Source organism: Niveispirillum lacus, from assembly GCF_002251795.1.
GTDB classification, from domain to species: Bacteria; Pseudomonadota; Alphaproteobacteria; order Azospirillales; family Azospirillaceae; genus Niveispirillum; species Niveispirillum lacus.
In genome coordinates, this window is record NZ_NOXU01000020.1 from 1 (window position 1) to 57,218 (window position 57,218).

Annotated in this window: 50 protein-coding genes and 2 pseudogenes (1 of these 52 running past the window's edge); 25 read left to right on the top strand and 27 right to left on the bottom strand. The window is 64.4% G+C overall.

Annotation, left to right across the window (positions count from 1 at the left end):
- Positions 1-747: 747 nt before the first annotated feature.
- Positions 748-915, bottom strand: coding sequence for a hypothetical protein (locus CHU95_RS23185; protein WP_425435941.1), 168 nt, complete (start codon positions 913-915; stop codon positions 748-750).
- 171 nt (positions 916-1,086) lie between these two features.
- On the opposite strand from CHU95_RS23185, the gene CHU95_RS03140 reads away from it, so the two are divergent.
- The 6 genes from CHU95_RS03140 to CHU95_RS03165 all read left to right on the top strand — a co-directional run bounded on the left by CHU95_RS03140 (position 1,087) and on the right by CHU95_RS03165 (position 7,869).
- Complete coding sequence (locus CHU95_RS03140; RefSeq protein WP_094453659.1) at positions 1,087-1,353, top strand: metal-sensing transcriptional repressor; 267 nt, start codon at positions 1,087-1,089, stop codon at positions 1,351-1,353.
- Between the two features lie 87 nt (positions 1,354-1,440).
- Positions 1,441-1,788 (top strand): hypothetical protein, encoded by a 348-nt coding sequence (locus CHU95_RS03145; protein WP_133065398.1) that lies wholly within the window; start codon positions 1,441-1,443, stop codon positions 1,786-1,788.
- Between the two features lie 68 nt (positions 1,789-1,856).
- The gene (locus tag CHU95_RS03150) at positions 1,857-3,194 is read left to right on the top strand and encodes a TolC family protein (protein WP_094453663.1); all 1,338 of its coding nucleotides are present in this window, start codon (positions 1,857-1,859) and stop codon (positions 3,192-3,194) included.
- A 4-nt stretch (positions 3,195-3,198) separates the two neighbouring features.
- Positions 3,199-4,467, top strand: coding sequence for an efflux RND transporter periplasmic adaptor subunit (locus CHU95_RS03155; protein ID WP_207762353.1), 1,269 nt, complete (start codon positions 3,199-3,201; stop codon positions 4,465-4,467).
- Between the two features lie 11 nt (positions 4,468-4,478).
- On the top strand, positions 4,479-7,628 hold the full coding sequence (locus CHU95_RS03160) for an efflux RND transporter permease subunit (protein WP_094453665.1): 3,150 nt from the start codon (positions 4,479-4,481) through the stop codon (positions 7,626-7,628).
- Positions 7,629-7,647: 19 nt separating this feature from the next.
- Positions 7,648-7,869: a hypothetical protein gene (locus tag CHU95_RS03165; protein WP_094453667.1), complete on the top strand. Its 222-nt coding sequence runs from the start codon at positions 7,648-7,650 to the stop codon at positions 7,867-7,869.
- A 57-nt stretch (positions 7,870-7,926) separates the two neighbouring features.
- Here the strand turns inward: CHU95_RS03165 and CHU95_RS03170 are convergent, their stop codons facing one another.
- Positions 7,927-9,159 carry an MFS transporter gene (locus CHU95_RS03170; RefSeq protein ID WP_165771977.1) on the bottom strand — a complete coding sequence of 411 codons (1,233 nt, stop codon included), beginning with the start codon at positions 9,157-9,159 and terminating at the stop codon, positions 7,927-7,929.
- Between the two features lie 116 nt (positions 9,160-9,275).
- Here CHU95_RS03170 and CHU95_RS03175 point away from each other — a divergent pair, with 116 nt between their 5' ends.
- The 4 genes from CHU95_RS03175 to CHU95_RS22660 all read left to right on the top strand — a co-directional run bounded on the left by CHU95_RS03175 (position 9,276) and on the right by CHU95_RS22660 (position 11,355).
- A complete protein-coding gene (locus tag CHU95_RS03175) occupies positions 9,276-9,755 on the top strand; it encodes a hypothetical protein (RefSeq protein WP_133065399.1) in 480 nt (159 codons plus the stop codon).
- 63 nt (positions 9,756-9,818) lie between these two features.
- Positions 9,819-10,559 (top strand): HupE/UreJ family protein, encoded by a 741-nt coding sequence (locus CHU95_RS03180; RefSeq protein ID WP_165771978.1) that lies wholly within the window; start codon positions 9,819-9,821, stop codon positions 10,557-10,559.
- Positions 10,560-10,573: 14 nt separating this feature from the next.
- Positions 10,574-10,843 (top strand): hypothetical protein, encoded by a 270-nt coding sequence (locus CHU95_RS22655; protein ID WP_207762354.1) that lies wholly within the window; start codon positions 10,574-10,576, stop codon positions 10,841-10,843.
- 98 nt (positions 10,844-10,941) lie between these two features.
- Positions 10,942-11,355 (top strand): hypothetical protein, encoded by a 414-nt coding sequence (locus tag CHU95_RS22660; RefSeq protein ID WP_207762355.1) that lies wholly within the window; start codon positions 10,942-10,944, stop codon positions 11,353-11,355.
- Between the two features lie 131 nt (positions 11,356-11,486).
- On the opposite strand, the gene CHU95_RS03190 is transcribed toward CHU95_RS22660, so the two are convergent.
- The 5 genes from CHU95_RS03190 to CHU95_RS03210 form a co-directional block, all read right to left on the bottom strand.
- Complete coding sequence (locus CHU95_RS03190) at positions 11,487-12,092, bottom strand: hypothetical protein (protein WP_094453673.1); 606 nt, start codon at positions 12,090-12,092, stop codon at positions 11,487-11,489.
- Between the two features lie 12 nt (positions 12,093-12,104).
- Positions 12,105-12,848: a HupE/UreJ family protein gene (locus CHU95_RS03195; protein WP_094453675.1), complete on the bottom strand. Its 744-nt coding sequence runs from the start codon at positions 12,846-12,848 to the stop codon at positions 12,105-12,107.
- 11 nt (positions 12,849-12,859) lie between these two features.
- A complete protein-coding gene (locus CHU95_RS03200; protein WP_133065400.1) occupies positions 12,860-13,240 on the bottom strand; it encodes a hypothetical protein in 381 nt (126 codons plus the stop codon).
- Between the two features lie 11 nt (positions 13,241-13,251).
- Positions 13,252-13,995, bottom strand: coding sequence for a DUF4198 domain-containing protein (locus CHU95_RS03205; protein ID WP_094453679.1), 744 nt, complete (start codon positions 13,993-13,995; stop codon positions 13,252-13,254).
- Positions 13,996-14,277: 282 nt separating this feature from the next.
- A complete protein-coding gene (locus tag CHU95_RS03210) occupies positions 14,278-14,811 on the bottom strand; it encodes a recombinase family protein (protein WP_425435938.1) in 534 nt (177 codons plus the stop codon).
- 95 nt (positions 14,812-14,906) lie between these two features.
- On the opposite strand from CHU95_RS03210, the gene CHU95_RS03215 reads away from it, so the two are divergent.
- Positions 14,907-17,882 carry a Tn3 family transposase gene (locus tag CHU95_RS03215; protein WP_425435939.1) on the top strand — a complete coding sequence of 992 codons (2,976 nt, stop codon included), beginning with the start codon at positions 14,907-14,909 and terminating at the stop codon, positions 17,880-17,882.
- 122 nt (positions 17,883-18,004) lie between these two features.
- Here the strand turns inward: CHU95_RS03215 and CHU95_RS03220 are convergent, their stop codons facing one another.
- The 3 genes from CHU95_RS03220 to CHU95_RS03230 all read right to left on the bottom strand — a co-directional run bounded on the left by CHU95_RS03220 (position 18,005) and on the right by CHU95_RS03230 (position 22,443).
- Positions 18,005-19,930, bottom strand: a complete 1,926-nt coding sequence (locus CHU95_RS03220) for a xanthine dehydrogenase family protein molybdopterin-binding subunit (protein ID WP_094453681.1) — start codon at positions 19,928-19,930, stop codon at positions 18,005-18,007.
- A gap of 282 nt (positions 19,931-20,212) precedes the next feature.
- Entirely contained in the window at positions 20,213-21,709 is a 1,497-nt protein-coding gene (locus CHU95_RS03225; protein WP_133065401.1) for a methyl-accepting chemotaxis protein, read from the bottom strand.
- A 317-nt stretch (positions 21,710-22,026) separates the two neighbouring features.
- Positions 22,027-22,443, bottom strand: a complete 417-nt coding sequence (locus tag CHU95_RS03230; RefSeq protein ID WP_281255144.1) for a PAS domain-containing protein — start codon at positions 22,441-22,443, stop codon at positions 22,027-22,029.
- Positions 22,444-22,921: 478 nt separating this feature from the next.
- On the opposite strand from CHU95_RS03230, the gene CHU95_RS03240 reads away from it, so the two are divergent.
- From CHU95_RS03240 to CHU95_RS03260, 4 genes are all read left to right on the top strand, one after another.
- Entirely contained in the window at positions 22,922-23,788 is an 867-nt protein-coding gene (locus tag CHU95_RS03240; RefSeq protein ID WP_094453689.1) for an endonuclease/exonuclease/phosphatase family protein, read from the top strand.
- 734 nt (positions 23,789-24,522) lie between these two features.
- Complete coding sequence (locus tag CHU95_RS03250) at positions 24,523-25,410, top strand: DNA-processing protein DprA (RefSeq protein WP_094453693.1); 888 nt, start codon at positions 24,523-24,525, stop codon at positions 25,408-25,410.
- The gene (locus tag CHU95_RS03255; protein WP_094453695.1) at positions 25,403-26,053 is read left to right on the top strand and encodes a hypothetical protein; all 651 of its coding nucleotides are present in this window, start codon (positions 25,403-25,405) and stop codon (positions 26,051-26,053) included. The genes CHU95_RS03250 and CHU95_RS03255 overlap by 8 nt, the downstream gene beginning before the upstream one ends.
- Before the next feature lie 68 nt (positions 26,054-26,121).
- Positions 26,122-26,943 carry a hypothetical protein gene (locus CHU95_RS03260; RefSeq protein ID WP_094453697.1) on the top strand — a complete coding sequence of 274 codons (822 nt, stop codon included), beginning with the start codon at positions 26,122-26,124 and terminating at the stop codon, positions 26,941-26,943.
- Positions 26,944-27,398: 455 nt separating this feature from the next.
- Here CHU95_RS03260 and CHU95_RS03265 read toward each other — a convergent pair whose 3' ends face one another.
- From CHU95_RS03265 to CHU95_RS22020, 8 genes are all read right to left on the bottom strand, one after another.
- Positions 27,399-27,779: a hypothetical protein gene (locus CHU95_RS03265; RefSeq protein WP_094453699.1), complete on the bottom strand. Its 381-nt coding sequence runs from the start codon at positions 27,777-27,779 to the stop codon at positions 27,399-27,401.
- Between the two features lie 23 nt (positions 27,780-27,802).
- Positions 27,803-29,482, bottom strand: a complete 1,680-nt coding sequence (locus CHU95_RS03270; RefSeq protein ID WP_165771980.1) for an AAA family ATPase — start codon at positions 29,480-29,482, stop codon at positions 27,803-27,805.
- Positions 29,483-31,185: 1,703 nt separating this feature from the next.
- Positions 31,186-31,698, bottom strand: coding sequence for a DUF4402 domain-containing protein (locus CHU95_RS03275; protein ID WP_165771981.1), 513 nt, complete (start codon positions 31,696-31,698; stop codon positions 31,186-31,188).
- A 17-nt stretch (positions 31,699-31,715) separates the two neighbouring features.
- Complete coding sequence (locus CHU95_RS03280) at positions 31,716-32,282, bottom strand: DUF4402 domain-containing protein (RefSeq protein ID WP_094453705.1); 567 nt, start codon at positions 32,280-32,282, stop codon at positions 31,716-31,718.
- A gap of 2,453 nt (positions 32,283-34,735) precedes the next feature.
- On the bottom strand, positions 34,736-35,059 hold the full coding sequence (locus CHU95_RS03290) for a hypothetical protein (RefSeq protein WP_133065403.1): 324 nt from the start codon (positions 35,057-35,059) through the stop codon (positions 34,736-34,738).
- 29 nt (positions 35,060-35,088) lie between these two features.
- Entirely contained in the window at positions 35,089-35,850 is a 762-nt protein-coding gene (locus tag CHU95_RS03295) for a fimbrial biogenesis chaperone (RefSeq protein ID WP_094453711.1), read from the bottom strand.
- A gap of 387 nt (positions 35,851-36,237) precedes the next feature.
- Positions 36,238-36,693, bottom strand: coding sequence for a hypothetical protein (locus CHU95_RS03300; RefSeq protein WP_094453713.1), 456 nt, complete (start codon positions 36,691-36,693; stop codon positions 36,238-36,240).
- A gap of 16 nt (positions 36,694-36,709) precedes the next feature.
- Positions 36,710-36,889: a hypothetical protein gene (locus tag CHU95_RS22020; RefSeq protein ID WP_133065404.1), complete on the bottom strand. Its 180-nt coding sequence runs from the start codon at positions 36,887-36,889 to the stop codon at positions 36,710-36,712.
- A gap of 332 nt (positions 36,890-37,221) precedes the next feature.
- Between CHU95_RS22020 and CHU95_RS03310 the strand changes: the two genes are divergently transcribed.
- From CHU95_RS03310 to CHU95_RS03330, 5 genes are all read left to right on the top strand, one after another.
- Positions 37,222-37,521 carry a hypothetical protein gene (locus tag CHU95_RS03310; protein ID WP_133065405.1) on the top strand — a complete coding sequence of 100 codons (300 nt, stop codon included), beginning with the start codon at positions 37,222-37,224 and terminating at the stop codon, positions 37,519-37,521.
- 413 nt (positions 37,522-37,934) lie between these two features.
- Positions 37,935-38,726 (top strand): hypothetical protein, encoded by a 792-nt coding sequence (locus CHU95_RS03315; protein ID WP_094453719.1) that lies wholly within the window; start codon positions 37,935-37,937, stop codon positions 38,724-38,726.
- A gap of 117 nt (positions 38,727-38,843) precedes the next feature.
- A complete protein-coding gene (locus CHU95_RS03320) occupies positions 38,844-39,464 on the top strand; it encodes a hypothetical protein (protein WP_133065406.1) in 621 nt (206 codons plus the stop codon).
- Positions 39,465-39,506: 42 nt separating this feature from the next.
- Entirely contained in the window at positions 39,507-42,038 is a 2,532-nt protein-coding gene (locus CHU95_RS03325) for a coiled-coil domain-containing protein (protein ID WP_094453723.1), read from the top strand.
- Entirely contained in the window at positions 42,035-42,616 is a 582-nt protein-coding gene (locus CHU95_RS03330) for a hypothetical protein (protein WP_094453725.1), read from the top strand. The genes CHU95_RS03325 and CHU95_RS03330 overlap by 4 nt, the downstream gene beginning before the upstream one ends.
- Before the next feature lie 15 nt (positions 42,617-42,631).
- Here CHU95_RS03330 and mobF read toward each other — a convergent pair whose 3' ends face one another.
- The 5 genes from mobF to CHU95_RS22805 form a co-directional block, all read right to left on the bottom strand.
- Positions 42,632-45,748, bottom strand: a complete 3,117-nt coding sequence (mobF, locus tag CHU95_RS03335) for a MobF family relaxase (protein ID WP_094453727.1) — start codon at positions 45,746-45,748, stop codon at positions 42,632-42,634.
- Between the two features lie 5 nt (positions 45,749-45,753).
- Entirely contained in the window at positions 45,754-46,425 is a 672-nt protein-coding gene (locus CHU95_RS03340; protein WP_133065407.1) for a hypothetical protein, read from the bottom strand.
- A gap of 2,316 nt (positions 46,426-48,741) precedes the next feature.
- The gene (locus CHU95_RS03345) at positions 48,742-49,299 is read right to left on the bottom strand and encodes a hypothetical protein (protein WP_094453731.1); all 558 of its coding nucleotides are present in this window, start codon (positions 49,297-49,299) and stop codon (positions 48,742-48,744) included.
- A gap of 13 nt (positions 49,300-49,312) precedes the next feature.
- Positions 49,313-49,633: a hypothetical protein gene (locus CHU95_RS03350; RefSeq protein ID WP_094453733.1), complete on the bottom strand. Its 321-nt coding sequence runs from the start codon at positions 49,631-49,633 to the stop codon at positions 49,313-49,315.
- A 46-nt stretch (positions 49,634-49,679) separates the two neighbouring features.
- The gene (locus CHU95_RS22805) at positions 49,680-50,438 is read right to left on the bottom strand and encodes a hypothetical protein (protein ID WP_245837837.1); all 759 of its coding nucleotides are present in this window, start codon (positions 50,436-50,438) and stop codon (positions 49,680-49,682) included.
- A gap of 370 nt (positions 50,439-50,808) precedes the next feature.
- On the opposite strand from CHU95_RS22805, the pseudogene CHU95_RS03360 reads away from it, so the two are divergent.
- A pseudogene (locus CHU95_RS03360) lies at positions 50,809-51,281 on the top strand (IS66 family transposase); the annotation flags it as partial.
- A gap of 246 nt (positions 51,282-51,527) precedes the next feature.
- A pseudogene (locus tag CHU95_RS03365) lies at positions 51,528-52,085 on the top strand (IS66 family transposase); the annotation flags it as partial.
- Positions 52,086-52,093: 8 nt separating this feature from the next.
- Here CHU95_RS03365 and CHU95_RS03370 read toward each other — a convergent pair.
- The 4 genes from CHU95_RS03370 to CHU95_RS03385 all read right to left on the bottom strand — a co-directional run bounded on the left by CHU95_RS03370 (position 52,094) and on the right by CHU95_RS03385 (position 54,561).
- Positions 52,094-52,321: a DUF6429 family protein gene (locus CHU95_RS03370; RefSeq protein ID WP_094453735.1), complete on the bottom strand. Its 228-nt coding sequence runs from the start codon at positions 52,319-52,321 to the stop codon at positions 52,094-52,096.
- Positions 52,322-52,686: 365 nt separating this feature from the next.
- A complete protein-coding gene (locus CHU95_RS03375; protein ID WP_133065408.1) occupies positions 52,687-53,325 on the bottom strand; it encodes a hypothetical protein in 639 nt (212 codons plus the stop codon).
- Between the two features lie 31 nt (positions 53,326-53,356).
- A complete protein-coding gene (locus CHU95_RS03380) occupies positions 53,357-53,551 on the bottom strand; it encodes a hypothetical protein (RefSeq protein WP_133065409.1) in 195 nt (64 codons plus the stop codon).
- A gap of 269 nt (positions 53,552-53,820) precedes the next feature.
- Positions 53,821-54,561 (bottom strand): helix-turn-helix domain-containing protein, encoded by a 741-nt coding sequence (locus CHU95_RS03385; protein ID WP_094453741.1) that lies wholly within the window; start codon positions 54,559-54,561, stop codon positions 53,821-53,823.
- Positions 54,562-55,323: 762 nt separating this feature from the next.
- On the opposite strand from CHU95_RS03385, the gene CHU95_RS03390 reads away from it, so the two are divergent.
- The 3 genes from CHU95_RS03390 to CHU95_RS03400 form a co-directional block, all read left to right on the top strand.
- On the top strand, positions 55,324-55,716 hold the full coding sequence (locus CHU95_RS03390) for a hypothetical protein (RefSeq protein WP_094453743.1): 393 nt from the start codon (positions 55,324-55,326) through the stop codon (positions 55,714-55,716).
- A 1-nt stretch (position 55,717) separates the two neighbouring features.
- Complete coding sequence (locus CHU95_RS03395; protein ID WP_094453745.1) at positions 55,718-56,425, top strand: hypothetical protein; 708 nt, start codon at positions 55,718-55,720, stop codon at positions 56,423-56,425.
- Between the two features lie 326 nt (positions 56,426-56,751).
- Positions 56,752-57,218, top strand: partial view of a hypothetical protein gene (locus CHU95_RS03400; protein WP_133065410.1) — the 5' portion only. The gene runs 289 nt beyond the window's last position; the window shows 467 of its 756 coding nt (coding positions 1-467); the start codon lies at positions 56,752-56,754; the stop codon falls past the right edge of the window.

Sequence of the window (57,218 nt, forward strand, 5' to 3'; positions counted from 1 at the left end):
ACCGACCACCAAACACAAGGCGGCGCTCACCGGACGCGTACTCACGACATAGAAGGGGCGAAAAACCACGCTAAGCGGACAAATCAAGAACGCTTCTCCCCTGCCCATCAAACCTCCTTTTTACGGACGGGAGGGTGGGCAACATGGGGACGTCGACGATGTGCAGAGCAGATCCGGCGGCAGCACAACTCCCAAAGAGCTAGTCCATGCCAACTTTGACCCCGAAGGCCGCGGCGATGGCGCCGACAGCCATGACCAGCGCCGTCACGTCCAGACTTTCCCAGAAGGGCCCATCGACCTGAATTGGACCAAGGGACAATAGGCACAGTTTCTGAAACACGGTGTGCAGTGCTAACTATATCGCCAGATTGAGGATCACCCCCACGACGGCTGCCGTCACGACAGCTGGGCGCTGATCATCGCATGATTGCAGTGCAGGGCCTCGATCTATGGCGCCTCCGGACTATCCAGAGGAAGCAGGGCATGAAGGTGACCCAGGCGGTGAGCATGGCCGCCAGGGTGGCAACATAAGGGTTGAGGAGCCGGGGCTGCGGAAAGCACCCATGAGGCCCACGAACTTCACTACCATGAACAACGGTCATGGGGTCCTCTCGGCCATTCACAGCCCGTCCGACATCTCTACCGGCCTCAGCCAGCGAAAGTGTCCAAGACCTGTTGTGCGACGTAGACCAGGACGGCACAAGGCCTGCCGAATGTCCCGACGGCCACCTGACTGAACTTGCCGTGTCAGCCCCACGGATGATGGTTGCCAGAGGTGAGAGGGCGGGCGAGGTCAAACCGAAATGCCCCACCCCCTCCACATCGAAGGGTATCGACGCGAACCGACGCGAACCGCTGCGCGACGCCCTCAACTTCCTGGGCAGAGACAAACAGGAAAGCTGCATCCGGGTCGATGACGCGTCGGTTAAGCCAAGGGCTGGCGGTACGATCAGGATGCGAGGGCCCGCCGCGACATCCTCGTCTGTACGGAAATCGGCCCGTTTCTGTGTCTCATTACAAAGGAGTGGCAGCTCCGAGGTCGTTTCTCGTGTTGACATATCCCCCCCTGGGGGATATTTGACGGTTATGAGCCATGCCAACAATCCTGAGATTCTGAACCGGCTTAAGAGAGCCCAGGGGCACCTGTCCAAGATCGTCGAGATGGTCGAGGAAGGGCGCGACGCCCTGACCATTGCCCAGCAATTACAGGCGGTGCTGAAGGCCGTGGACAAGGCAAAGACGGTGCTGGTGCTGCACCATATCGAGCATCATCTGGAGGAGGCGACCGGAGCCCTGCCCAAGGAGGTGCGGGAACGGTTGTCCGGGATCGCGGAAATCACCAAGTACCTCTGACCCGGCCCATGGCCACTCTGGAATAGTTTGGTTCCGTCACTATATCCGGGTACGGTTTCCTCGTTCATTTCCCAATCACAAGGCACGATGCGCTCCCTTCTCGCCTTCCTTATGACCGTGATGCTGTGCTTCACCGTGTTCCACACGGGCGAAACCATGGCACATGGGCTGGTGGAGAAGCTGGAGCATCATGTAGGTGGGTCCATGGATGGGGACCATACCGTCCATGAAAAGCATGTGGAAACCGACGATAGCGATCAGCATATCGACAGGTTCCACCATGCCCATGACACGGTGACCCATTTGCTGGTGGTCGTGCCGACGCAGGTTCAGGTGACAAGCCCGCCCTTGCTGCGCGGCCATGTCCCGTTGCCGATTTCCTTCACCCGCCAGCACAGCGACATCCGTATCGACCGTCCGCCGCGCCAGGCCTGAATCCATCTGATTCAATCCTGATCGCGATTTGACAGGCCCCCGCTTGCGGCGGGCCGAGGACGATACCCATGCCCAGAGCCATCCCGCTCCGGTCCGGCATGGCCGTGACGATGTTGCTGCTTGCAACCGTCGCCGGCCCCTGTTTGGCCCAGGAGGCGCCAGCCTCCATTTCCCGCGAGGCACCTGCCTCCAACCCCTATGCTGCCGATCCGGCTGCCAGTCCCGTCGGCATCCTGACCCTGCGCCAAGCCCTGACGCTTGCCGCCACCACCCATCCACGCCTTGCCGGCCACCGCTTCGCCCTGGATGCCGCCACGGCCCGCCAGGATCAGGCGGCGCTGCGCAATCCGTTCCAACTCGGCATTGATGTCGAGAATGTCGGCGGCACCGGCGGCACCCGCTTCATCGGTGACACGGAAGTCACCCTCAGCCTGGGCACCGTTCTGGACCTGGAGGACAAGCGCGGGCGGCGCATGGATGTGGCCCGGCAGGAACGCGCCCAGATCCTGTCCGAACAGGATGCCGAGAAGATCGACATCCTGGCAGAGGTGACGCGCCGCTTCATTGATGTCGTGGTCAATCAGGAACTGCTGGCGCTGGCCCGCCGGCAGGAAGCCATGGCCGCCCGCGCCCTGGATGCGGCCAACACCCGCAACAGGGCTGCCAAGGCCCTGCCGGGCGAGGTGGCGCGCGCCGAGGTTTCCGTCACCCAGGCCAAGCTGGTCCGGCTGCGCAGGGAACAGGAGCTGCACTCCGCCCGCCTGCTGCTGGCCGAGGCCTGGGCGGACCGCGACCCGCGGTTCGAACTGGCCGCGGCCAATCTGCTGGACATGCCGGCCCCGCTACCCGTCTCCACCATCCAGGCGCGGATGGAGCGCAATCCCGACCTGCTGCGCTTTGCGTCCGAACGCCGGGCCCTGGAGGCCCGCACCCTGCTGGCCGAAAGTGCCCGCACGCCCGACTTGACGGTCAGTGCCGGCATAAGGCGGCTGGAGGGCCAGAACGGTCAGGCCTTCGTCATGTCGCTGACCATGCCGCTGGGGTCCGCCGCCCGAGCTGAGCCCGGTATCCGCGAGGCAAGGGCCGCCACCGGCCTTGCCCTGGCGCGCGAACAGGCGGCACGAACCAGCCTCTACAACACGCTGGCCAGCCTGCATGCCGGGATGGAACGCGCGCGTCAGGCGCTGAAGCTGTTGCAGGAGGAGGCAGCACCCAAGGCCCGTGCCGCCATCGCCGCCATTGAGGATGGCTACAGGGCCGGCCGCCTGTCGCTGCTGGAACTGACCGAGGCCAACCGGCAACTGGTGGAGCTGGAACAGGCCATGATCAATGAGGCCTCCGACTATCACCGGCTCGCCATCGAAGCCGAGCGCCTGACCGGCCAGACCCTCGCCCCGCAGGACTGACACCATGACCAAGACCAACATGATCAAGCAGACCCTGCTTGTCGCAACCATCCTGGCCGTCGGCGGCGCCGGCGCCCTGTGGCTTATCAACCGGCCGACCGCGACCCATGCCCTGGGCGGCCACCCCGCTGCCCCGGCGGCAGGCGAGTATGAACGCGGCCCCCATCGCGGTCGCATGCTGCGCGACGGGCCGCTGGCCCTGGAACTGACCGTTTTCGAGGACGGTGTTCCCCCGCATTACCGCGTCTATGCCTATGTCGACGACAAACCCGTGGCCCCGCAAACCGTGGGCTTGGCCGTCGCCGTGACGCGCCTGGGCGGCAAGGTCGACAAGTTCGGCTTCAAGCCGGAGCAGGACTACCTGGTCGGCGACGGTGTGCTGGTGGAGCCGCATTCCTTCGATGTGCATGTGGTCGCCAACCGGGGCGGCAAGCGCAGCGAATGGAAATTCGCCTCTTATGAAGGGCGCACCCGGATCGAACCGGCATCCGCCGAAGCATCGGGCATCAAGACGGAACCGGCTGGCCCCGCCACCATCAACGAGACGGTGGAGGTCACGGGCCGTATCGGTCTCAACATGGACCGGTCAGCGCGTATCGATGCCCGCTTCCCCGGTCTGGTGCGCGAGGTGCGCAAGCTGCCCGGTGACAGGGTGGAGGCTGGCGAGGTCATTGCCACCATCGAAAGCAATGAGAGCCTGCAAACCTATGCCGTGAAGTCCCCGGTCAGCGGCACGGTACTGTCCCGCGACATCAATGTCGGGGCCGTCACGGGCAACGGCCCGCTGTTCGAGATCGGCGATCTGTCCACGCTCTGGGCCGACCTGCGCCTGTTCCCCGCCGATGCCGCACGGGTCAAGGTGGGTCAGGCGGTCAGTCTGAGGACCGTCGATGGCACGGAGATCACGGGCAGCGTCCAGCGCATCCTGCCCCTGGCCGATGCCGGCAGCCAGACGGTGGTCGCCCGCGTCCTGCTGGACAATACCGATCAGAAGCTGCGGCCGGGGCAGGTGGTGAATGCCAGCATCATTGTCGCTTCGCGTGAGGTGCCTTTGGCGGTGAAAGTGTCCGGCCTGCAGGCCTTCCGTGACTTCACGGTGGTGTTCGCGCTGGTGGGCGACACCTACGAGGTGCGCATGCTGGAGCTGGGCCAGCAGGATGGCGATAAGGTGGAGGTGCTGGGCGGCATCGAGCCCGGTGAACGCTATGTCACCGAGAACAGCTTCCTCATCAAGGCCGACATCGACAAGTCCGGCGCCAGCCACGATCATTGAGGAGCCGGACCATGCTCGATACCCTTATCAAGGCGGCCATCCGGCATCGCTGGCTGGTGCTGGCCCTCACCTTCGGCCTTGCTGCCCTGGGCGTATATAACTTCACCCGCCTGTCCATCGACGCGGTGCCCGACATCACCAATGTCCAGGTGCAGGTGAATACCGAGGCGCCGGGCTATTCGCCGCTGGAGGCCGAACAGCGCGTCACCTACCCGATCGAGGCCGCCCTGGGCGGCCTGCCGCACCTGTCCTACACCCGCTCCATCTCCCGCTACGGCCTGTCGCAGGTGACGGTGGTGTTCAAGGAAGGGACGGATATCTACTTCGCCCGCCAGCTCGTCAATGAAAGGCTGCAACAGACCCTGGCGCAGTTGCCCGCCGGTATTGAGCCGACCATGGGCCCCATCGCCACCGGCCTGGGCGAAATCTTCATGTACACGATCAGCGCGCGGGACGGCACGACACGGCCGGACGGTAACCCCTGGACGCCCGCCGACCTGCGGGAGGTGCAGGATTGGGTGGTCCGCCCGCAATTGCGCAACATCTCCGGCGTTACGGAAATCAACACGGTGGGCGGCTTCAACCGCCAGTACCAGGTGTCCCCGGACCCGCAGCGCATGCAGGCCCATGGCGTCACCATGGCCGACATCGTGCAGGCGCTTGAACGCAACAATGCCAATGTCGGTGCCGGCTATATCGAACGCCATGGCCAGCAATATCTGATCCGCGTGCCGGGACAGGCCACGGGCACGGAAGACCTCGCCTCAATCCTGCTGGATCGGCCCAGCGGGGTACCGCTGCGCATCGGTGATGTGGCGGAAGTCGGATTCGGGGCGGAACTGCGCACCGGGGCCGCCACCCAGAACGGCAAGGAAACCGTGCTGGGCACCGTCTTCATGCTGGTGGGGGAGAACAGCCGCGACGTTTCCCGTCTGGTTGCCGCCAAACTGGAAGAGGTCAAGGCGAGCTTGCCTGCCGGTATCGTGGTGGAGGCGGTTTATGATCGTACCACCCTGGTCGACCGGACCATCGCGACGGTGGAGAAGAACCTGGCCGAGGGCGCGCTGCTGGTCATTGTGGTGCTGTTCCTGCTGCTGGGCAATATCCGCGCCGCCCTGATCACGGCGGCGGTGATCCCGCTCTCCATACTGCTGACCATCACCGGCATGGTGCAGACCAAGGTGTCGGGCAACCTGATGAGCTTAGGCGCGCTTGATTTCGGCCTGATCGTCGATGGTGCCGTCATCATCATCGAGAATTGCCTGCGCCGCTTTGGCGAGGCGCAGCACCGTCTGGGCCGGCTGCTTACACGCGAGGAGCGGTTCGACCTGGCGGCATCCGCCACGTCAGAGGTGATCAAGCCCAGCCTGTTCGGCGTCTTCATCATCACCATCGTCTATCTGCCCATCTTCACCCTGACCGGGGTGGAGGGGAAGATGTTCCACCCCATGGCCGCCACGGTGGTCATGGCGCTCTCGGCGGCTTTGGTCCTGTCGCTGAGTTTCGTGCCCGCCGGTGTCGCCCTGTTCGTCACCGGGCGGGTGGCGGAGCATGAGAATGCCGTCATGCAGGCCACGGGACGCTTCTATGACCGCGCCTTGCGCATGGCCATCGGCAACCGCGTGCCCATCGTGGTGGCCGCTGCCATGATGGTGGTGCTGTCCGGCATCGCCGCCTCCCGCATGGGGACGGAATTCATCCCCAACCTGGACGAGGGCGATGTGGCCCTGCACGCACTACGCATCCCCGGCACCAGCCTGACCCAGGCCATCGGCATGCAGACGGTGCTGGAGGCTAGGCTGAAGCAGTTCCCGGAAATCGACCGCGTCTTCGCCAAGATCGGCACGGCGGAGGTGGCGACCGACCCGATGCCACCCAGCGTGGCGGACACCTTCATCATCATGAAGCCGCGTGACCAATGGCCCGATCCGCGCAAGACCAAGGCACAGCTGGTCGCGGAAATGGCCGCCGCCGTGGCGACCGTGCCCGGCAACAATTACGAGTTCCTGCAACCCATCCAGATGCGCTTCAACGAGCTGATCGCTGGTGTGCGCAGCGAGGTGGCGGTGAAGGTTTATGGCGACGACCTGGAGAAGCTGACGGAGATCGGGGCCCAGATCGAAGCCATCATCAATGCCGTGCCCGGTGCGGCGGATGCCAAGCTGGAACAGGCCACCGGCCTGCCTATGTTGAGCATCCTGCCCGATCGCGCGGCGCTGGACCGCTACGGCGTCAGCATCGCCGACTTGCAGCAGGTGGTGCAGACGGCACTGGCCGGACAGGTCGCCGGCCAGATCTTCGAGGGTGATCGGCGGTTCGACATTGTCGTCCGCCTACCCGAGCATATTCGCACCGACCTGGACCGGTTGCGGCTGCTGCCCGTCCCCATGCCGGCGGTCGAGGGTGGTTCGGCTGTGGCCTATCTTCCCCTGGGTGAATTGGCCAAGGTGGAGATCGGCCTGGGCCCCAACCAGATCAGCCGGGAGAACGCCAAGCGCCGCATCGTCGTCACCTCCAACGTGCGCGGCCGCGACCTGGGCTCCTTCGTGCAGGAAATCCAGCGCACAGTGGCGCAGAACGTGGCCGTTCCCGAAGGCTATTGGGTGGAATATGGCGGCACGTTCCAGCAGCTCACCTCGGCCACCGAACGGCTGCGGATCGTGGTGCCGCTGACCCTGCTGGCCATTTTCGGCCTGCTGGTCATGGCGTTCGGGTCGATGCGCGATGCAGGCATCGTGTTCAGTGGCGTGCCATTGGCCCTGACGGGCGGCGTGGCGGCACTGGCGCTGCGCGACATCCCGCTGTCGATCTCCGCCGGGGTCGGCTTCATCGCGCTGTCCGGCATCGCGGTGCTGAACGGCGTGGTCATGGTGACCTTCATCCGCAAACTACTGGATGACGGCATGACACTGGAGGCTGCGATCACCCAAGGGGCCTTGGCCCGCCTGCGACCCGTGCTGATGACGGCGCTGGTGGCCGGCCTCGGCTTCATCCCCATGGCCTTCAATGTCGGCACGGGCAGCGAGGTGCAGCGACCGCTGGCCACCGTCGTCATCGGCGGCATCCTTTCGTCCACCTTGCTGACGCTGCTGGTGCTGCCGGCCTTGTACCGGCTGTGCCACCGCGACACCCGACAGCTGTTACCGGCGCTGCATCCTTGACCGTGAAAGGAGAAACTCCATGAAGACAAGGATCGCAGTTCTGGTCTTTGCGCTGGCACTGTCGGGATGTTCCACCCCGGCGGTCGGGCCAGGACGAACGGTGGCCGACACCACCTGTGAAAGTGGCCAGCGGGCGCAGGAATTCGCCCCGCGCCTTCCTGGCATCAAGCGGTACGGTCCCCGTTGGCGCGATGGGGAGTGTGTCGCCGCAATCCTGTCGCCAGCACCCGAAGTTAAATGAGGAAAACCCCTCCGTCCCCGCGTCAGGCGGGGCGGAGGGGCGATCCGATTTTGCAGATCAAACCGAACGGGGGGCGTCGTCACCGGCCCAAAGCCGTCCGGCGATGAGCGTGGTGACGACCGCCAGCACGCCCAAGGTGGCAAAAGCGATTGTCAGGCCGCCGGTCGAACCCAGCCAGCCCGCCAGTGGATATGTCACCAGCCAGCACGCATGGGAAAGCGCGAACTGCGCCGCGAAGATGGCCGGACGGTCTCCCGCCTCAGCGGAACGGCGCAACAGCCGACCGGACGGTGTCAGCACCGCAGAATTTGCCGCTCCCAATATGAACCAGGCGGGCATGAGGATCGGAAAGGAACCATCGACATTCCCCACAACCAGACCGGTTGCCAGGAGGACCGCCAGGGTCAACAGACCCCCGGTCAGTACCCAGGCCCCAGCCATCATCACACTGCGGTCCCCCGTCTGCTCCAACAGCTTGGGTAGCAGGAACGCCATGACCATAGACCCGGCACCATAGGCGGCCAGCAGCATGGCAACATCCGTTTCCGAGCCGCCCAGCAGACCACGCACCAACACGACGGTGTTGACGATCACCATGGCACCTGTTGCGGCGACGGTCCCGTTGAAGGCCAGCAGGCCACGCAGGCGCGGTGTCAGCAGATAGAGGCGCATTCCCCTTGTGGTCCGGTCATAGATGCCGCCCTTGTGCTCCACCGGTGTCGGCCTTGTGAGGCGGGTCGATACCACCAGCAGGGCGGACAGGACGAAGCCGACCACGGTGCCAGCGAACAGGTCATGGTAGGTCATGATGGTCAGCAGGGCCGCCGCCAGCGCCGGACTGACCAAGCTCTCCAGATCATAGGCCAACCGGGCCAGCGACAGGGCCTTGGTATAGTCGGCCTCTTCCGGCAGCACGTCCGGGATGGTCGCCTGGAATGTCGGCGTAAAGGCGGCGGATGCCGATTGCAGCAGAAAGATCAGCACATAGATTTGCCAGACCTGTGTGACGAAGGGCAGCGACAGCGCGATCAAGGCGCGCACCAGATCCATGGCGACCAGGAAGGTGCGCCGGGGCAACCGGTCGGCAAAGGCACCGGCGACGGGTGCCACCACCACATAGGCCACCATTTTGATCGCCAGCGCCGTACCCAGCACCGCGCCGGCGTCCGCACCCGCCAGATCAAAGGCCAGCAGGCCCAGCGCCACGGTCAGCAGCCCGGTTCCCACCAGGGCCACGACCTGTGCTGCGAAGAGGTGGCGGTAGGTACGGTTCAGCAAGGGAGAGAACAAGGGGATTTCTTTCAAGCTGGTTGGGTAGCGCCTTCCAGCCGGCCTGGACAGAACCGACTGCCTCAATATGCTATCCCCCTGGTGGGGATATTTCAAGGTTGCTTCAGGGTGTGCGAATGAGTCGCAAATGGGGCATTGACCCGACTTTGGCATTCCGCTATCCCTGGAAATATCAGTGGAATGGAGCGGGCATGGGCTTCACGGAGACGTGGTTACCTATGCATATCGATGGCAACCAGATGGTGAAACTGATCCTGTTGAAAGGCGTTCGCTTCATCATCGTGGCGATGATGCTTTCCGGCGTTTTGTCTTTCGCTCACCACAGCCTGGCCGCCCATATTCCCGATATCGCTATCGCCGATGGTCATGTCCATGATCATGGACACGACCATGACGGGGAGGATGATCGATCCGCCGGACCGACCCATAGCCATAACAAGGGCGACCATTCCCACACCGTTCTGATCGCCATCACGTTCCCCCCTGGCGCGCCGAATGTATGGCGCACCGGCTGGCACGATGACATACCGGCGGCCCTGTCCAGCGCACCGCTTTACGCCCTGGAGCGGCCACCACGGGCCGGGTTCCACGCATAGCCACAAGCAGCACCCTGACGGGGGCTGCTTTCCCTATTGCTGAAACTCGGGAAAACCCAAGCCATGAAAAGGCCTCCACCCAGGGTCGGGCAGGCGCGCGCCGCCGTGCCGCCCCGGACCTTGCTTCTGGCCCTGATGGGCATGATCATAGTCCTTCTGATGGGAAGCGCCGATGCGCTGGCCCATGCCGTGACACAGGGCGACAAGGGCTATATCCAGGAGATCACGGGCGTGCATCTCCTGCCCTTCATCTATCTGGGCGCCAAGCACATGGTGACCGGCTACGATCACATCCTGTTCCTGTTCGGTGTGATCTTCTTTCTTTATCGGCTGAACCATATCGCGCTGTATGTCAGCCTGTTCGCCCTCGGCCATTCGACCACGATGCTGCTGGGCGTGCTGTTCGACACCAACGTCAATGGCTACCTGATCGACGCCATCATCGGCCTGTCGGTCGTTTACAAAGCGCTGGACAATCTGGGTGCCTATCAGCGCTGGCTGGGTTTCCAGCCCAACACCAAGGTGGCGACACTGGTCTTTGGCCTGTTCCACGGGTTGGGGCTGGCCACCAAGATCCGCGAATATGACGTGGCAGCGGATGGGCTGATCCCCAATCTGCTGGCCTTTAATGTCGGCGTGGAGATTGGTCAGATGCTGGCCTTGTTCGCCATCCTGATCGTGATGGGGTACTGGCGCCGGACCGCCAGCTTCTGGCGCCACGCCTATACCTCCAATGTCGTCATGATGACCGCCGGGTTCATGCTGATCGGATATCAGCTGACCGGCTGGGCCGTCGCTTCCTGAAAGGGATTTGCCCCATGTATAACAGCAACATTCCCACCCAGTCTGAACTGCCGACCTCGGCGCAGCTTCTTCGGTCGACAATCATCGCCATCGTGACCGCTGCCCTGCTGCTGGTCACCGTTGTCCTGCCGTCGGAATATGCCATCGACCCCACCGGCATCGGCAAGGCGCTGGGCCTGACGGAGATCGGGGAGATCAAGGCGCAATTAGCAGAAGAGGCGGAAGCCGATGCCAAGGCAGACCGGGAGACGGCAACGACACCCCAGCCTGCCTCATCTCCGTAAAACATCTGACATGCACCGCCGGCTCCTGCCGACGGTCGACCCAACCTGATACGGGTGGTGCCTGAAGCCGAACCCGTCCAAAGACGATAAGGAAAACAATGATGTTGAAGTCGCTGCTGATCGCCGCTGGCCTGTGCCTGCTGCCCGTTGCCGCCCTGGCCCATGCCGACCATGCCCATGGCGAGGCGGAAACGGTGGATGAAATGTCGGTGACGCTGGCACCCGGTCAGGGGGCTGAGGTCAAGGTCGAGGCTAAGCAGGGGGCGAAGATCAATTATTCATGGACGGTCGAGGGCGGTGTGGTGAATTTTGACGCGCATGGCGAGGCTTTCGCCGCACCCGACAAGACCCACAGCTACAAGAAGGGGCGCGGTGCCGCCAGTGATGAAGGCGAAATTACCGCCGCCTTTGACGGCAAGCATGGATGGTTCTGGCGCAATCGCGGTGACAAGGATGTGACCGTAAAAGTACGCGCAACCGGTGACTACACGAACTTCAAGCGCGTGATGTGATCGGTCCTGTTACATCAGGTCAGTGATAGAAAGCTGTTTGCGGGCCCGAATCGCCCGCAAACAGCCCTTCTCATTTGTATGCGCAGGTTCCTGCAAACCATGCCCTGGGGGGCCTAGACGCAGGTCCATTATCATTGTACGGGCGGCAGATACAGGTCCTGATAGAAGCCCGTCGTTTCCACCACCACCGTCACCGGCGTATCGCCGCGATTACGGAAATACCAGCCATGGGTGCCGGTGAAGGGGGCCGTGAAGGCGCCCTGGGCGCTGTCCAGGTCCTTGGCTTTCCAATAGCTGGAGAATTCATTCTCCTGGGCGTTGGGTGGTTCGCCATGCATGTCGAACCGCACCTGCCCGCCTGTGGCCTGCCAGCGGAAGATGAAATGATCGCCCTGCGCCATATGGGCCTTCACCTCCGCGCCGGTATGCGGGGCCAGGGTCAGTTCCTGGCGGTCGCTGCGCAGGGCCGTGGATTTGGTGATATCCGCCGGGGTGGGTGTGCCGGGGGCCACCGGTGCGGCCATGGGCGCGGCGACCGCCGGTTCCGCCGCCTCACCCCCGCCACCGGCCAGCTTGGTCAGGCCCAGGGCGTTCCCGGCCCCCGTCGGGTCGATCCCATATTCAGCCGGCAGCACGAACAGGGTCAGCACCAGGGCAGAGGCCGCCACGGCCCCCAGCCCGGCCCGGACCAGGGCGCGGGGCGAGGCCTGATAAGGTGTCATGCTCATATCAGTCATTGTTGATCCCCCTCAGGCGGATTGGGTGGCATAGCCGGCCAACTGATATCCCACCAGCGTCAGGCCAGCAGCCATCAGCGCCCCATTGGCCAGCAGCACCGACCGGTTGAAGCTGCGGGTCGTGCGCCAGGCATTCATGGCGATCAGGATCAGGCACAGAGCCATGAACTGCCCGATCTCCACCCCGACATTGAAGCTGACCAGATTGGCCAGCAGCCCGTCAGGCGAGAGCGACAGTTCCTGCAGCTTGGTCGCCAGGCCGAACCCGTGAAAGAAGCCGAAAATCAGCACGGCGGCCTTCGTGTTGGGCTGGTACCCGAACCAGGTCTTGAAGGCCCCCAGATTGTCCGGCGCCTTGTAGACCACCGACAGGCCGATAATGGCGTCGATGATATAGGCATCTGCCCTTATATCGGCCAGCACGCCCAGCAGCAGGGTGGTCGAATGCCCGACCGCGAACAGGGTGACGTAAGCGGCCACGTCACGCAGCCGGTAAAGGAAAAAGATCACGCCCACCAGGAACAGCAGATGGTCGTAGCCGGTGACCATGTGCTTGGCGCCTAAATAGATATAAGGGATGACATGCACACCCTGCGCATCCTCGATAAAGGATCGGTCTTCCTCCGACACGCCATGGGCCATGGCATGGGGTGCCCAGATCAGCAGGGCCAGGATCACCAGCCAGGGCAGGGCGGCGACAAGAAGGGGGACGGCGCGACCGCCCCCGTTGGTGATGGACAAGGGGGGCGGCTGCATCGGTCACCCCGTCACTTGACGGTGAAGGACAGGATGGACCGGGCCTGGCTGGCCTTGTTGACCACCATAACGGCCACCTTGGCGCCGCTGGACAGCTTCACGCCCGGCGCGTCGAAGCGGTTGCCCGCGGCGGGTGTCAGATTGACCTGACGCTTCCCGCCCGCATCCATGATGGTCATGGTCGCGGTCAGCTCGCTGCTGGCGACGGGTTCATCTTCTTCACTGACATAGATGCTGGCGGCATCGGCGCCGGCCACCAGCTCGATCAGCGTTTCGCCCGTCATCTGGACAATGCCGCCATGCTTGGGCGTGGTGTCGCCATGGGCCAGGGCGGACAGCGGCGACAGGCTCAGGGTGGCGGCCAGCGCCAGCCGGATCATCGGGTGCTTCATGTGCAAAATCCTTATTCCGGGGCGTGCGGCAGCACGAAGGACAGGGTCGCCAGATATTCGATATGGTCGATCTGCTTGGGATTGTCCGACGGGCCGACATAGGTGGCGGCCAGCACGTTCAGGCCCTGGTTGCGCACCTTGAGGGTGGCGACACCATCCTTGTCGGTCTTCACCGGCGGCTGGTCGGGATCGTTGACGAAATCATGCTTCAGGGCCGCATCCTTGACGGGCTTGCCCTTGTAGAGCACGCGCACCTTCAGCGGCTTGCCCATCTCCACGGGCAGGGTCTTGTCCACCGGCACGATCTGCAAAACCTGCTCCGGCAGGGCGGGGATGGGGCTGTTGGGGGTGCCGGTCAGATGCACGGCATATTTCATGGTGCGTTCGGCCAGTACGGCATCGGGCACGGTATCGCGCCCGCCCTTCAACCATTTGCCATCCGGCGTGCGGGACCAGAGGCCATTATCCATGATGGCGGCAAAGGCGACGGTGGGCGCCTCGCTGTCCACCAGCACGATGGGCCCGGCGACGCGCAGGGTCGCACCCACGGGTGCCCAGTCGGCGTCATAGCCATAGGTGCCGGTCACCAGACCCAGCCGCTTCACCACGTCCAGGTCGTCGGCGCCGACGCCGTAGATCAGGGCCGTCTGCTTGGCCCGCTGCGCGAACCAGATACCATGGGCCTGGGCGGAAATGGCACCGGCGATACTGGTGAGGCCGACCGTCAACGCGGCGGCAAGATGGATGATTTTCATGACCCGTTCCTGTTCGTCTGAAGGTTTTTTGCGGCTTTGATTTTTATCGGTTCAGCGTATGTCTGCTGTTCGCCGCTGCGTGATGTTTTCCACCCAGATCACAGAATCATCGCTTGTATGTAGCTTTGAATCGGCAAGATACGCTGTCCAAGCAGTCGCTTCAGTCCGCGGGCAATGACTATGGCTGAACGGAATAGGTGTGAGCAGCAGGGTTCTGATACTCTCGATCCCGCTTAACGATCTCCGTCACCGTGTTCTTGCTGAGCCCGAGTTCTCTGCCGATCATCCGATAGCTGCGCCCTGCTGCAACCAGCGCCAGCACCTTGGCGTCAACCGGTCGGACTTGGGCCGCTGTCCCGGCCTGCGCCCCAGCACCTTGCCCCGCGCCCTGGCGGCGGCGAGGCCTGACCGGACCCGTTCGCGCAGCAGGTCGCGCTCGAACTCCGCAATCCCGGCCAGGACCGTGGCCAGCATGCGACCGGTGGCCGTGCCCAGGTCGAACGCCATGCCGCTCATGGCGATCAGCGACACGCGGCGGGCCTCCAGTTCCCGCAGCGTGTGCAGCAGGTCCATGGTGCTGCGGCCCCAACGCGACAGTTCCGTCACCAGCACGGCATCGATCTGCCGCGCCTGGGCCAGCGCCATCACCTTCTTCCGCTCCGCCCGGTCCAGTCTGGCGCCTGATCCGGTTTCCTTATAGATGCCGACAACCTCATACCCCGCCCGCAGGGCCAGGGTCAGCAGATCCCGCTCCTGCCGCTCGCAGGACTGATCGGCCGTGGACACGCGGCAGTAGATGGCCACACGCTGTCCCAATTGAACCCTCCCGGCGGCATCGCCCTGTTGGCGGCAGAACGTCTGGGTCTTGTCGCGTATCGAACAGACATTACTCCAACTGGGACAGAACCGCCATGCCGCGCCGCAGCGTACTGACCGATGCCCAGATCGAGGCGCTGTTCGCGCTGCCCACGGCGGAGGCCGACCTGATCCGCCATTACACGCTGAGCCCGGCCGAGGTCGCGGTCGTGGCACGTCGGCGGCGACCTCACAATCAGCTGGGCTTCGCCGTCCAGCTCTGTGCGCTCCGCTATCCCGGCCGGCTGCTGCGGCCGGGAGAACTGGTTCCTGCCAGAGTGTTATCGTTCGTCGCGGACCAGCTGGATCTGCCGCCCGACGCCCTGGCGGAATATGCCACCCGGTCGCAGACACGCTACGACCAGCTTGAAGCCCTTTACGCCATCTATGGCTACACCACCTTCTCGCAACCGATCCGGCGAGAGATCGGCAAATGGCTGCTGCCCGTCGCATTGGCCACCACCAGCGGCATGGTCCTGGCGGGCCTGCTGTTGGAGGAACTGCGGCGCCGGACCGTTGCAGCTCCCGCTGCCTCCACCATCGAACGCCTAGTGGCCACTGCGCTGTTGCAGGCCGAGCGCCATGTCGAAAGGCAGATCGACGCTGCCCTGACGCAGGAACAGCGCGAGGGCATAGACAAGCTGCTGGCGGAACGCCCCGATACCGGGATGAGCCTGCTGGCCTGGGCACGTCAGTCCCCCGGCGTCACGGGCCATCGAGCCATGGGCCGGCTGGTTGAACAATTGACTGTCCTGCGTGCCCTTGGCATTGATCCGGCGATCCGCGAAGGCATCCATGCCGACCGTGTCCACCTTCTGATCCGGGAAGGCACCCGGCTGTCGGCCCAGCATCTGTCGACCCTGGCGCCGTTGCGCCGCCAATCCATCCTGACGGTGACGGCGCTGGAGACCATCACCAGGCTCACCGACGATATCATCGGTATGTTCGACCGTCTTATTGGCGGCCTTTTCCGGCGGGCCGAACGCCGTGCGGCAGAGACGATCCAGGCCAACAGCCGGGCCATGAATGAAAAGGTGCGGCTGCTGGCCAGGGTGGGTGAGGCGTTGATCGACGCGCGCGGCAAGGGGGCGGATGCCTTCGCCGCCATCGAGGCGGTCATCCCGTGGGAGAAATTCAAGGCCGCCGTGGCCGAGGCCGGCGAACTGACCCGCGACGACGCTACTGATTACGCGGCGCTCGCCGCCACAAACCACGCCCTGCTGCGCCGTGTGGGTCCGATGTTCCTGGACAGTTTCACGTTCAAGGGCATCGCCGGCGTCAGTGCCCTGCTGAACGCATTGGTTCTGATGCGGACCTTCTATGCCGGATCAAGACGGACTTTGCCCAAAGGCTTGCTGACCGGCTTCATCCGCCGCACCTGGCGAGCCGCAGTGCAGCGCAGCAATGGGATCAACGCGCCCGCCTATGAACTCTGCCTGTTCGTGGAACTGCGCGACCGGCTACGCGCCGGCGACATCTGGGTGGACGGCAGCCGGCAGTACCGGGCCGTGGAAGATCAACTCGTGCCCAAGACCCTATTCTCCACCATGAAGCTGGCCGGGCCGCTGCCGGTCGCGGTGCAGGATGAAGCCATCGGGTATCTGCGTGAGAGGCGGGAGTTACTGGAGGAACGGCTGCGCGAGGTGGATGGGCAGGCGGCCAAGCAATTGCTGCCGGATGTCAGGATCAACGGTACAGCCTTGAAGATCTCACCCTTGCAAGCCGTAACCCCGGAGGCGGCCGAGCATCTGGCCGACCGTGTTCAGGCCGTGATACCAAGGATACGCATTACCGAGCTGCTGGCCGAGGTGAACCGTTGGACCGGCATGATGGATTGTTTCACCCATCTGCGTTCGCACCTGCCAGGGGATGACCCGCGCGTCACCCTGACGGCGGTGCTGGCCGACGCCACCAATCTGGGCCTGACGCGCATGGCCGAGGCCTGCAATGTCGCCAGCTATCGGCAACTGGCCTGGGCGGCGGGCTGGCATCTGAGTGAGGAGAATTACGGTCGGGCCCTGGCCCGCATCATCACCGCCCAGCATGCACAGCCCCTATCCGTCTGGTTCGGCGATGCGTCGGTATCCAGCTCGGATGGCCAGCATTTCCCGCTGGGCGGCCAGGGCGAAGTGGCCGGTGCTGTCAATCCGCACAAGGGATCAGGGCCGGCCATCTCCTTCTATACCTGCATTTCCGGCCGCTATGCGCCCTTCCACACCAAGGTGATATCCGTGTCGGAGGGGGAGGCTGCCCATGTCATCGACGGGCTGCCCTATCATGGCGGCGATATCAACATTGCTGTCCACCACACCGATGGCGGTGGCGTTTCGGACCATGTGTTCGGCCTCTGCCACCTGTTGGGGTTTCGCTTCGCACCGCGTATCCCCAACATTGCCAACCGCCGGCTGCACACATTCGGCCCGGCATCGACCTGGCCGGCGCTGGAACCCTTCATCGCTGCACGCATCGACGAGGCCATGATCACAACCCACTGGGACGACCTGCTTCGGCTGGCGACATCGGTGCGGATAGGTACGGTGCCGGCGTCACTGATGCTGCGCCGCCTGGGCTCCTATCCCCGCCAGAATGGGCTAGCCCTGGCCCTGCGCGAGGTCGGCCGGATCGAACGCACGCTCTTTACCCTCGACTGGCTGGACGATCCAATGCTCCGCCGACAGGCGACGGCGGAACTGAACAAGGGTGAATCCCGCAACGCCCTGGCCCGCGCCGTGTGCTTCCACCGCCTCGGTCGCCTGCGGGACCGGACCCTGGAAAGTCGGCAGCACCGGGCAAGCGGCCTGAACCTGGTCGTGGCTTCCATCATCCTGTGGAACACCGTCTACATGGACCGCGCCATCCGGTTCCTGCGTGGACAGGGGGAGGACATTCCCGACAACCTGCTGCCCTATCTGGCCCCCCTGGGCTGGCAGCACATCAACCTCACCGGCGACTATCTCTGGGCTGAACCGGCGCAACTCGATAAGGACGGCTACAGAATGCTGAGAACACCGTCGGCACGGCTTACGACATGATGTTCTTCATTTGTCCGCTTAGCGTGGTTTTTCGCCCCTTCTATGTCGTGACCCCATCAGGTGTTTCTAACAGGTACAGTTCCAGAGGTGGTGTCTGAGACATGGTAAGAAGCGGGTAGGTATCAAAATTTGCCTGTACGACACCGCCCTGTTCCAGGGTGATCTCTTTCCTGCATACAGGCGTTCAGGCCCATCAGAAGACCGCCTTCCATCTGTGCCCGTACACTGTCCGGGTTCACGACTGTACCGCAATCCAAGGCGCCGACGATGCGGTGCAGGGTTACCACCTTGTTTGTCACGGACAGCTCTACCGCGGCCGCACAGTAGGAGCCGAACCCCCGACTGTAGCCCAAGCCCCGGAACCGACCCGCGGGAGCGGGACGCCCATAGCCAATGGCATCGGCCACTCGCGTCAGCACGGATCGGCCGCGCGGCTGCGCCGACAGCAGTTCCAACCGCAGGGCCAGCGCATCCTTGCCGATCTCTGCCGCTACCTCCTCCAGGAAACAATCCAGGAAGAAGATGTTGTGGGAGCGGCCCACGGAACGCCAGGGACCGCCAGGAATGCCATGGGTTTCAATCTTGTGTGACCAGCAGATGGTGGGGATGTCATAAGTGAGAGCCACGAGCCCGCCGGGGATGTACTCGTGAGTACCGGCAGCGGTGGTCCGAAGCACTGTCAACTTGCCGTCCGGTGCAATTCCGGCCCGCAGCCGCGCCACGACAGCTGGTCGATAGATGCCGTGGCGGGTATCTTCCTCCCGGCTCCAAATCAATTTCACGGCCGACCCGGTGGCGCGCGCGATGAGCGCTGCCTGCACTGCATGATCATCTACCGTGCGGCGCCCGAAGCCGCCTCCCGATAGCAGCGTGTGGACGGTCACCCTTGCCGGAGCCAAGCCCAGGGCCTTCGCTACTCCATTCTGGACACGAGACTGAGCCTGCGTGGGAATCCACAAGACCATGCCCCCATCAGCAAGCGGGGCCGCTGTACAGTTCATAGGCTCCAGCGGGGAATGTGACAGCAGCGGCGCTTCATACAGACGGTCGACAACTTTGGCGGCCGACGTCAGCCCCGCCTCAGCCTGTGCTTTCAGTTCAGCAGGCGGGACGCTTGGCAAGCTCAACACCTCGCCATCATCGGTTTGGGCCCTGGCTCGGAGGTCGGCGAACAGCGCTTCTGTTCCGATACGGGTCGCTTTGGTGAGGTCCCAGGCTGGGTCCAGGGCATGCAACCCTTTCTGTACGGCCCAGAAATGCGTCGCCACAACTGCTACCGCGTTGGGAAGGCGGACCACGTGACGCACTCCAGCAACAGCCAGAGCCGGTACTTCGTCCACGCTTTTCAGGGTGCCGCCGAAATACGGACATTGGATTATCGTAGCCGTCAGCAGGCCTGGTTGGGTGTAATCGATGCCGTAAATGGCGGTACCATCGACCTTGGCAGGAATGTCGCGTCGCGGGACAGCTGTCCCGATCAGCCGCCACTCCTCTCGCGGCTTCAGGGGAACATCTTCGGGGACCGGCAGCGTCGCGGCCGCGACTGCCACATCTCCGTAGCCGAGGCGCCGGCCCGTAGGCGTGTGGATGACATGCCCCGCTTCAGTCCGGCACTGGGTCGTCGGTACCTTCCAGGCCTGCGCCGCGGCCTGGACCAGCATGGCGCGGGCCGTGGCCCCCGCCATTCGCAGGCGGGTAAACTGTTCCCGGATGGCCGAGCTGTCGGCCGTGATATACTGATCCAGGATCAGGTAGTAGTTGGGCTGTACCGGTGCCTGTTCTGTATGGATACCTGCCCAGTCGGCGTCCAGCTCCTCCGCAATCACTTGCGCCACCCCTGTGGAGGATCCCTGCCCGATCTCAGAAACATTGATCATGACAGTGATCCGACCATCGGGATCAACGCGCACCCAGGGACCCAGGGCCTGTGAAGACGTCATCGCCGCCCCGCTACTCGAGGCCGCCGTGGCGCCAGGACCGGCAAAGCCCAGGACCAGCCCCCCCATCAAAACCGCGCGCCGGGACACCATAACGCCTTGCGTTGACATAAGAACGGCTCCACCAATCTGTAGCCAAGATAAAAAGCAAGACTGGTCCTAACCAAAGTAGAAGCGATCGGCCAGTTGAGTAACAGTCCATTAACAAAATAATACACAGTATTAACGGAAAACATTGCAAATCTGAATTAAATTAATCGCGCCGCAGTTTAGAATCTATTATGATCGTGGAAAGTTCATAATAGATTCTAAACCATTGTTCTGGCGTCTGCTTCACGTTTGAACTTATTCAGTTGAACCGACTGCACGGGGGGATACGGGAGAAGGCGACGGCTAGAGCTTGCGGACCTCCACCAGGAAGCCGCTGAGCTGCTGTGCCAGGTGGCGAGCAGCTTCGCCAAGGCTCAGCGCACTTTCATTGACGACCACCGAGCTGCGTCGCGTTTCCGAAGCGGATGCAGTTACCCGCTGGATTGTTGTAGAAACCTCGCTAGTCGCAGCATTTTGCTCCTCAACAGCCGAGGCAATGGTTGTCGCTACGCCATCCATAGTGCGGATGCTGCCGCTGATCGACCCGATGGCATCCACCGCCTGTGACGTGGCGTTCTGAATGGCCTGGACCTGCTCGGAGATATCTTCGGTTGCACGGGCTGTCTGATCGGCAAGCGCCTTCACCTCCGACGCCACAACAGCAAAGCCCTTGCCGGCCTCACCGGCCCGCGCTGCCTCGATGGTGGCGTTCAATGCCAGGAGATTGGTCTGTTGCGCGATAGATCGGATCAGGGTCACAACCTCACCGATACGACGCGCTGCCTCAGCCAGCCCGTTGACCTGTTCATTGGAGGCTTCAGCGAGCGCCACCGCCTCACGGCTGAGATAGGTCGACTGGCTGACCTGGCGGGCGATCTCCTGGACCGAATGGCTGAGCTCCTCGGCGGCGGCCGCCGCCATCGAAACCTGACCATTTGTCTCCTCGGCATTACCGGTCATCGCTCCAGCCGTGTGGGTCAGACCTTCTCCATGCTCGATCAACTGGTCCACGATGGCTTTGACGCCGGTCTCGAAATCATCGGCCAAACGCACACGCGCCGTCGCAACGGACCACGTCAGGAGCGGCCCCAGGTACCGACCGCTCGTTTCTCGGATCGCGCTGATTCGCAGGTCCAAGGTTTCTTCCCCAAGCCGAATTTTAGTCGACCACGGCAGCCGATCAGGATTGGCAATGATCGACCTCTGATGCGCGGGGTTGCGATGGAACACGTCAATGCTGCTGCCCACCATGTGATCAACCGGGATTGGCAGCAGATGCTCAAGCTCCTTCAACGTGCGCTGGGATGTATTGTTCATATAAGTGATGATGCCCGTATCCGGCTCCGCAAGCATGACGGCCACGGGCATTTCATCCAGCATGCGCATCAGCTTCTCACGCTCACGCTCGATACGGACCTTCTCGGTCACGACTTCCCAGGTCAGCATCGCTGCGACATAGCGGTCGCGATCCATCACCGCCGTGATCAACAGATCCAGCACCTGATCGCCAATAGTGATCCTGGCCTTGTGCGGAAGATTGCGGGGGTCAGACAGCAGACGGTGCTGATGGGTCGGAACCTTGTGAAAAATGTCGATGCTTTGCCCTAGCATCCGATCAACAGGCATAGGTAAAACGTGCTCGATCGCCTTCAAGGTTTGACGGGTCGTCGGGTTCATATAGCTGATCTTGAAGCCATCAAGGTCACACAGCATGACCGCGGTGGGCATCTCCTCAACCATTTGCTCAAAGCGCTTCTTGCCACCCTGCCGGGCACCAACATCCCTCATGAAGCCCAGCACCTTGGCAACTCCCTACAACAGTAATCAAGATATAACACCTAGGTCGAGATACTGTTCCGTCAACTGGCAATCCGATATGACGCGACGCATGCCTTGTCGCGACCTAGTCGCCGCCCCCCCATGCTGCACCCGCCAGTCGACCAATGCCGTCGTTTGGTAGTCGTTCCAATTAACGCATGCCCGACGTCGCCATGAAGTTATCTGGCGTGAAAAAGTGACCAAAGTATCGGGGTCGTAGGCGTCCGACTTTGATACCCTTGTTAATGGCTGTTGGACTGCCTGGATCGGGAACCGACCTGGGCAGGGTGAACTGCAGTTCAGCCTTTGCGGCTTGAGTGTACGGCAGCGTGGCAAGTTTCCTCGAAATCGCGGTCAAGTGGCTTGTCTGGATAAGCCAGGATTTCGATCTGGGCAGTGATGTCCGTCGCGAAACCTACTACCCCCGCGACACGCCCGTTCGACCCTATTATTGGATTATAGTATCCTTCGATCCAAACAACCTTTCCTCCCTTGCCGATTCGCTTGAATTGACCAGTCCGGAACTCTCCGTTTCTCAATGCCTGCCAAAAGGCAACATAGTCAACGCTGCGGTACTCGGCCGCCTCGACAAACATGCTGTGATGCCGGCCACGTACGTCTGTGAGCGAATATCCCAATAAATCCAAGAATTTCTGATTTGCGTCAAGGATCGTCCCGTCCAATTGGAACGAAATCACTGCGTGTGAAACATTCAAGGCAGCAACGACTGCCCCGTTTTTATCATGTCGCTTGAGAAAGCCGAAAATGATCAGATTCTCCTGTATACCTTCGTGTTCCGCTGTCGCCCTGGAATTTAGAACAGAAGACCAATCCGATGTAACGGCAACCCTATAGCCGTCAGTATAGTTTCCGATATTGGAAATGTTTCAAAGGCTTTGGCATTGACCGGTCAGTGATGCTTGAATCAGGGAACAGTCATCTATGGTGCTTTGGGGTCAGCGCACGAGCCCGACCTAAATGGCAGAGGCCCCCAACCGCCGGATCGAAACAGATATGAATGGTGACCCCATTGCATGCGACGCAGTGGTGGGGCTGATTGCCCAGCAACGCAAAGACCAGACCTCTAACGGCCTCTATTCTATCCAGAAGCACCCCACAGGTTCCGCCCGCACAGAGGTTGAACCGTCACAGATTTCCCGGTAGCCATCTCCCAGAACCAACCGGAGAAACCCCATGCGCCGCTGCCTGCCGTTCCTTCTCGCCGCCCTTCTCGGCGCCGTGCCCGCAGCGGCGAAGGAAACCAAGATCGCGACCTGGAACATGGGCTGGCTGACGCTGCGGGCGGACGAGATCAATGGACCCACTGTCGATCCGAAGCGGGCCGTATACCAGCGCACTGACGCCGATTTCGACAGGCTGAAGGCCTATGCCAAGCAACTGGACGCCGACATCGTAGCACTACAGGAGGTCGACACGCTTACGGCCGCCACAAAGGTGTTCGATCCGGCGGAGTATGACATCGTGCTGGCCGACGAGACGGATTTCCAGAGGGCGGGCTGGGCGGTCCGGAAGACAGTCCGCTACACCCGGATGCCGGACCTGGCGGCACTGGACCTGCTTGACGGCAAGCCCCGGTCCCTGAGGAAGGGCGTTGACGTCGTGTTCCACCTGCCGGGCGGGGACGTCCGCGGGCTGTCAGTCCACCTGAAGTCCGGCTGCTTCAGCCCGAAGAGCCAGAACGACGCCTGCCCGGTGATCGGCGAACAAATGCCGATCCTGTCGGCCTGGATCGACCAGCGCCAGGCCGAAGGGGCGTCGCTACTGGTCGCCGGCGACTTCAACCGCCGGCTCAACAAGGCCGACCCGCTCTGGCAGATCCTCGACAACGGCCCTGCCCCGCTGGCGCTCGTAACTGAGGGCAAGCCCAGCACCTGCTGGTCCGGCGAGTATCCCGACCTGATCGACCACTTGGTCCTGGGCGGCCCGGTGGCGGCCAAGGCCAAGCCCGACAGCGTCGGGATCCTTGTTTATGCGGAGACAGACCGGGCGGACAAGAAGCGGGTGTCCGACCACTGCCCCGTATCAGTCGAGGTCCGGTGAGGGGCCCTCCCCACATATCGACGGCCGCGACCTTGATGTTCATTGCCGCTATCGCGGCGTGGGTTGTGGGGGCGGTATGCTTGGCCGTGTCGGCTTTCTGGATGGGGTCGGTGTTGTTCCCGGCGGGGATTGGCGGCGTGGTGGGCGGCTGGCTGCTCTACCAGCGGAGCATGGAACGGATAGCACGGGACAACGGAGTGGACCTGGGGGACCGGTGATCGGGACACTGCTAGTCACACGCCTCTGACTTTTGGCGACGAGCCCGCCAAGGCTGGGCAAGGGGCGCTCAGGTTGGATGACGCCCGTGACTCCGGGAGAGAAGGCCAGCCCATTGAGGATGCCAGCGTCATCGACGCATCGGCCTGCAACATCTTTAACGCGATGCCATGCAGCATGATTTACGTAGTGTCCTGCAGGATGCATTGCCTCGGGCCGGACAGCCTCCCACTGTTGCTCCGCCAAGGCCCTCGATGTCCATGCGAACGGATCAGCGTCAACCGCTTCTCCGGTGCCGCTCTTCGCAAGGGGCCTAGGGCGAACGGAAGCGGTAGCAGGGGCGCGAATTGACGGAATCCAGCCCATATGCGAGCCTGCGCCATTGAGACAAGTTAATAGATCCACAACGCCGATGTCGAACTTATGGCGGGCGCGAACCATATCGGTAACCTGGAGCGATGTGGTAAGGAGACTGAGATCGTGAACCCCAACGCACACCCCGTGGAGAGGCTGATCCGATGCGGCTTGCGCTGAGTGACGACGGCCCCGCCCTCTCCCCGATTTCGCCGCTTCGCGAGATGGGGGCCTACGAGGCCCTGTGGCTGGAAAAGGGTGCCACGTTCAAGACGCTTGCGGAGAAGTTCGCCACCGACCCTAGTGCCCTGCCCTCGGACTTCGTCAGCCCAGGAACCGCGGACCAGTGCGCCGCCGAGGTCATGAAGCGGCTCAAGCATGCCGGCGTCCACCAGTTCGGCGTCCGCATCCACCATGCCGGCGACTACCCTGCCAAGCTTCGCGACGCCAGGCATCCCGTTGAGATGCTCTATTTCCGCGGAACCTGGGAGATCAGCGAAACGCGGTGCATGGCCGTGGTCGGTAGCCGGCAGGCCTCTGACGACGGCGTCAGGCGGGCGGAGAGGTTGGCGCGCGAGCTGGTCGGGCGCGGTTTCACGGTCGTGTCGGGCCTGGCCAAGGGGATCGACGCCGCCGCGCACAACGCAGCCATCGCGGCGGGCGGGCGCACAATCGCCGTCGTCGGTACGCCGTTGGGCACGTGCTACCCGAAGGAGCACGCCGGGCTGCAGGAAGAGATCGCCAAGCGGCACCTGGTCATCTCCCAGGTCCCGGTGCTGCGCTACTCGAAGCAGGGCCCCCCGCAGAACCGGCTCTTCTTCCCGGAGCGGAACATCACGATGAGCGCGCTGACTGAGGGGACCATCATCGTCGAGGCCGGCGAGACCTCGGGAACGCTCACGCAGGCCCGCGCCGCACTCCACCAGGGGCGGAAGCTGTTCATCCTGGATTCCTGCTTCCACCGGAAGGACATCACTTGGCCGGCCCGGTTCGAGGCGGAGGGCGCAATCCGCGTGCGGACGCCCGACGACATCTGGAGCGCCCTTGGCTGACCAAATCCGCCTAAGGGAGATCGACGAGAGCAACCGTGATGACCATTCCAGGCTAACGGCGGACGACGTTTGCTATTTCCTGTTCGAGTATACCTCCCGCAAAGGATACTCGTTCAGCACGACGAACCAGCTAATTTCGAACCTGAAGAAGAAGCCGAGCGGGGCCGGTCGTCCTGGGTACCAGTACAAGGCGCACGCGATCCGGGAGTGCGCCGCCTACCTCACGGAAGCGCTGAATCCCAAATGGCTGGCCAAGGCCACGCTGGTTCCCGTCCCATGTTCGAAGGCGAAGGACCATCCTGACTTCGACGACAGGGTTGAGCGAATTTGCAGGTCCATCGGGCCGTCGCGGCCCGATGTTCGGGCGCTGATCGTCCAGACCGAGTCAACCGATGCCTCCCATGAGGTCGGAGACGGTGATAGAACGACGGTGGAGGAGCTGCTGGAGATATACCGGATCGACGAGGCGCTGGCGGACCCACCGCCATCGGTCATCGCGATCGTCGACGACGTCTTGACCGTCGGTACCCACTACAGGGCGATGCACACAAAGCTGTCAGAGCGCTTTCCCGGCGTGCGGATTGTTGGCGTGTTCATAGCCCGCCGAATATTCCCGACAATCACCTTTGAGAATTTGGAGTGAGCACGGCTGCTCCACAGGTACCCGAGGGAAAAGGTATCACCCGGGTTCGCGCGTCGTGGAAAGGGCGCGTGATCGACTGGAAGGACCCGTCGACATGGGTGCCGGCGTTCTCGAGGTGGGTCAGCCCGTATCTCAACGACCGAGGCATACGCCATCTGAATGCCCTTGGGCCCAAAAGGCTTCACTGGGACGATCCCGACTGGCGTACCCGCATAGCCCAGCAAGCATTCAGGATAGATGTCGAGGAAGTTGGCACCCGACTTGGCAGCGCCCTGAAACCGGCGTTCGTCGAGACGCACCACGGCTGCCTGACGGCCGATGCTGGCACGTATCTTCGGCTCGGCCTCCTCAGGAACGACCCCGACAGGCTGGAGGAAGAAGTGCGGCGGATGGTCCGGGAGGAGGACGCGTTCGCGAGGTTCAGGCCGGACATTGAGGCGCGGATCGCCCGGAATCCCCACAGGAACGGCGACGCGGGCCGCCTTTACCTCGCCCTTGACGACCGGGCCCTCGTCGAGAAGGCTGGGCACTACCTGATCTATGGCAGCGAATGGGTCGTAGGCGTCCTCGGCGCATGTGAGGAACTGCGCGGTCGGGGAACACCCACGCTGGTAAAGGTGAGGCTGCCGCTGTCGGCAGCGAGCGAGTACGACAGGAGGGAGCTTGCGGAGGCGCTGCTCCAGGAATGGACCCGCATCAAGGTCAACCGGCCAAACGATGTCCCGGTGACAACCCTCGACTTCATTCTGCGCGCCGACGTGCCGCCAGCGTGGGTTACCGGCCACAGCCATCCCGAACGGGTGCGCGACACCCTCCTCCACTTGGGCTTCCGCCACTACCCCGATGCCGCTTGCCGGGAGTGCAGGCAGGAGCCGCGCCCCCCTGATTGACGGGTCCCCGCGTCGGTCGCGGCGGCAACGTCTCCACAGCTTGGACAGGGACGGCGGCCAGCCTGGCCGGAACCCGGCCCGGACCCGGTTTTGTTGATGGAAGGCCACGGCGAAAGGAGAAAGAGCGACAATATGCCAGCAATGGCAGGGAGTTACCGTAGTTGATGGGTAGTTGATTGAATCTGGTCGCGCCCAGGCCCCACCCTGGTCCGCCGAAGAGTCCCAATCCTACCGCCAGGTCCGACCGGCAGGGCTGGCGGGGCGCAACAGGCAAAGCCACGGCACACCGGGTCGCTGAGCCTGCCCCTTGGGGACCAGGATAGTTGACGGCGAGGAATCGCTCGGCACTCCCGTCACCGCATTTGTGTTTCCAAACAACCTGTTACGGTAGTTGACGGGTAGTTGATGGCACGGACGACAGTCGTCCCCTTCCCCCCGTACTCCCAGCCCCCATCCTATTCCGAGGGCTCGATCCATGGATCCCTGCCGTCCCTGATCGCGAACACGTCGGCCGGGTGGAACTCAAGCAGCGCGGCGGCCTGGAACGCAGCTACCTTGAGGTGCCGCTCCAGCCTCACCGCCGCCGCGAGGAACAGGCCCGTCCTCTTGTCGCTCCCAAGGAAGAACCGCAAGTCGTACGGTTCGGAATCCTGCAGGATGCGGGAAAGGATGCTGCGCTGCAGGAGCGAGAGCTCCCCGCCCCTGCCCCCGTCGACGGCGGCGATCACCGCCAGGACCTCCCTCGCATCCGGCTGCTCCGGGCTGCGGACGCCGACGGCCTGCACGATGCGCGACAGGCGGCGTTTCTCGCCTGACGAAAGACTTTCCAGTTCCATGGTTCCCTCCTCGCGCCGCGTGGTCAGTGCAGGACCGCGGCGTCCATCTGCAACGAAACGGCGGCCCGCAGCGCGGCCTTGACCCGGCGGAGGTCGGCGCCGCCGGCGAAGTGCTTCACGACCTGGTCGAGCACGGCCTGCGGCAGGTCCGGCAGCATGGCGGCCGTCCCGCCCATGTCACGGGCGATGCCCTCGAGGACCAGCTCGATCGTCCGGCCGGCGAACGCCGGGCCGGGCCGGTCGACCCTGATAACGGCGACGCGGCTCAACAGCGGCTTGGGTACGGCCGTGAGGTCGTTGGCCGTCATCACCCAGGTGACGTGGGAGATGTCCACCCGGGCCCGCAGGGCGCCGTCGTAGTAGCTGCCGGCGGTCCCCGGCTCGGTCATGGACAGCAGGGTATCCTGCGCCGACCTGTTCATGGGTCCCGTCGCAACCTTCTCGATCTCGTCCACCAGGACGGCGGGGTTCGCCACCCCGAGCCTGGCGATCGCCGAGACCGGGCGGCTCGCATGCGCGGACCTCCATCCAGCGGAAGTCCCTGCCAAGTCACGGTTGTCAGGGAGGCCGCCGGCGTCGATGCGCTCAAGGGGCATGCCCATGGCCGCGGCCAGCGCGGCCGCGACGGCGGTCTTGCCGCTCCCTGGCGGGCCCACCAGCAGCAGCGGCCGCAGGTGGGGATGCTCGTGGCCCATGCGCTCGCGCAGCCTAAGTTCGCGGCGGACATGGGAGGCAAGGTCCGTCGCCCAGGGAGCGTAGCGCTCCAGCTCGGCGGCAATGACGTCGGCCTTCCGGCCGATGCCTGCCAGGGGCATCGGTCGGGCCAGGACGGCGTAGGGCTCCAGGCCGCCCTCGGCCGACTTGGAAGCGAGGACCAAGCCCGGCGAGAGAACGACATGGTGGGGAGGGACGGCCGGCTCGGCGGGTGCCGACGACGGCTCCGAGGAGGCATCCACGGCGAGGTTGGCGAGCAAGGCGTCGAGGTTCACCTCCTCCTCGTCGGGGGGCGGGTTGCCGGCGGGACGCGTGGCGTCGCCTTCGGAAGCCGCCGACGGGGTTTCCTCATTCGGCGACAGGAGGAGCAGGAGGTTCTCGACAAGCCTCCGCGGCCGGGTGTGCAGCAGGGTCAAGCTGGCGTCGGAAAGGGCGGCCCGCGTCCTCCGCAGCTCGTCCATCTGCCGCTCCGGCTCCCATTCGATGACGGAGACCTCGAAGAAATGCGCAAAGTGCTCGACCGTCCCCTTCCCGGCCCAGTCCTTGAGCGCCATCACCAGGAGGTCCTCGTAAAGCCGCAGCGCCATGACCTGAAGCCCGATGGCGGCAACCTGGATGTCCTCCTGTTCGTGGAGCCGTTTCGGCGGCAGTTCCATCGCGCGCTGGTGGGCCAGGCGGACCACGATGGCCAGCGCCGCGACGATGGACGGGCGGTAGGACAGCGAGTACCAGGCGTCGAGCAGGAACATGCCGGCCTGGAGGTAGTGGCGGGCCCAGCCGTCGTCGGGGACTTCCCGAAGCGTGCCGAACAGCCTGGCGAACGCGTCGGCGTCGCTGGTCAGGTTGAAATAGTCGCCGATCGTCTCGACCCGGGAGTCGAGCTCACGCTCGGCTTCAAGGACCTGTGCGGTGGAATAGAGGGCGGGGCGGGGGCCGAAGAGGCCGTCCATAGCGCCGACGTAGGTGTCGGCCGGGGTCGTCCAGTACATTTCCATCCATCATATGCTCGAGCTGATTTTCCCTGTCGCGCGGTTGCCGCGCGGGGGGACAGGTTCAGCACGCACATATGAGGCGGAAGTGGACGGCCATGGTGGAATCCTCGATTGGATATACGGTGATTACCATAGGATGACGGATATGTCAAGGATTCTAGATTTTGACACAATTGGGGCGAATGGGGCCTGGAAGTGAAGGCGGGAGGTTCGGGCAAGCCGGGAGGGCGGTATTGGTGGGCGGTGGGGCTGGGCGCGGTCGGCGGAGGCCGGCCTGCTTCACCAGGTCGGCGGGATGGGGCAGGCCGGGCCGGGGGTGAGGCGGCTTAAGTTAGTGTGCTGCGGAATCTTGGCCAAGCGGGGCGGGGGTTCGGAAGTGCCTCTCAGATCGTCGAGGTTTGGCTCTGATGCAAAAGACGTGGTTTCGGTCTCAATCGTCATTTGACGCGTCTGGCGGCCATCCTATGGGCGAATTGGGGGTTGCGGGGGCGGTTCGGGGGAATGTGGTGGCTGGCAGCGGCGCGCGGGGCGGCCGGGGCGAGAGGTGGGCGCCGGAGGCGCCGTGGGGGGGGGGCTGGCCACGCTGGGGAAGGGTTGGACGGCAGCGGAAGAGAGACGGGGGCGGGGTTTCGAGAGGTGCGCCGCGGGCGCACCGGGCGCGAGAGGTGGGGAGTGTGAGGGAGGCTGACCTGAGGGTTTTGGCGGTTACCCCCGCGAACACCCCCACTACCCCCAACGTACCCCCAATGTTTGGGGGTACTGGGGCAGATCGGTAAGTTATTGTTTTATATGGATATTTTATGGTAGATATAAAATAAATAGATAGATACCCCCAAACCCCCGGCAATATACCCCCCCTTACGCGCGGGCGCTCGACGCGCGCATGCTCACGCGTATGCGCGTCGCGTCCGCGTCGCGCGCTCGCACGCAGATGTGTAGGTTCGGAATTTTTGGGGGTGAGGGAAAAAGCGCCGCTAAAGCATTGATATTAAAAGCCAAAAAGTACCCCCAAGTGCAGGGGGTAGTGGGGGTGCTGGTTGCGTTTCGCTGTCGAACTTGGCTAACCAACTGATATTTAATGGCTTTTCTGTATCGTCAGTCAAATGGTGTGGGGGCAACCAGAATTCATAAGTTGTTGATTTTGCTAGATTTTAAAATACCCCCACTCCGGAGGGCCGAGGATGGACTCAACCACTACTCTCCTCAGATCCGGTACCCCCCAAGGCGCTGTCCGGCCAATCCCTCGCACGCGCGCGCGAGATGCAGGCATCGCCGATCTACACCGGCCTGTGAATGCCGTCTGCCCGCTCGGCCAGCCAAATCGACCAATACAACCCATGAGGATTGCCTAAAGCCTCCCAGACGAGGGTGCATCCACCACCGCCCTAGCAGCCAGCCAGCGACGAACTGAGAGCGTTCTGCTGCCATCCTGGCCCCCAACGCCGGCTCACCCCCACCCGAACGAAAGGCCAGCCTCCGCCCAACCCTCTTCACCTCTCGGCCCGGAAAGGGCGCATCGCGCCCTTTCCGCGGGGGCGCGGAGCGCACCCTCTCGCGGAGCGGCAGCGACACGGCCCACGGACGCGGCCGCCCGACAAATGCAGGGTGAGCTTCTCCATGCGGACCGCCGGTGTCCCCCGCGCCGCCGGGTCCGGCGAGGAAGCGCACGGACCTCGCGAACTCCAATGACCGAAGCCCGGTTATTCGTACGTCGCCTCGACGATGACGGTCCCCACCATCGTGCCAGGATCCACCTGACTGCTGGGAATGGCCAGCCTGCCGCCGATCCGTACCTCCGCGACAGCACCGGGGATGGGCGAGAGCGATACCGTGACCCCGCCGGTGGCGCTCCTTTCCGCGACGGGGGCCTGGACGCCGTCCACAGCGACCACCAGCCCGTCGATCGTCCAAGCCCCGAGGGCAGCGGTCCCGCCCCCGCCCGCGACGCTGATCGTGACCGCCTGCCCGGGATCCCCGCCCACGACAGCCCTGCCCTCCCGCGGCATCGGGCCCTGCCGGAATGGTTCGACACCGCCGGAATATGCCGCCCGGCCGTCCGTGTCGACCGTGACTGTCCCCGCCCCGGAATGGACAACCGACCCGAAGGAGAGACCCTGGTCCAGGACAACGTCCGGGTCGGCGGCGAGGCTAGGCGCGGCCCAGAGGAGGGCCGACGCGAGGAGGACCGGTAGGCGGGTGAGGAAGCGCGGCATGGCAGGGCCTCTTCCCATCATTCGTACTCGACCATGACCATGATCGACCCGCTGTACGTCCCGTCCAGATGGGTCCCGGTGATGGTGAACTTGCCGCCGATCTTGAGCGTAGAGGAGCCGCCGGCACCGATCGTACCGGTGAGGTTGACGCCGGCATCGACGGGCGTGCCGGCGTCCAGGCAAGCCTCCAGGAGGTTGATCTCCATCGCCATGGCGGACGGCCCGGCGAGGTTCTTCGTCGAGCTGTTGCTGTTCGTCGTCACCGTGATGGCGGCGTTCGGGGTGCCGGTGATGGTCGCGGACCCCAGGGTCGGCGTCCCCAGGATCGACAGCGAGGCACCGGCGCTGATATCGGGGACACAACCGTCCGCGATCCCGACCGTCAGGTAATCGGTAGTGCTGGAATTGGCTGGCTTGCTGATCGAGCCGGCCGCCAGGGGCGTCGTTGAGCCGATGGTCAGCCCAGGAACGATCGTGATGCTTGCCGGGATGCCGATGCCGGCGGCGGCCAGGGCGGAGCCGGCAGGCAGGGTAGCCAGAAGGGAGGCGGCGAGGAGGGTGGAAAGGCGCTTCATCTTGTTCATCGCGGTTGGCTCTCGGTGGTGATGTGGGAGGATTCCGCCGTGGGGGAAAGCCGGTGGCGGAGGTCCGGCGCGGGATCGTCCTGCGTGAGGACGACCCGTTGGGGCGGGAGGCCGTCGATTTCGACGGTCCAGGGGCCGAGCACGGCACCGTCGAGGAGATATTCGCCGTCTGGGTCGGTTGCCGCGGTGAGCGTCCGGCCGGCGGGGCCACGGGCGACCACGCGCCGGCCCGCCAGGCGTCCTTCTCCCTCGACGCGGCCCATGATGAGCCCCGCGGGGGCGACGGGGATCTCGACCACCGTCGTTGAACCGGGGCGGACGGCGACCAGGCGAACCGGGCGTTCCGCAGCGACCATGCCATCGGTGATGCCTTCGGCGGCCAACGATACACGGATGTTGCTGGCCGGAACCGGGAACGACGCCTCCCCTGCGCGAAGGTTTCCCGCGGTATTCCCGACCGTCACCGCGACACCGTCCTCGACGGCGGGCTCGCCGGGATCGCGGCGGCCGTCGGCGTCCATGTCCATCCAGGCCCGGACCACCAGGCGCGACAGCTCACCCGCCCTCGCGGGCCGGACCAGGCCATCCCGGCCGTAGGAGGTCGAAACGCCTGCCCGAAGGCCCCAGGAGCCGGACTGGCGCTCCAGTTGCCCGGACACCCTCCAGCCGCCGATATCCTGGCTGCCGCCAAGGTGCGCCCGGAAGCGGCCGGAGGTGGTCTTGCCGGCGCCCGCGAACAGGCGGGCGTCGTCGGCACCCAGCCAGGTTGCGTCTACAAAGGATTCCCGGCCTACGTAGCGACCACGGACAAGGAGGGGGCCGCCTGCCATCGTCGTGGACCAAGTCAGCGTCCGCCCGAAGCGGAGACCTTGCCCGTACCTCCCCTGTTCGAGGACTGCCTGGGCGAAGAACGGCCCGACCTGCCTTCCTGCCATGACCTGGACGACGTCGCGCGACCCGGACCGATGCTCGAACGTGCCGGACAGTGCTAGATCGCCGAGGCGGCCGGCGGCCCGCACGCGAGTCTGGGAGGTTGCCGGGTCCATGCCGTCCACGGCCCAGCCGGACGAGGCCTGCCGGTGGTCGACCATGCCCGACCATCCGCCGGCCACGGCGGAAAGCAAGACGCGCCCCGCAACGGCGCCCGTGTCTGCCGCTCCGAGGTCGGCTTCGAGCCCGACGGGACCGGCGCCGGTGGAAAGGCCGGCGGACAGTTCCCGGCGGCTGCCCTCGTCGAAGGGACGATGGGCGAGCCCGGCCCGGAGCGAACCCCAGCGGACGCCCGCCTCCAGTTCCCCGAACGCGGCGAGCGCACCCGACCGGCCCTGGACCAGGTCGAGCAGCCGGCCGTCGTCCAGCCAGGCGGCGGCCGAATAGGAGATTTCGCCAGGGGCCAGCGTCGCCCCCAGNGGGCCGCGCAGGGCGACCTGGACCTGCTGGCCGGGCAGGAGGGCGAGGTCCTCGGGCGCCGTCCAGCGGCCGGAGGCGTCCACGGGGACCGTCGCGGCAATGCCGGCGGGGGTGGAGATCTCGGCGGTCCAGCCAGCCGGGGCGTCGCCGGACGGGATGCGGCCCGACCGGGCGTTGGACAGGTCCGGCCGGAGGTAGAGGCCCAGGCCGCCGCCTGCAGGGGCAGAAAGGGTGCCGGCGAAGGGGTGGACGTCGCCGGCCTGGAGCAAAGAACCGGGTATGAGATCGCGAGCCTCGGCGGTCAGCCGGGCGCTGGACAGGCTGCGGCCGAGGGTGTCGGAGGCCGAGGCGAGGACGGAGGCGGAGAGCCTGCCGGCGGGGATGTAGCCGGCACCAGCGAAGCGCAGGTCCAGGCGGCCCGACGTATCGGCGTCGGCTCCGACCTCCACGTTGGGCAGCGCCGCGACCTCGCGGCCCCTTTCGACGGGTAGCTTGGGCTCGCGGCGCAGCCGCCGGGGCGCGGTCCTCCCGGTCGAGATAGTGACAGTCATGGCCCGCCGGTCGAAGCGGATCTCCAAGCCTAGGACGGCGGCCGCGACGGGCTGGCGGACGAACAACATGTTGGACGAAGTGGCCACGTCGCCGACCGATACGAGGGCGGCTCCGGACGGACCATCGGCGACCAGGCGGCGTGCATCGATGCGCCAGCGACCCTTCGGGCCCTGCCCTTCCACGACCTCCCGGCTTTCCGAAAGGACGCGGTGCCCGGCTAGGCCGGCGACCACCGCCACGGGCAGGTAGGGCTCGCCATCCTCGGCGACCAGGGCTTCCACCAAGCCGACGGACGAGCCGTCGACGGACAACTCCACGGCACCGGCGATGTCATCGGTCGGGGCCAAGAAACCGGGTCGGTCCTGCGCGGCGGCTGCGGCGGGGAACGCAACGGCGCAGGTGCTGGCCACGAGGAGAGCATGGAGATGGCGGCGTCGATCCACGGCGGAGCCTCTTGCGGGATGCTGGGCGAGGGTGGCGTCGGGAAGGGATCAGCGCGGGTCGGGAGGGCGCCTGACCAGGTCCTCCTCGATCCAGACGAACCGGCCGGTCGAGGCGTCCTCGAGGCCGATCCATACGCGGTCCTCGACCAGCGCGATCGCGTAAACGGGATGGTTCCGTTTCGGGAGTGCGACGACGGGCGCGTCGGGGTCGGGCCGGGATCGGTACGTGAAGGCCGGATCCAGGTTGAACTTCCTGGCCAGGCCAGGGTCCGCCTCGTCCAAGGACGGCCAGGCCGTCCTCGTGGGCAGCATGCAGGGGATGATCACCGCCGCGGCGAGGGCGACCATCAGGATCGCGCGGAATACGAGCATCCGGGCCTCCATCCTTTGTCAGGCGCCGATCAGCGGCCCTGCGGGGCGACGGCCTTCCGGCAGGCCTGCTGGACGGGTGCGCCGTCCCTACGGGGGATCCACATGGCCCAGATGGCGCCGGCCACCTCGCGGGTGGGCTTCAGGAGGTATTCCCGGGACGCGACTTCGGGCCAAATGGTCGTCGCGTTGATCCGTCCGATGGTGCCCGCCGCGTCGCAGACTGCGACGTCGCCGTGGCTGCTGATCCCGGAAGGCCCTGCAAGGCGGCGCGCGGTGACAGCAACCAGTCCGTTTTTATCGACCCGAGCCGGCGCTTCGACCGATATCGTCGGCTCCTCGGGATTTCCGGCGCGCATGATGACGGGAATCACGGGGGCGGTCAGCACGTCCAGGCTGGCGCTGCCCTGGGCCTGTGCCTCCTCGACCGGGGACGGCACGACGGCGACGTACGCACGGCGCTCACCGGCAAAATCCGGCGGTACGTGCGCGATCACGCGTAGGGTCTGCGCCTCGCCGGGAGCCAGGACCATCGACCGCGGGGCGACCTTGATCCAGCCGCCGGGATCGGGTTCACCGGCGACGGCGGGCCGGAGCTGGACGCGGAAGCGCGTCGGGCGGTCGCTACGGTTGGCGACGAGGATCGTACCGCCGGGGCGCTGGCTCTCGCCGATCAGGAGGCGGGTGGGGGCAACGGTCAAGCCGATGGTGTCGGCTTTCACGGGCACGGAGGCGGAAAGTGCGGCGATCGCAAGAAATGCGGCGACGGCGGCACCGAACAGGGCGTTGCTCATTCTTCCTGCTCCCTTTGAGGGGGGGGTCGGAAAGGTCGCGGGTGGGGCAGGAAAACAGGGGTAGGAAAACAGCCCGCGACATCGAGAGACAATCGGAGGGTCAGATGCCGCGCATCAGCGCGGGGAGACCTCCGAAGATGAGTGCGGCGACGGCGGAATAGTGCACGATGCGCAGGAAGATCATCATGGCGGACATGGTTCATCTCCGTGAAGTCGTTAGGATCGTTGGGTTTCAGCGTAGCAAGGAGCCGATTTCCAGCAGCTCGAGCTCCAGCGCGCACTGGTGGAGCCGGTACCTCTGACGGACGCGCCACATGACGGAGCCGGTTCAAAGAGGTTGGAGGGCTCGCAACTAAGCTCCGACGGTAACCTGCCTCTTGGCAGGGATCATGCCGCCCTTGGCCTCTGGGAAGGCCGGCCGAAGTCGTAGCGTGCATCGTAGTAAGCGTCGGCGAGCTCATCGGCGCGGGCCCAGAGGGCCATCCCCGTCTTGGAGAAGCTGTGTCGGGTGGCCTTCCCGTGGCAGTTCATCCCTGCCGCGTCGATGAACGCCCTCCGCACGCTCATGACGAGGCGTAGGGCACGGGCGTCCTCCGGGTCGAGCAACGACACCGCATCGTCGAGGAGGATGCCGTGCGGAATCTTGCTGCCGACGCTCCGCATCCGGGCAGCGTCCAGGACACGGCACATCATAACGAGGTGCGAAACCATCACACCGTTCCTGAACAGCTCGCGCCTGTCCTCCAGGGGCAGGGCCGAGTGGATGCTCGCCACGTCCGGCATCGCATGCTTGAGCATCCTGGTAGCCGCCCATGTTTCCCGGCGGTTCGTATCGCTGGTCATCTTCGATCCTCCCGGTTCAGCGCGGCCGTATGGAGTCCAGCGACCAAGGCGCCGACTGGCTGCGCTGGACTGCGTCCGACACGGTGATAATGACGGGCGCCAGCTGGGCAATCGCGTTCGCAGCGGGCGGGCCGATAACGGCGAGGCCACCGAGGAAGACCAGCAGGTTCATATACATGCGGAACGACGAGTTCATGACGGGTTCCTGTGCAGGGGAGTCGCGTTGTGCGGCCGCGAGGGCCGCCACGATCAGTGCGGCGACATCGAAATCGTGGAGAAAAGTAGGAGTGCCAGCATTCCTTCTGGCCACCCCGTTTACTGATCGTAGAAACAAGATGCGCCATAATGGCACATATTGCAATATCTAATTGGGCCATTTTGGCGCATAAAGATAGACCAACCTATGCCATAATGGCATAACTTGAACTTGACACCGCGAAACCGATCCGTTAGCCTAGGCGAATAGTCTTATCCGACAGCAAAAGGATCGCCGTGCCGAGCCCAGCCGACATTCCCACGAGCATCGCCATGTCCGCTGAGGAACTGGAAGGGATCGGGATTCAAAGATACGGCGGCTTCGGCTGGATCAGCGCCATGGCCCGGGAACTTGGGATCGGTCGGCGGACGGCTCAGCGGTGGGCCGTCGAGGGCATCCCCAAGCCAGCGACCGCCAGGGCCGTCCGGGCGCTGGCCGCAAGCCCCATCGATCCGGCGTTCACTCCCCAGCTCGGCGGGGATCGACGCAGCAGCCAGGCCCGCGGCAAGGGGAAAGCGGCCGAAAACGAGGCGGAGGAAGCAGGAACTCCCCAGGCAAAGCTGGACTTGTAGCCGGGGCTCCCGGCATCACAACACAGGTTGGCTCAACCCTTTCCCCGCCCAGTTCGGGCGGGGCTGGCAGCCCCCCAGCCTTTCCAAAACCCTTCTCCTCTCGGCCCATGGCGCGCAGCGCCATCCCCGGCGCGCATGCGCGCCGAACCCGGAGGCGCGGAGTGCCGATGGCAGGCTTCCAGCCACCGGCACTTGGCTAGCCGGCTGGGCGATCCCCTCCTGTGAATAGCCCAATGCGCCGGGACCGACCTGGAATCCAACCAGTCGGAAGACCTGGAAGGCGCGACCAACTGAACCGCAGAATGGGGATAAGTTCTGCATGTCGCGAAAGTGAGGGAATTTCTTCCTTGAACATCCGCTAAAATAATGCTACATGAAACAAATGCTCAATGTTTTCATGGAAACATTGTCACATGGCCATAGTGTTTGATGGGCCGGATGCCCCTTCTCCGGAATTGCTAAACGCTTGGAACGGATCGCTGAGCGAGGCGAGGCGATTGGCGCGCTCGCGCCAGATGGGTGCTGGCGTGGACGCGGCTTCCGCATCCGCCATGGCGCCCGACCACGCCATGGCGCAGTTCGCGTTGGCAGAGGCTCTCTTGCGGTCCGACGACGCAGACGTGATTTTCTTCGTCCGGTGCATGTACTATGCGGCAGCCGGGCTGTTTTCGTCTGGGGATGACGGCTCCCGGCATTCAGATTCAGCCAAGTTCGATTCAGAGGCGACATTGGCTGCGGTGCAGCGGCAGCCGTTCCGTTTCCGAATCTGGCAGGCTTGCTTCGACGCCTTCGAGACAACCTGCACCCTTGGCCCCCTCCTGGCGCGTGCCGGAAGGCTCGGCGAGCGCGTGTACGGGCCCAGGCTGATGGAGCGCATCCACCAGCACCACAGCGCCCGGGCGCTCGCCCTCCAGGCAGCGCTCAATGCGAGCCCCTCCCCTTTAGACGACGACGGCCCCCCGCTCGCCATAGGCCTGGGATACGTCGCCGCGCAGCGTATAGCCGCGCCGGAAGCGTCGCTGCGCGTCTGCAGGCCGTCGCACCATGCCGACCTCCAGGCCGTCCTGGACGCGGACCCTGCACTTGCAGCCCGCGTATCGGCGCTCGACGCCCAGCCGCTCATGCGGTGCCTGTTCGACGACGCCGTCGTCCATTGGCTCCACCTCGCGCATCTCAACGCGGCAATCGCAGATCCGCCAGAATAACGGCACTCCGCCGCCCCGACAACGCCACTTTCCCCGGTTTCCTTCGAGGTACCCCAGCAGGAGCAGAGAATGAACCCCGCAAGCTATCCCTGCCATTCCCGTCCCCAGGACCAAGACTTGGTGCGCGACCATGTCCTGAACGTGGACGACCTCGCGGCCTTCGCCGTGGCGGACGCCTTCCTAAGGTCCCGCCATCCCGACGTGCAGATGTTCTGGCGCCAGGTCGTCCACGCCGGCTGGTCCCGGTACCACGTCGAGGCGCTCATCGCGCGCGACGACTACGCCGGCTTCTGGGCGTCCCTGGGCGGGCGCGCTTCCATCCTTGAGAAGGCGATGGAGTGCTTCGGCGACGTGTCCCGCCTGCTGGAACCGCTTCGCGCCGCCGGTCTGGTGCCGTTCCAAGACCTCACGGCTTACGTGGAATCCATCGAGTCCGAGATGGAGGCCACGTACCGGACTTTCCTGCCCTTCGGCCGGGATATGTCGGAAGACAGCACCAGGGGCATCAGGTTCCTGACGATCGACGTCGTCGACAGCATGCTGGAACAACAGCGGGCGTCGGCGAACGAGCTTCCGTCGCATCTTACCCAGGTCGTGGCGCTCACGGCGGCCAATCCCGAGCTGGCAAACGCCGTTTCCGATCCGTCGGACACCGCATTGTTCGCCCAGACCGCCGAGGCATACCTGTGGCTTCTCTCGGCAGCGGGGGCATCGCAGCGATCCGGCACCCCGGCCTGAACGAAGCTCACAACCCTTCATATCGATCTTGGAGCCTGAACCATGGACGGCGCAGTCGACATGACCCTGCAGGAGCGCGAGCGAGCCATCGCCGCGCTGCGGGCTGAACAGGATGCCGCGCGAAGGGAGCGCTGGAAGCTTGAGGATACGCGCCTTGCGGAAAGGCGCGCGAACGACGACCGGCGCCGCAAAGCCGACAATGGAGAGGCCGAGCGCCGAAGCGCCGAGGACGTCGAACTCCGCACGCTTCGGGCGGAGGAGGACCGTCACCTCCAGCAGCTCCGGCGAAGCAGCGACGAGGCAAGGATGGGTGAGGTCGAGCGTGGGGAAGCCGGCACGACCGATTGGAAGAAACTCGAAAGCCAGGTGCTGAGGGTTGAAACGGCTTTCCGGGAGAGGGAGGAAAACAGGCTCGCCGAGGACCGGGCCGTTGAGGAGACAAGGAGGATTGAAGATCGCCTTCTTGCCGAGCGGCGCGCCAAGGAGGATTCGGACAATGCGCGGGCCCCCTCGCAACAGACCGTCGATGAGCGTGCCCGCGAGGACGTGCGCATCGTCACGGACCGCCTGAAGGAGGATATCCGCAACGGGGCGCCGGACAGCGAAACGTTGCGGCAGCGGGCGGAGGAAGATCGAGCGCTGGCGAACGCCCGCCGGGAAGAGGACCGGCGCCCGGGTCCATTCGTGGCGCAGGCACGGCCCCAGGAAGACGAGGCAGTCGAAGAACGGCGCCAAGGCGACGATCTTCGTACCGCAACTCGGCGCAAGGGGATGGATGAGCTGCGGAAGGGCTTGCTAGACAGGGCAGCCAGCGGGAAGCGCATCCCGGACTACATGCTTATTACCGATCAAATGGCGCTTGAGACCGCGGTCCTCAGCAGGAACAAAGCCGCGGAGCAGTTGAACAGGAGCGTGCAGGCATCGCAACCGGTGAAGAACAATGAGCCTGCGATGGCGATGGACCCGATAGCCGCAAACCGCAAGGTGCAGGACCTCCATCTCCTCGAGGATGATGTAATAAAGGCGAAGAGGGAGGTCGAGGATCTCCGCCGCGCCGCGGCCCGTGCCCGCTCATCCGCTCCCGACGAAAAGCACAGTGCGGAAAATCACGCCATCCGCAATGAACGGGGGATCGAGGACCGCAAGCGGAATGGCTCCCGCCGAGAGTTCGCCGCCGCCTGGGAAGCTGCCCGCCGACGGGGGGACCCGGTCAACATCGACTGGGTCGCGGAGAAAGAGGAGCGCTTCCGCGACAGGCTCCGGACACTGAAGTCCGAGAAGGCGACGCTGACCAGAGAGCGTGAGGGTTTTGGCGGGACGGAAGCCCACACCCCCGTTCGGGAACTTCCCATGAAGGAGGTGATTTCCGACGCATTCGACCGGCTGCGGGCAGATGTTAGTCCGCGCGTGCCCGGGCGTGTCGACAGGATCGAAATTCCCCTGCGGACGGTGTCATTCGGGTCCAAGGAGGACGCCCGCGCCGTGCGGGAGGCCCGCGAGGCGATCCAGCGAGAACGCGACCAAGTGACGGAACGGGCCAGGCTGTACGACCGGTTCGCGCGCCATCCCGACCTTGGGAAGTTTCTCGATAGGATTGGTCCCGACAGCGAGACCGCCAAGCTGGCTTTCCAGGAACGGGAAGGCAACCGCGTCGATCGCGAGAACCTGCTGAGGGAAGTGGATGGCCGGTCGGGCCGTGCGGCCGTCGCCGTTAGGGAGGACGCCTACGGCCGGGGGGCCTGGGACAAGCACGTACCGATCAGTTCCAGCCATTCCATTGAAATCGAGCGCAAGGCCATGGCCATCGAGCGCTTCGAACTGCTGCCCAAGGACGTGAGGCTCGGCGTCGCGACGATGGCAGAGGACCGCGAACGGGTCCTCGCTAACATCCAAAAGGCCCAAAAACATGAACTCCATGCCCGCGGCGATTTGAAATCGCTCCGGGAACGGTACGACAACCGCTCTTGGACGGGACGTGCCGCCGACCGCGTCGCGAACCTGTTCACGGGTAACATGGACGCCGACCTGACGCGGAAGGCCAAGCTGGAGAAGGCCTTCTCCAAGCCCCTGCCATCCGAGCGGATGGCCGCTGCCGGAAGGGACTTCCTGCGCGCCGACCCGCAATGCGCGAGGATGCTGGACAAGCTCGCCGAGAAATCAAGGCAGGGCGAGTTCGACAGGAACGTGCCGCTGCCCACCGGGCCGCTGCCTACCTTGGCTGCCCGCAGTTCCGGCGAGATCGGTCGGCTGGACGAGCATGAGCGGGACCGGTTCACCGACGTGTACAGGGAAAGGCACTGGCACCGCGACGCGCAGGCGACGGATAACAGGCCTCCAAAGCCGCCGTCGCAGGAGAACGCCGGCCAGCAGCGTCAGCAGGTGCCGGGGCGCGACGCGCTCGCCGACCTCGACTCCATGATTAAGAAGCCGGAAGCGGCGGTCGGCGGCAGCCAAGGGAGCCAGAAGGACAGGGCGCAAGCCGAGGCACGGGGTGCTTTGCAGCGCCAGCAGGAGATCGACTCCCGCGACAGGGCAAGGCAGGTCGAACGAAGCCGCACGGACGGTTCCCGATGACCGACGAGAAGCGGGACACACCGACCATCAAGGCCCTGGAGCTGCTGCTCAAGTCGGGCCGGATCGCACCGGAGGCCCGGCCGTTCGCGGAACAGACCCTGCGCTCTATCCAGGGGGCCGGCAGCCACCGGACCGAAGTCTCATGGGACGGGATCATCGACATCGGGGCTTCCAGCCCTTCCCCTACCGGCGCTGAGCCGGTCGGGGAAGGCACAGGCCGAACGGTCGTCCTACTCCCCGTCCCTATCGACGGAGCCAGCGCCAAGGCGGAAAAAGTGCAGCCCGCGCCCCCGGAGGAAGAGGTCGGGCAAGTGCCCGTTGCGACTGACAAAACCGAGACCCCCGACATTCTCGCACAGGTCAGGCGAGGCCACGCCAAACGCGCGGCAATCCCGGATTTCGGCGACCTCGAATTCCTCATGCGCGACGGCGACCAGGCTGAGACGAAGACGACGGACGCTGCAGCGGTCCCGCTGCGCGAGGAAGATCAAGGTCCGAACGATAGGCAATCCGTTCCGCAGCCGCCTCCTCCGCGCCGCGACGAGACGAAGGACGCGGCTCGGCACCCTCAGCGCTGAAGCGCCTTGCGCGGGTCACATGGACGGGCCCCTGTCGCGCTCACGCTCGCGCTGCAGGGCCATCTCCCGAAGCCTTTCCCCGACCTGCCTCGCCTGTTCGGCATCGACAGCCCGCTGCTGCTCCTCCCTCGGCTTCCCTGGCGCGGCGGGACGCTCTAGCGCCACCTCCCGGTCCTGATCCGCCGCGCGTAGCAAATGCGCGGCGTTGGCCAGCCGCCGGTCGGCATCGACGAGGGCGGCCGCGTCATGTGCCCCTAGCCGTCGGACGTTCTCCGCCGCCATCCGGATCCGCGCAGCGTCCTGGCGGGTGAAGGCCCCCTCCCCTGCCCGGTCTTCCAACGACGGGCCCTTCAGGCCAGGCATCGCGGCGATCTCCCCTTTGCGGATCCATGTGAGGACCTGCGACCTGGTCAGGTGGTCGGCGATGTTCATCCTGTCGGCCTTGCGCTGGCACTCTCCCGCCCAGGCCCGCAGCGCGTCCTGCTTCCCGTCCTTGGTCGACAGGTCGGCGGCGGCAGACCGGTCAAGCGCCACGACGACCCGGCACTCCACCCTGTGCCGCCCGAGCGCAGCAACAGCTTTCTCCCGATCGACCAAGCGATCCGCGGCGACGACGACGCGGTCAGCGGACATGGCCCTTGCAGCCGTGGCCGATACGGCGGCCGCATATTGCATCCGAAGAGGTCGGTTCCCGACCGCGAGGTCGTCCTCGACAATGGACATCCGCCTGCCGTCGCGCTCGACATACACGTCCAGAAAGGCGACGCCGTCGGCGTCCCTGGCCGCACCCCTGACCAGAAGCACATCGCCGTTTAGCAGGCCCTTCCCCGGAAGCTGCTCCAGCAGCGCGAGCCTGTCTCCCCTTGCTACCTTGAGCTCGTGCTCGACTTGGTACCTGCCGACCTCGCCGCCGCAGGCACGAATGCCGATCTCCTCCCGCCCGACGATCCCCGCGTCCTGCAGGCGAGCCCGGATGTCGCCCGCCACGCGCCGCGCGTCCGCGTGCGTCCGGCAAATGGCCAGGCTCTCCCTGCAAGCCTCCTTTTCGGGGCGCCCTGTCCGGACGTCCCGAAGGATCCAGTCGACTGCCTGCTTCGCCGCCCTTTCAAGCGCGGCGTGGGGCTCGCGTACCGCCTCGACCTTCCCGGCGTCAATTAGCCGCTCAAGGCAGCGCGTCACGCGCCCGGCACTCAGGTCAACAGCCGTGCGGCGGAGACCCGGTTCCATGCGCTGGTCGCGCGCCGCCAGGTCCGCCCAGGCAGCCTCGACGATAGTGCGGAAGCCGGCACCCAGGTTGCCCTTTTCCGGCGAACGCCGCTCATCGCCGCAAAGGATCACCTTCGCGCCGACCCTCGAGGCGTGCGAAAGGAGCGTACCGAGATCCTCGACGGACGCACTGCCGGCGTCGTCGACGACTACCACGTCGTCCTTGCGCAGGCTGAACCGGCCTGCGGACAGGTCGCCCGCGAAGCCCTGAAGGGCTCTGGCATCGCGCAGGCCGGCCCTATCCGCGAGGTACTCGGCGGCATTCCAGCTGGTCGCCACGGCGGTAACCCGGTAGCCGGCGTCCCGATGGGCCTGTGCGGCCGCCGCAAGGACATCCGTCTTGCCCGACCCGGACGGGCCGGCAAGGACCTGGACCCCGCCGGCACCGGAGACCAGGCGCTTCAGGTCATCCCGCTGTCGGTCCGTCGCGCGGACGCCCGGTCCATGCGTCCCCTCGAGCATATCGTCCAGCCGAACAGCCGCCTTCCTGGCGTCGGCCGCCGTGAGACGGCTCGGTTCGTTTCGGCGTCCGATGGAATCCTGGAGGATGCGCAGTTCGCGCTCGGCCGCGACAGGGGAACCCATTGCCTTGGCCTTCCGCCCCCGGTCAAGCCGCGGCAGCGCACGCATCATTTCCTTGGCCTGCTTGAGGGCCTCCCTAGCGTTCAGCGACCCGTCCGCGCAGGCATTCGCCGCGACGGCAGCGATGACGTCCTGCTTCTCCAGGACGCCCCGGTCCAGCTTCGCCAGCACCTGCCGCCCGGCATCCCGGCCCAATGCCGGCCGGGCGACGACCGGGCCGCGCTCGGCCTCCCGCACAATGTCGGACCAGGCCACCCCGCGCTTCGAAAGCCGGCCGGTCCACTCCTTCTTCATCTCGGGAAGCGGCGGAAGTTTCTCTTTCGACCCACGGGTGTCGATGGCCACCTTCGCCGCAAGCCTCGCCCTCCGCCCATCAGTACGGCGCTCGCCGGTCTCGGCCTCGACCACGTCGAGGATTTTCCGCCGCCGGGTACTGAAGGCCTCGGTCACCTGACGCGCGATGTCGACGTCGAACTGTCCCCTTCCCTCCTCGCGCAGTGCGAGGCCGCGACTGGCCAGGCGGCTTGACAGCTCTGTCCGGAAAAGCGCTCCGACCATCATTTTCGCGGCGGCAATCGGAGCCCTTTCCAGCGCCCCGAACGTGCCATCAATGCGCTTGGAGACGTTCGGGATGTATACGTGGATGTGCTCCTGAGGGTCGCCCCTAGCCTGCTTGGCATCGTCGTTCGAGCGGCTGGTCTTGTGATGCCAAAGCGTTGCCGGGACGCCGGAGACAACCTCCCGGCGGAGCGTGCCGCCTCTCGCACTGCCGCGTCGGCCGACGAAGACACCCTCACCATGGGCAATGTCCAGCGCCTCCATGACCGCGTCCTGGGCATCCTTCCGAATAGCGTCCGCCGCCTCCTTCCGACCCGTTTCCTCAAGTGCGTTGACGTAAAGGGACACTCCTTTCGGCAGCGAGAATGTCAGGTCGAAGCCGATGTTACGCGTCCCGTCACCGCCATCACGGACGCGATGTCTGCCGTCTGGCGACTGCCCTTCCATGGTACGGAGGAATGGATCAAGGTCTTCCACGGGACCGGTCGGAAGACCTTTTTGGCTGCCTATCGGAGCCCATCTCCCCGGTCCCTCGTCGCCTTGTCCGTCGGCTTCAAGCTCGAATTCAAGACCATCCCCAGCGTCCAAATCGTGCTCGGCAGGTACATTATCCCGGACATTTCCGGCGACTTCCCGCGCAATTCGGGGAAGCCGGTCGGCGTAGTAGCGCCTGGATTCCCGTACCGGATAGAGGGGGTCCCTGATGTCGGAAAAGCCCGCCGTCATCGTACTTACCCCGCCCTTTTCAGGGTGATTCCTGCAACGCCGGCGAGCGTTTCCAACACCGCGGAAATGTTGGTCGAGAGTGCCTTCGTCGTCTCCAGCAGGCGCCCGTTCTCGTCCGCCAGCCCCTCGGTCCTCGTCCTTGTCCGCACGCAGTCGGCGGAAATTCCCGCGACCATCTTCGACATTTCCTCGACGACCTGGGCGAGGCGTGCGTCCCTCTCGACGAGGCGCGCCGACAGCACGTCGATCGCATGCTCGATGCGTCCGGAGACGCGCTCCTCGATCATCGCGTCGATGTCCTCGACGAGCTGCTCCTGCATCCGCGCAAGGTGCCTGTCCAGCGCCTGGTCCACCTGCGCCTCGACATCCGAGGCTACCATCTCCGCAACCCGTCGGGCGGAGGGGCCGCCCGCATCGACTGACCTGGCAGGACCGGCCTGGCGATCCTGGCCCGGCCCGGGCGATCCCATGGCCATCTCCGTCACGCCGGCAGCAAGGAGGGCGGTGATGACGCTATCCCGGCTCTCCCCTCGGACAGCGGCAAGGCGTTCAAGCTGGGTCAGCAGGGTATCGGGGACGGTGTACCTGGCCTCGGAGGTCGCCCTGCCGTCCGCGCGCTTCGGGCGGCCGACCCTCCTGCGGACCTGATCGGGATTGCCCTGGGGCACTGAATCCATCAAGATAACCTCCGGTCGGGGCCGAGAATTAAAATTGAATAAATTGGCAGAGAATCTGGCCTCTGCGTCCTTCCCCGCCCATTATGCGGCCAAATATGGCGGAAATGCAGTCAACTTGCCTCGCCCTGGACGACACCAATTGGGTGCACCTGGTGTAAAGCAATAGGCCGGATTAGCTCTGCACCATCCCAACAACTCCTGGCTGTCCACCCTCCCCCACTCCCGCCATCCCCCTCCCTTCCCTGCCCGCCCCCTTCCACTCCTCCCCAGCCAGCCAGCCCTTTTCCCCCTCCAGTCACCAGCCGTCCCCCTCTCCCCCCTCCCGCCGCGCCTCTCTCCCCTCCTCCCAGCCCACCTCCCCTCCCCGTCCTTCCCTCTCGCCCTGCCCTGCCCCGCCACGCCGCCGGCAACCCCAAGCCCAGTACCGCCCGGGGCAGCCTACGCCCCCCCACCTCGCCAACCCACCCGCCGGGACCACCCGCCGGGAACGCCCCTAGAAAGGCCGCCAAGGCCGCCCCAAGCCTCCCGGCGTTTTGGCCGCCCCACTGCCGATGGGCCGCTGGCGCCTCTTATAAGACGCCGGCAGGGCGCCGGCCAGGAGACCTGGGCCGCGGCTCCGGCAACCGTCGTCTCGGACGGGCCAATGGACACATAGGCCATGGGACCATGTTCTCATGTGACGATTGGACAATGGCTTTCATGCTCCATGATTTCCCGGCGGCATGGAAACCACGGAATGAGGCGTAAGGCCGCCATCGGCCCTGGACAACGGTCTTCCGATGTGAACAGGCCAACATGGAGCAACAGATGCAGCTTCCATTGTGCCGATTTTGCCCTGGTTCATCTTGTCATTGGATACATGTCTAAGTGGTACAGTGACCCATTCAGGCATGGTGATCATTCCGCCCTTTTCCATATGAGCACTGGTTCATGAGGCCGATGGTCCGTTGTACCTTTATAACGATATAATGATGTTCCCATTGATAGATTTACGCATAACAACATGGTCCGCTGTGATCATGGCATCATGGCATCATGGCATCATGGCATCATGGCATCATGGCATCATGGCATCATGGCATCATGGCATCATGGCATCATGGCATCATGATTAGTGCCGGACCTTGTGGCAAGCCATAAAACGGGCATTAGCCCAATATTACCATTGAAAACCCAAACAGGATAACGATGCTGGGATGAGACCTATGAAACATGGATTCAGGGAATGATGAAAAATGACAGCCATGGATAGCTGTCGCCTTTTCCCATTCTAAGCACGTTATCATGAAAACATGTTTCAATTTTATGTGTTGTCATCGTAACGATATGAACATAAACCATCGTTCAGTTATAACAGTGACACGATGGCTCGTCGCGCCGTCGGCGCGCCTGCCCGCCGGCCCGGACACCACCTGGCCTGACTATCTCCGGTTATCCCGGATAGGCGAAACCGCGCCCGGGATGAGCGTGCGCCCCCGGATGTCTGCCCATGCAGCCGGCGCATCGGCGCCGCGGCGAAGGGCCGGTTACCTCACGGCGATCCGGCGCATCGCCGTCGTGCAGTTGGCACCCGGCACCCCATGGAAGTCCAGCCAGTCCGGAAAGCAAGCCCGGGCACCGCCGGGTGGTGCCGGAAGCCTTCGTGGTCGAGGCGTTCCTGAACGCCTTCCTCGGGGTGATGGTCCCCGACACCGATTTCGCGGGCTGCGAGCCAACGAGGAAGCGGCGGAAGTTTGGCTGGCTCTCTACGACAGGGCGGTCGCCAACCGTGTGGTGGTAAGGCTGGCCGGGATCTTGGATGAGGTGCCCTCGAGTTCGCCGCCCTACTGGACGGCGAACGGGACCATGAACGCCGGGCCGCCCTGGTCTGCCTCCTCGTGGCGGCCCTGGCGGGGGAGGGGAGGGCGGTCGGGGTCGGGACCCCGTCAGCGGCTGGTTCTGACAGCCGCCGTTCGAGGCCTGGCAACCGTGGGCGCGGACGCCCTGGAGGAGAACATCGGGCGCCTCCGCAAGGAAGGAGGCATGGCCGTCGAGGTATATCCAGGGCTGGGCGGGTGCCCCGCTTCGTCCGCAGGAGGGCTGCGGGAGGCTGCCCACCGGGAGTGGCCAGCTTCCGCTACCACAGCAACATGAGAACCATGGAACATGGTGTCGATATCTTATTGGTCCCATGTTCCATGTTTAACAGATAGCCTTGGTAAATTATGACCATGCCACATGTTCCGTATTGATACGGCGCGGCGTCGCCAAGGAGCGGTCGCTGGCCTTGGCAGGGCAGGCGGGAAGGTGCGGCTATCGGAAGCGAAGGGGTGGCCGCTACCGCCTCGGACCACACTCGTTCAGATCCGCGTCGCCCAGCACGAGGTCGTTGAAAAAACCTGCCGGCATGGAATCCACGACCGCCGTGACCTCGGGCCCCGGGGCAGGGGATGCCGGCCCGATGCCGCGCCTGTTGACCTCGCCGCCGATAAAACTCAACCGCTCGTACTGTTGCGTCGCGCGACGCCGCCACGCCTCAATTCCGGGGTCGTCGGGCCCGGTGAACCTGGGGTGCCAACTCCACTCCGCCACGTCGTCGGTGGCGGCGTCCCATCGGGCGTACTGCCGTTGCATTTCCAGTAGGAGAGCGGTGTCGGGCAGGGCGAGGATGGCTGCCCGATCAGCATCAAACTTGGCGAGCCGGCCTCCTTCCTCGTTGGCCTCTCGGACACGTTCAGCCCGCGCCTCGGAAAGAAGGTCGGTGCCCAGGATTTCCCATTGCTCGTCGGTGACGGGAGCGGAGAACGGGTTGGTATCGAGGTCATCGGCGGTCATTGCCGGCTCGGCCTCCGAACCAACTACCCGCTGAGGTTGCAGCGCCTGCGGTTTGTCCATTTTTCCACCTCCTTCAATAATCGAATTCGTTAAACGCACACTCGCCGCAAAGGCCGTCCCTTGCTTGGAAATACCGCGAGTGCCGGATCGTTTCTTTGCATTCGCGACACCGCCTGGACGACCTGTACCGGCTGCCGGCGGCAGCCGGGCTTGCGCTGCCCATCAGCTCCGCCTTCAACCCACCGGCGGCGACGACGGCGTTGGCCTTTTCCAGCGTGGCGGGGTCGGTCGTCGTCCAGGCCTTGTGGTCGGCATTCCAGCGGCAACCAAGGGCGCGCAGTTGGTCCTTCACCGGAAACGTGTTCCCGGTGACAAACAGGGGTTGGGCGGTCATGCTGATGTGTCCGTGTTGGGGCAGGGAAGGGGGGGTGGGCTGGGGGTTAGTCCCCCAGCCTCTGGGCAAAATCCCAGGCAGCGTCGGAATACGCCACGCGGATGGAATACCAGCCCTCGCGGTCGGCCCAGACCTGGTCGTGCTGTGCCTTGATGTGCTGCAGGGAAGGATCCAGCGCCCACACGCGCCCGTCATGGTTGCGCACGATCCGACGGGCGACGACGCGGTGGGAACCGGCGAGCACCGCGCTGGTGCCCATGTCCTGGCCGTCCGGCAGGCCGCGCTCCTTGACCATGAGTACGTCGCCCTGGCGCATCCCGCCGGCCAGGGACGCCTGGAGCTGTTTTGCGGTGCAGTCCCACATCCAGCGCTGGGCGCCGGCGACCACGGCGGCGGGGTCGTCAGGGGCGGCACGGATGGCACCGCGGACGGCAGCCGAGCCGACGGGATGGCGGAAGGCCGCACCGGTGTTTTCATTCCTGCCGGCCAGGAAATAATTCTTCCTGATGTTGAGGAAGCCGTTCCGAAACTTACGGAACGCCTGGCGGGCCTGGATGACAACGACACCCTGCTCGAAGTCGAAGCCGTAGAGGTCGACGTTCACAGCCGTACCGCGCCGCTTCCTGTCGAACTCCGCGAAGACCTCAGGCAGGGCCTCGGCGAAGTCATCCATGATCGCCTCGGGGCTAATCGATTTTCCGTCGGCGGAAACCGTGATGATTTCGTCGTACGCGCCGCGCCGGATCGTGACGGTTTCGTAGGTGCGCAGGCGGTCCAGCGTCGAGATCGGCGTATTGGTAAGCATGGTAGGTCTCCTGAAGCGTGATTCTTCGGTCGCCGACGACACAGTTGCCGTGGCGGTGGTTGCGGAGCGAAGGCATGCGGAGCGAAGGCATGCGGGCGCACGTCCCGAAGCGAGATGGGCCAGCGATGCATCGCGATGTAAGGAGGACTAAACAAGGACGGCTGGATCAGTAATCCGTGCGCGTCAGCTTTGATGTCTAATAGATACTAGAGGATAACACCGAAGTCAAAATAAAAATGCACGAAACCTGAAAAAATTTCTCTGCATTTATTGTATCAACTACGCAGATATGAATTGAAGTATTGAATATTTGAGAATCTAAGTATTGGAAATAGATCATTACTTAAATATTTCCAATCATTTCGTCTGACCGCTGAACCGCCAGTGCGAGCGGTTCGCCCGGGAGGGCATGCCGATCAGCCTATCCACGGCGGCCGATCAGGTCGGCCATGCCTGCGCCGTGCTGAAGCCGCTCCATGAGCTGCTGGCCCGGCACGTCCTGGCGGCGGAACGCCTGCACGGTGACGACACCACGGTGCCGGTGCTGGCCAAGGGCAAGACCGATAAGGGCCGGCTCTGGGTCGGAGCCTGCCCCGGACTTGATCCGGGGTCCGCGACGATCGGCCGTTCGTGGGACAGGCACCACCGGCGGCGCTATTCCATTATTCCCGTGATCGGGGCGGCATCCATCCGGAACGGCACCTGGCCGGATACACCGGGTTGCTCCAGGCTGATGCCTATGCGGGTTATGGTCGCCTGTTTGATGCTGGGCGCAAGCCTACCCCGGTGACCAGTGCGCTGTGCTGGGCCCATGGCCGGCGCAAGTTCTTTGAGCTGGCCGACATTGGGGTCACGACACGAAAGTGCGCACGGTGTCCGCTTCGATAGAACATTAGACGAACGGTGGCGGATCGGCTCAAAGGGCCTGTCCGCATAACGAAGGTTAGCCGGACTTGTTCAAGCTGTCCGTCTACCGGGCTGAATGGCGGGAAAGCGGACAAATTGATTTCCGGACGGGATTACGGACAATCGTTCTTTTTACGTTCGCGCGAGCCGGACAATATGCGCACTTTCGTGTCCGGACCCCACATTGCCGCCAGGGCGCGTCGTGGCGAGAAGGCGCCCCAGATCTCGCCCATCGCCCTGGAGGCCGTGAAGCGCATCGACGTGCTGTTCGACCTGGAGCGCGCGATCAACGGCCTGCCGATCGATGAACGCCTGGCCGTCCGGCAGGAAAAGCCCAAGCCCCTGGTCGATGAACTGGAAGCCTGGATGCGCCAGCAGCGCGCCGTCCTGTCCCGGCATGCGCCCGTGGCCAAGGCACTGGACTACATGCTGACCCGCTGGGAGGAGTTCACCACCTTCCTGCACGACGGACGGGCCTGCCTGACCAACAACGCGGCCGAACGCGCATTGCGGGGCGTGGCCCTGGGCAGGAAGGCCTGGCTGTTCGCCGGTTCCGACCGCGGCGGCGAGCGGGCCGCCATCATGTACGGCCTGATCGTCACCGCCAAGATGAACGACATCGATCCCCAGGCCTGGCTCGCAGATGTGTTCGCCCGCATCAACGACATCCCGCAGAACCGCCTGCACGAACTGCTACCTTGGGAATGGAAGCTGCGCCGATCAGCGCAGGTCGCTGCCTGATCACAAGATCATCGCCGCCCGAACATTTCCTGGAACAGCTGCTCCGAGCGCGCCAATCCCTCCGGCGTCATCACCACGGATTTGGCCTTGCCCACCGGATCATCAATCAGACCCTTGCTATGCAGCCGACCCATCGTATCCCAGTCGAATGATTTCCAGGCGCGCGCGCCGTCGTGAAGGCCAAGCCATAGGAGCGCCAGCACCACGTCATCAACGCGGTCCGTATCAATGTCCATGACCTCCTCCTGTTCCTCAGCACAGGGGAAGCATGCGACCCGCCAACCTCCACCTCAAGGCAAACAATCAGCGGCTTTCACCGGATGGATACTGCTTCGTCCCTGATCGGGACGATCAGTCTGATCTCGCTTCACGGCATGAGCTTGAGCGTTCCGGTCGGGAGTCCCCTGTCACGACAGAGTCCTTTATGCAGCCGGATATGGGGCGTGTGCTCTCGCCGGTCTGCGCACGGCGCGCTGATCGTCAGGCATCGTCCGGGCCGATGCCGGGAGGCACAGCTCCCGGGCTATCGTATAGGGGTGTCATCATCCTTCTCCCGAGCTGGGGGAAGGTCGGCGGCAGGCTTCCGCCGCCGACTTCTCGATCAGGCGGCCTCCCGGACCTCTTCGATCAGGTCGTTGATGGCCTTCTGCATGGCATCCACCCCACCGATAACGAGGACGTCGTCCCTGATTCCCTCATCGACCAGCTTCGAGGCAGCCGCCGCGACCTCCTCGTCCGTGGAATCCACGGACAAGCCGATGACGGAGAGGAGCTTGCCACGGCTTGAGGCCTCGCTGCGCAGCCACTCGCCAGCCTCCCAGGCAGCCATATCCTCACGGACGAAGGCTACGCCGTCGAAAATTCCAGTGAGCTCGTTACGCGCGCTTTCCGCATCAGCGTCGAAGCGGCCGACATGGCGGGAGCCGTCCCATTCGACCGACATCCCACCCCCGACGCGGTCCAGCAGTTGCGCCAGGGCACCGCCTTCGGACAGGTCGCGCTTCAGCGCCACGACGTCAAGCATGAGGGGCGTTGCGTGGGCATCGACCTGCGCGATGGTCCAGGTCAGCGTGCGCCCGGCGCTCTCGTCCTGGGGGATTGCTGCCGGCGGGACGAATTCGCGAACCTCGATGCGCGCTTCGCCGCGCTGATCCAGGACGAGAACCGCTGCGACGGTGATGTCCATTTTCCCATTGCTGAGAACAATGGCTTCCGGGACGACATGGCTGTAGCCGGTCATTTCATACATCTCCAAAAAGGGTGTTTGAGGATCAGCGCACGGCACGCCTGCGGCGACCGACAGCGCGGTCCAACTCGCCGTCGTCGCGGCCCCAGGCAATGGGAACGTCATCGCTGAAACGGGTGGCATCGCCGCCTCGCGGCACAATGCGGTCAATCCCGCGGAAGCCTCCCATTTCGAGGCTGTCGAAGTCGCGGTCGACACAAAACATGCTCTCAAGGTCCATTGTCTCGCACTCCCACCGGCCGAACCCCAAGGGTCCGGTCTGTCAAATCAGTTCTTCGGGTAGGAAAACGCGGAACCATCGGCTCCGTGAACAAATAGATACTAGAGATTTCAATGTAGATCAATAGAAAAATGCGGATTTTGAAAAATAAATTTGAGTATAGTATATGCAGATCATCGCCGTCAACTACAATTATTGGCCTTAGAATGCTTATATTTCACCCCACGGTTCGAGTTCTTCGATTTTTGAGTTTGACGTCCATTGATCATTTAAGCCGCCTGGCGTTGATCTGATAGCGCAATTTGATCAAGCCGCCGGCGGTGCCGGAACGGAATCAGAAACTGGCCAACCTCAAAGCCATAAAGCAGCTGGTAGCTGACCCCCATCCGCGCAGCCAACTGCGACGATTTCAATCCGGCCGCGATGCGGGCTCGCCGAAACGCCTCGGGGTCCCGTGCCTCGCGGATCCAGCTGAACTGTTGCTGGAGGAAGCGCGACAAGCCGAGGGCGACGGGATCATCCGGGCGCTCCTGAAGGGAGGCGTCCACGCGGAAATGGACCTCGCCGACGACACGGGCCCAGGCCCGGCCCAGCGGCTGGTCGAGATACCGGGCACCGGCCAGCAGATCGGGGACGGCATCGCCAGTTGTCTTGTACCCCCGGGCGGCAAGGAGATCGACAACGCCCTGCTCATCGCACGAGGAGGAGATTTCCTCCAGATGCAGCCCAACGTAAATCTGCGCGCGCTCCTCCAACGTCACCGGCAGCTCGGTGATCGGCGGGGCGTCCAGTCCGGTCCAGCCGACGCGGCGCAGGGCCCATTCGAGGTCCTCGTCGTCGCCCATAGCGAGCCAAGCAGCGTATTGGATCTCCTGGTCCGTCTCGCGGATCCCGCGGTCCATGTCGTCCCGGAGGCGCAGGTCGTGGGGCGCTGCCCGAAGCCGCGCGGCGGTGTCGATGAGTTCGTCCAGGAAATAGGGCGCCTGCAGCCGGTTCTTGTCTTTCGACATTTCTATATATCCACGCACTGGGGGAGGGGGCAGGGGCGGGAGACGCTTCTCAACCGACCACGCTGCTTGAGAATGTAGCACAAGGTCCTGGCGATTGTCAATAAAGGTTGTTCTTCGCTGTCGTTTTCTCGTTTTTGGCATAGAATGTACAAGATATGCCGTTGGGTCCAATCAACCCGCTCTCGCACCGTGGAGGCCAGCCGCCCGGCGAAGCCCCTGTCAGCAAAAGCCGTCGCGCAGCGACGGAGCACCAGCCCACATGCTTACCTGCGGATGGCTGCGCGACGGGCGCAGGGGCGCACGGAGCAACCGACGCGAAGCGGCGGAATGCCAGCCGGCTGGCGAAGCCTTTTGTAAAGCAACCGGGCGCGGAAGCGACCGGTAAAGCCGTCGCGCAGCGACGGAGCACCAGCCCGCATGGTTACCTGCGGAAGGCTGTGCGACGGGCGCAGGGGCGCACGGAGCAACCGACGCGAAGCGGCGGAATGGCAAACAGCGTCATTTTTGAGGAGCGCGACAGCGCCCCGCACTCGCGCACGCCAGTGCGCATACCTCCCGAAGGGAATGGCCGCCAAACAATGAACCATTGTTTTATGTTGTCATGGTTATCTTATGCCACGCCAACATCATAAACATTGACACATGCTGCCATTTTTCCAGACGACAATGTTTGATGTTGACTTTTCAGAATCGGATAATCACAATCACGGCCCATTGTAACCTTGGCGGTCGCCAGGGACGCAGCGCGCAGGAAAATGCCGAATGAGCACCGACCCCAAGACACGTTCCAACCGCTTCGCGACCTTGATCAGCACGGCACAGGAACCTGCGCCCGCCGCGGCTGAACAGCCCGCCCCCAGGAGCGCCTCTACGGCTGAACCCGCCCCCGTAGCGGCCCCGAAGCGAGGGCGCAGGAAGGCGGCTCCCGCCCCGCGCACGCTGGAGATGAAGTCGCGGGACCATGCGATGTCCACGATCGTGTGGCGGCAGGACGTGGACGAACTTGAGCTGAAGCTCCTGCTGCTGGGCCGCGAACTGGGCTCCAAGCGCCGAATTGCCGTGTCGGCCCTGCTGGCGGGCCTGCTCAACCTCGCGGCGAAGGACGACGACCTCATGCGCCGGGCGGCGAACGTCATCCTGACCGAGGAGAGCTGAGATGCTCACGAAAGTCGTCGGTGTCGGCGGCCGCAAGGGCGGCTCGGGCAAGACAACCATTTCTCATATGGTCGCTACCGGCTTGGCGTTCATCGCCCGGCTCAACGACCATGAGGGCCTGACGCCGGAAACGATCGTTTCCCTGTTGGTGACGGACCCCGACAGCGAGGTCCCGTCGCCCGAGGGCCGTTACTTCGAATGCGTCGACGCCCGAGATTCCAAGGAAGCCGACCGCATCATCGTGGCCTTGGACACTGCGCCCGACCCGATCGCGATGGTCATCGATTCCGCCGCTCGCCAGGTCGAACTGGACGTAAGGCTGGTTAAGGGCGCGGACATCTTCCTGTTGCCCGTGACGCCCGACGACGACAGCGGCATCAAGGCAATCAAGGACCTGCTGTTCTATCGCGACCAGGGAATGGAGGTGTCGCGGATATGGATCGTGCCGAACAATTGGACGGCCAGCCCCGCTATACGCGCGGAAACTGAGGAAAAACTGTTCGACGGCCTCGCGGCCTGGGACGGCGGCAAGGGCTGGAAGAACATCATGGCTCCGATCTTCACCAAGCCGACGCTGAACCGACTGACCCGCCTGGACGACCCGGGCGCTAGGCGCGACCAGCTCCGTACCTGCGTCGACCTGACCCGCGACATCCTGCTGGCGATCGATGGCAAGTACCAGCCTTACACCGGCTTCGTCGCCGAGTAGTTCATGAGTACCCGCCGGGGGCCAAGCCCCTGGCGGACATTGCGATTCCCGATCGGGTGACGGGATAGGCGGTCTCCTCCACGCGCGGAGGGACTGCCCGGCCAGGGCCGCGAAGCTGCCCTCAAATGGCCGAAATGCCACCCTCGAGCCGGCTTGTTTTCCTTTCATAGCTCCCTTCCGGGGGCATCCATTGGCATTACCTCGTCCGGGCCGAAATGGGCCGTTCCGAGGTATGGGAAGAAAGGGATTCGCGCATGAGTGGGCTCCAGGATTCTCTCGGTAAGCCCCGACAGTGGGAGGGGTACGTAACGGAAGGCCATGTCCTCATGGCCCGGGCCCGCGACCATTTCCGTTTCCATCGCGGCGCCGTGAAGACGGCGTTCTACGCCGGAGTGGCCGGAATCGCGGTCGTCGCGGCCATGACGATCTTCGGCAGCTTCATTGGCCTCGATTCCGCAGGGCGGCGGGCCGACGAGGTTCGGCTGGAACGTGCCAAGCAGGTGCGAGCGGAACTGAAGGAAAGCAGGGAGACGACTATTTCCGACGCCGTTTCCGGCGCGGCGGCCGCATACGACAAGCTGGTTGGCCGCTACGCCGACCCGGCTGCCGTGGTCAAGCTCGGCGAAGCTCCCTCCGAGGGCGAGATGCTGTCCTATTTCGTCGACTGGGCCAACGCCCAACAGAAGACAGGATCGGCGCCGAAGGACTGGGCCGTCGTGAAGGCGAAGGCCCTGCCGGCAAAGCTCGACGCCAGCACGGTCACCGAACTGGAAACCCGGCACGGCCTCCTGGC

What these genes read in the sequence shown, in the direction of transcription:
- CHU95_RS03140 (WP_094453659.1), top strand. Translation starts at nt 1,087, where the DNA reads ATGAGCCATGCCAACAATCCTGAGATTCTGAACCGGCTTAAGAGAGCC.
- CHU95_RS03145 (WP_133065398.1), top strand. Translation starts at nt 1,441, where the DNA reads ATGCGCTCCCTTCTCGCCTTCCTTATGACCGTGATGCTGTGCTTCACC.
- CHU95_RS03150 (WP_094453663.1), top strand. Translation starts at nt 1,857, where the DNA reads ATGCCCAGAGCCATCCCGCTCCGGTCCGGCATGGCCGTGACGATGTTG.
- CHU95_RS03155 (WP_207762353.1), top strand. Translation starts at nt 3,199, where the DNA reads ATGACCAAGACCAACATGATCAAGCAGACCCTGCTTGTCGCAACCATC.
- CHU95_RS03160 (WP_094453665.1), top strand. Translation starts at nt 4,479, where the DNA reads ATGCTCGATACCCTTATCAAGGCGGCCATCCGGCATCGCTGGCTGGTG.
- CHU95_RS03165 (WP_094453667.1), top strand. Translation starts at nt 7,648, where the DNA reads ATGAAGACAAGGATCGCAGTTCTGGTCTTTGCGCTGGCACTGTCGGGA.
- CHU95_RS03175 (WP_133065399.1), top strand. Translation starts at nt 9,276, where the DNA reads ATGAGTCGCAAATGGGGCATTGACCCGACTTTGGCATTCCGCTATCCC.
- CHU95_RS03180 (WP_165771978.1), top strand. Translation starts at nt 9,819, where the DNA reads ATGAAAAGGCCTCCACCCAGGGTCGGGCAGGCGCGCGCCGCCGTGCCG.
- CHU95_RS22655 (WP_207762354.1), top strand. Translation starts at nt 10,574, where the DNA reads ATGTATAACAGCAACATTCCCACCCAGTCTGAACTGCCGACCTCGGCG.
- CHU95_RS22660 (WP_207762355.1), top strand. Translation starts at nt 10,942, where the DNA reads ATGATGTTGAAGTCGCTGCTGATCGCCGCTGGCCTGTGCCTGCTGCCC.
- CHU95_RS03190 (WP_094453673.1), bottom strand. Translation starts at nt 12,092, where the DNA reads ATGACTGATATGAGCATGACACCTTATCAGGCCTCGCCCCGCGCCCTG.
- CHU95_RS03195 (WP_094453675.1), bottom strand. Translation starts at nt 12,848, where the DNA reads ATGCAGCCGCCCCCCTTGTCCATCACCAACGGGGGCGGTCGCGCCGTC.
- CHU95_RS03200 (WP_133065400.1), bottom strand. Translation starts at nt 13,240, where the DNA reads ATGAAGCACCCGATGATCCGGCTGGCGCTGGCCGCCACCCTGAGCCTG.
- CHU95_RS03205 (WP_094453679.1), bottom strand. Translation starts at nt 13,995, where the DNA reads ATGAAAATCATCCATCTTGCCGCCGCGTTGACGGTCGGCCTCACCAGT.
- CHU95_RS03215 (WP_425435939.1), top strand. Translation starts at nt 14,907, where the DNA reads ATGCCGCGCCGCAGCGTACTGACCGATGCCCAGATCGAGGCGCTGTTC.
- CHU95_RS03220 (WP_094453681.1), bottom strand. Translation starts at nt 19,930, where the DNA reads ATGTCAACGCAAGGCGTTATGGTGTCCCGGCGCGCGGTTTTGATGGGG.
- CHU95_RS03240 (WP_094453689.1), top strand. Translation starts at nt 22,922, where the DNA reads ATGCGCCGCTGCCTGCCGTTCCTTCTCGCCGCCCTTCTCGGCGCCGTG.
- CHU95_RS03250 (WP_094453693.1), top strand. Translation starts at nt 24,523, where the DNA reads ATGCGGCTTGCGCTGAGTGACGACGGCCCCGCCCTCTCCCCGATTTCG.
- CHU95_RS03265 (WP_094453699.1), bottom strand. Translation starts at nt 27,779, where the DNA reads ATGGAACTGGAAAGTCTTTCGTCAGGCGAGAAACGCCGCCTGTCGCGC.
- CHU95_RS03270 (WP_165771980.1), bottom strand. Translation starts at nt 29,482, where the DNA reads ATGTACTGGACGACCCCGGCCGACACCTACGTCGGCGCTATGGACGGC.
- CHU95_RS03275 (WP_165771981.1), bottom strand. Translation starts at nt 31,698, where the DNA reads ATGCCGCGCTTCCTCACCCGCCTACCGGTCCTCCTCGCGTCGGCCCTC.
- CHU95_RS03280 (WP_094453705.1), bottom strand. Translation starts at nt 32,282, where the DNA reads ATGAACAAGATGAAGCGCCTTTCCACCCTCCTCGCCGCCTCCCTTCTG.
- CHU95_RS03290 (WP_133065403.1), bottom strand. Translation starts at nt 35,059, where the DNA reads ATGCTCGTATTCCGCGCGATCCTGATGGTCGCCCTCGCCGCGGCGGTG.
- CHU95_RS03295 (WP_094453711.1), bottom strand. Translation starts at nt 35,850, where the DNA reads ATGAGCAACGCCCTGTTCGGTGCCGCCGTCGCCGCATTTCTTGCGATC.
- CHU95_RS03300 (WP_094453713.1), bottom strand. Translation starts at nt 36,693, where the DNA reads ATGACCAGCGATACGAACCGCCGGGAAACATGGGCGGCTACCAGGATG.
- CHU95_RS22020 (WP_133065404.1), bottom strand. Translation starts at nt 36,889, where the DNA reads ATGAACTCGTCGTTCCGCATGTATATGAACCTGCTGGTCTTCCTCGGT.
- CHU95_RS03310 (WP_133065405.1), top strand. Translation starts at nt 37,222, where the DNA reads ATGTCCGCTGAGGAACTGGAAGGGATCGGGATTCAAAGATACGGCGGC.
- CHU95_RS03315 (WP_094453719.1), top strand. Translation starts at nt 37,935, where the DNA reads ATGGCCATAGTGTTTGATGGGCCGGATGCCCCTTCTCCGGAATTGCTA.
- CHU95_RS03325 (WP_094453723.1), top strand. Translation starts at nt 39,507, where the DNA reads ATGGACGGCGCAGTCGACATGACCCTGCAGGAGCGCGAGCGAGCCATC.
- CHU95_RS03330 (WP_094453725.1), top strand. Translation starts at nt 42,035, where the DNA reads ATGACCGACGAGAAGCGGGACACACCGACCATCAAGGCCCTGGAGCTG.
- mobF (WP_094453727.1), bottom strand. Translation starts at nt 45,748, where the DNA reads ATGACGGCGGGCTTTTCCGACATCAGGGACCCCCTCTATCCGGTACGG.
- CHU95_RS03340 (WP_133065407.1), bottom strand. Translation starts at nt 46,425, where the DNA reads ATGGATTCAGTGCCCCAGGGCAATCCCGATCAGGTCCGCAGGAGGGTC.
- CHU95_RS03345 (WP_094453731.1), bottom strand. Translation starts at nt 49,299, where the DNA reads ATGGACAAACCGCAGGCGCTGCAACCTCAGCGGGTAGTTGGTTCGGAG.
- CHU95_RS03350 (WP_094453733.1), bottom strand. Translation starts at nt 49,633, where the DNA reads ATGACCGCCCAACCCCTGTTTGTCACCGGGAACACGTTTCCGGTGAAG.
- CHU95_RS22805 (WP_245837837.1), bottom strand. Translation starts at nt 50,438, where the DNA reads ATGCTTACCAATACGCCGATCTCGACGCTGGACCGCCTGCGCACCTAC.
- CHU95_RS03370 (WP_094453735.1), bottom strand. Translation starts at nt 52,321, where the DNA reads ATGGACATTGATACGGACCGCGTTGATGACGTGGTGCTGGCGCTCCTA.
- CHU95_RS03375 (WP_133065408.1), bottom strand. Translation starts at nt 53,325, where the DNA reads ATGACCGGCTACAGCCATGTCGTCCCGGAAGCCATTGTTCTCAGCAAT.
- CHU95_RS03380 (WP_133065409.1), bottom strand. Translation starts at nt 53,551, where the DNA reads ATGGACCTTGAGAGCATGTTTTGTGTCGACCGCGACTTCGACAGCCTC.
- CHU95_RS03385 (WP_094453741.1), bottom strand. Translation starts at nt 54,561, where the DNA reads ATGTCGAAAGACAAGAACCGGCTGCAGGCGCCCTATTTCCTGGACGAA.
- CHU95_RS03390 (WP_094453743.1), top strand. Translation starts at nt 55,324, where the DNA reads ATGAGCACCGACCCCAAGACACGTTCCAACCGCTTCGCGACCTTGATC.
- CHU95_RS03395 (WP_094453745.1), top strand. Translation starts at nt 55,718, where the DNA reads ATGCTCACGAAAGTCGTCGGTGTCGGCGGCCGCAAGGGCGGCTCGGGC.